Source organism: Bacteroides zhangwenhongii (assembly GCF_009193325.2).
GTDB classification, from domain to species: Bacteria; Bacteroidota; Bacteroidia; order Bacteroidales; family Bacteroidaceae; genus Bacteroides; species Bacteroides zhangwenhongii.
This window is the reverse complement of record NZ_CP059856.1, coordinates 2477943-2535613: the sequence shown is the minus strand read 5'-3', so window position 1 is coordinate 2535613 and position 57671 is coordinate 2477943. Positions and strand designations below refer to the sequence as shown.

Below are 57671 nucleotides of genomic sequence, written 5' to 3'. Positions count from 1 at the left end.
AGAGTCGCTGTTCAGATGTAGTCTTGCCATCAGACTTTTTCTCGGTAGATGTGAGTATTTCTATAACAGTCAAATTGCCATTCCATTTTTCCTTGTCGACAATAAGTTCTTCCCCACGGTATATACGGCATATCCTTGACTCAATCCTGCCGTGTTCCAAGTATGGACCTTCCTTGTAGACATCAGTGGGGGTGGCGGTCTTTATAGAGTCTTCAAGGCCATAACGCAAAGATCTTTGATTCGCCTTGAGTTCGATCACGAAGTCTGCTCCCTTATCTCTAATCTGTCTATTATTACCTTTTGGAATGACATGGCATCTGCTGTGACCACACATCCTGACACGTCTAGTTTGTCCAATAACCGGGGCACGGATTTGATTTCATTACTTTTCTCCTTGCAAACATCAGTAGCCAGAGTAAAGCCCGAACCAAGTGAGTATGCAGATACGATATCAGGGTTACGTCCGTTCTCGTACAAGGTACCTCGCATGGCCTTGCCATCAATACAAATGATATCAGTTGCCGAAGAGGATATTTCCTTGCGGAAAACGTCTGCAAAAGCAGACATTCGGTCAGCCATCTTTTCATCGTCTATGCTTTGAAACACACGGCAAAGCGTAGCTTCTGACGGCAAACCATATGGAAATAGCCCTTTCGCCTGCAGGCGTTTCAAGTGGCGTTTGCCAAATTGAAGTATTTCAGCTCTGGTAATACACTTGCTGAGCCTCCCCAATATGACAAGCATGAGTATGTCTTCAAGTTTGTGTTTGAAGTTTCCCCTGCTTGTTCTGCGGTATTCAGGGACTGAGGATACAAATTTTCTCAAATGAGTCATGATGCTGCCACGAAGACAGTCAAGGTGTTTTTTCTTTAGTGGTATTGTACGTAAAAACTTGTATATCAATAAAATAAATCGTATTTTTGCTATCGCAAAAACAAAGGCGGAAGACAATATTAACACCATATCTTATTGAATTCCGCCTAAAAAAAATAAAAATGAACGATAAGAAGAAACACCTAAGGCGGTGCTTCCGCATCGCTGCGCACGAATATAAGGAATTTTACTGCAATAACAAGCGATGAACAATATTTCTTAAATGAAAAAGCCGTGCAGGTAATAAGACTTTTGTTTCACTGCTTGCGAAATTAACATGTTTTTTTTCTATCTTTGCCGAAGATGGAAAAGTTTGAGTTACATATATTAGGGTGCGGTTCCGCTTTGCCCACTACACGACATTTTGCGACTTCACAAGTCGTCAATTTGCGTGAAAAATTATTTATGATTGATTGTGGGGAAGGGGCTCAGATGCAATTACGGCGTTCCCGGCTTAAATTTTCCCGTTTGAATCACATCTTTATCTCTCATCTGCACGGTGATCATTGCTTTGGACTCTTGGGGCTAATCTCTACATTCGGATTATTGGGGAGGACGGCCGATTTACATATTCATTCTCCTAAGGGGCTGGAAGAATTATTCGCGCCGATGCTAGCTTTTTTTTGTAAGACACTGACCTATAAAGTGTTTTTTCACGAATTTGAGACGAAAGAACCGACAAAGATTTATGATGACCGTTCGGTGACTGTAACTACGATTCCTCTTAAACATCGAATTCCCTGTTGCGGATTCCTATTTGAGGAGAAGCAACGTCCGAATCATATCATCAGGGAAATGGTGGATTTTTATAAAGTCCCGGTTTACGAACTGAACCGTATTAAGAACGGAGCGGATTTTGTTACTCCCGAAGGAGAAGTTATTCCCAATCAGCGTTTGACCCGTCCTTCGGCCCCGGCACGCAAATACGCTTATTGCTCTGATACAATTTATCGTCCGTCCATTGTGGAACAAATCAGCAATGTAGATTTGCTGTTCCATGAAGCTACTTTTGCACAAACGGAACAGGCACGAGCGAAAGAAACTTATCATACGACGGCTGCACAAGCTGCGCAAATTGCTTTGGATGCGAATGTAAAACAATTGGTTATCGGACATTTCTCTGCCCGATATGAAGATGAATCGGTTTTACTTAATGAAGCGTCCGCCATTTTTCCGCAGACAATTTTAGCGAAAGAAAATCTATGTATTGACGTTGACGGAGGAACTGTATATGAAAAGTAGTCGGTTGTTTTGGGGAGTAATAGTATGTATAATTTGCTTGGCTGCTTGTAAAAAGGAGAAACCTTTGTCTCCGATACCGGATTCTCTGTCTAATCTTCAGGAACTGTTTAATCCAGCCTATCGGATCAGTGCGGATAGTATTCGGCAGATTATTCGTGTCTATTTGAAAGACAATAAACAGGCTACTGCCTGGGATTCCGCGTTAGTCTCTCATTATCAGAAGGAAGGTGATTTCTTATGGTTGAATGATTCATTAGTCTCCGATAAGCCGACCGTGCAGGCGGCGGACTCAATGTTGTATTGGCTGGAGAATATCTCGCGGCATGGGATTAATCCGAATCTTTATTCTGCGGATAGTATCCGTAGCGGGCTGCAGCAGATACGTACATTGCAATTGCAGGATGGAAAAACGATGAATAGTCTGTTGGCGGATTTGGAATATCAGTTAACGACTGCCTACCTTTCGTATGTGTGCCGGTTAAAGTTTGGTTTTCTACCTCCGGAGCGCAGATGGAATGATTCGATAGACCGTATTCCTCTGAAGCGTTGTGATATGAAATTTGCATTGTCGGCTCTTGATTCTTTGCGTGCCAATCCCACTGCCGCCTTTCATTGGGCGCAACCCTCTTCCCGTCTTTATAAGAAAATGCAGGAGGAATTGGTGCGCGTGAATGATTGGGGAAAGACGGATACTACGGATTATTACCGGGATCGTTTATTGCTGAATCTGGAACGGGAGCGTTGGCAGTATGCTCTGGATAAAGGGAAGAAATATGTGGTGGCAAATGTGGCGGCATTCATGCTGCAAGCCGTCAACGAGGAAGCAGACTCTATTCTGGAAATGCGCATTTGTGTGGGAAGCGTGAAGAATAAAACACCTTTGTTGTCCAGCAGAATCTACTATATGGAGCTGAATCCGTATTGGAATGTTCCTCAAAGTATTATCCGGAAAGAGATTATTCCTACTTATCGCAGGGATACAACTTACTTTACCCGTAACCGCATGAAGGTGTATGATAAGAATGGTATACAAGTCGATCCTCATAGTATCAAATGGGCGAGGTATGCGGGCAAGGGAGTACCTTATACTGTGAAACAGGATAATAAGACGGGAAATTCGTTGGGGCGTATCATTTTCCGTTTCCCAAATCCTTATTCCGTTTATTTGCACGATACTCCTTCCCGTTGGGCTTTCACGCGAAAGAATCGGGCGGTGAGCCATGGTTGTGTACGTCTTCAGAAAGCACTCGATTTTGCTTTCTTCTTATTAGAAGAACCGGATGAATTACTGGAAGACCGCATCCGCATTGCAATGGACCTCAAGCCGATAAGCGAGGAAGGAAAGAAGCTTCCTATCAGTGCGGCCTACCGTGAATTGAAACATTATAGTTTGGAGAAATATGTGCCTTTGTTTATAGATTATCAGACTGTTTATCTGTCTGCCGATAATAATTTGATGTATTGTGATGACATTTATAAGTATGATCCGTCTTTACTAAAGGCAATGACCGCTCTGGATTTGAAACCATAAATAAACATAGAGATACAAGAGATTATGACCCCTTATAACGAGCGCGAAGTTCTGAAGCTCCTCCAGGAGGAGAGTACGCAGCGACAAGGATTTGAAATGATTGTGGCGCAGTATAGCGAACAATTGTATTGGCAGATCCGTCGGCTGGTGCTGTCGCATGAGGATGCGAACGATCTCCTGCAAAATACTTTTATCAAGGCATGGACGAATATTGATTATTTCCGTGCTGAGGCGAAGTTGTCTACCTGGCTCTATCGTATTGCGTTGAATGAATGCCTCACTTTCCTGAATAGGCAACGTGCCGTCACTACCTTGGCCATTGATGATCCGGAAGCGGCGGTTGTGCAGAAACTGGAAAGCGACCCATACTTTTCGGGTGATGAGGCGCAGTTGTGTTTGCAAAAGGCATTAATGACTTTACCGGAGAAACAGCGCATGGTGTTCAATCTGAAATACTATCAAGAAATGAAATATGAAGAAATGTCTGAAATCTTCGGTACCTCAGTCGGTGCTTTGAAAGCATCTTATCATCATGCAGTGAAGAAAATAGAGAAGTTTTTAGAAGACATTGATTAAACCTTTGGACTCGGACTATGTCTAAATCAAAGAGAGGAGAAAAACGAATGAAAGAAGAAGATATCCTATTGAAGAAACTTGGTAAGGAAGATTCCTTCAAAGTTCCTGGTGGTTACTTTGAGAACCTGACTTCAGAGGTGATGAATAAACTTCCTGAAAAAGAGAAAGTGGTTTTCAAGGAAGAACCTGTCAGTACATGGACAAGACTGAAACCATTGCTCTATATGGCAGCTATGTTTGTGGGGGCTGCCTTGATTATACGGGTGGCGTCGTCAGATCGTAAGTCTGTTGCAGATATTGATGTGGCGGCGACTGAGATAGAAACTGAAGTCATATCCGATGAAATGATTGATATGGCATTGGATCGTGCCATGTTGGATGATTATTCGTTGTATGTCTATCTGAGTGACGCGAGTGTAGAATGATTTATTAAAACTGATTGAATACGGAAAATGAAAAAATTAATTGCATTACTTGTTCTGTTGTGTGGCTTTATGCCCCTTCTTTGGGCTGCCGACGGATGTGAACAACATTTATCTCGCGAGGAATTCAGAACAAAACAAAAGGCATATATTATTGAACAAGCAAAACTGACTAAAGAAGAAGCTGCAAAGTTCTTTCCTATTTATTTTGAACTTCAGGATAAGAAGAAAAAACTGAATGACGAATCATGGAACCTGATGCGTAAAGGAAAGGATGATAAAACTACGGAAGCTCAATACAAAGAAATCAATGAGAAGATTGCTGAGAACCGTATTGCTGCCGACCAACTAGATAGAACCTATTTGGGCAAGTTCAATAAAATCCTTTCCAGCAAGAAGATCTTTCTTGTGCAACGGGCGGAAATGCGTTTCCATAGGGAAATGATCAAAGGTATGCACCGTAAGGGAGAAAGTAAAGATACAAAAAAAAGTAAGTGAATAAACCAGACGCTCTGTCGGAGTGCGGACAGACGTTTCGTCTGTGGGAAATGAAGGCTCTGTTTTCGTAGGAATAGAGCCTTCATTTTTTTTTCGGTATCAGGTTCATGCGAAACTATAATCCTTTTTTCTTGGCTTCGTTCCAAATGGCATCCATCTCTTCCAGGGTCATGTCTTTCAGATTCTTGCCTTCTTTGATGGTGTGCTCTTCCAGATAGTTGAAGCGGCGGATAAACTTCTGGTTGGTAAGTTCCAGTGCATTATCGGGATTGATTTTATAAAGGCGTGCCGCATTGATGAGGCTGAACATCACGTCGCCGAATTCAGCTTCTGCCTTCTCTTTATCCATGTTGACCACTTCCTCCTGAAACTCACCTATTTCTTCTTTCACTTTATCCCAAACCTGTTCCCGTTCTTCCCAGTCGAAACCTACATTGCGGGCCTTGTCCTGAATACGGTAAGCCTTGATAAGCGAGGGTAGGGCAGCGGGCACACCGCTTAATACACTCTTGTTTCCATCTTTCTCTTTGAGTTTCAATTGTTCCCAGTTCTCGGAAACTTGTCCGGCTGTCTCTGCTTTCACCTCTCCGAACACATGCGGATGGCGGAAAATCAGCTTATCGCACAGTTTGTCGCAAACATCTTTGATGTCAAAATCTCCTGTTTCCGAGCCTATCTTGGCATAGAAAGCGACGTGCAATAATACGTCTCCCAATTCTTTGCAGATTTCTTTCTTGTCATCCCTCATCAGGGCATCGCAAAGTTCGTAAGTCTCTTCTATGGTGTTGGGACGCAGACTTTCATTCGTCTGTTTACGGTCCCAGGGACATTTAACACGCAGTTCGTCGAGAATGTCCAGGAAGCGTCCGAAGGCTTCCATCTGTTCTTGTCTGGTATGTGACATAAATCTCTTTATTTAAAAGTTGATGCAAAGATATGACTAATAATTCATCCCGAAGTTCCAAAGCGGAATAATATTCCCATAACCGGTTTCAATATCGTCTTTCACAATATATCCTTCTTGTGCTTTAGCAATCTGTTGCTGTCCTTTGTTTTTTCCTCCTATTTCGAATGTTCTTTCTCCAATTTGAAAATCAGAAATCTTGGAAGATATAACATCCTGTTTCACTCGCATCTGGTTATAAAAGAATGTTTCACGCATATTGCCAATATTGGAATTCTCTCTTCCTAACGCATAAATGAGATTAGTATTATCAAGATATATTTTTTCTACTTTTCCTAACCCTCTGATTCCACCTGTATCATCCCTAACCTGAGCTATCATTCCCGCTTTCTCAATATAAAGTAAGTAATCGCTTAAATAATTACGACTTACTCCGATGATGTCAGCGAGTTTCTGCATGACAGGTTTAAATGGGACGCTTTTGGCAATAATCATCAACAATTGTTTGAGTTTTCGCCCTGTCGAGACATTCATATTAGCGTATTGAGGAATGTCATTCTCCATAGTTTGGTTGATTACTTGGTTTAACTCAATTTCAAAAGTGGTATCTTTGCTAAACGGGTAATAGCCGTGTCGTATATATTCAGCGAATAGCGGAAGTGGATGTGCTATTCCCGGAATTTCAACTTTATGCTCCAGTATTTCTTCTAATGAGTAGGCTGGTACATGAATTTGATGGAACATACTTAAATATTCTCTGAAAGACAGTCCTTGCATTTCATAGATTGGTGCACGTCTGCTCAAATCTGCCGTTCCTTTATAAATATCCAGAATAGAGGAACCTGTAAAAAGAACTTGCATATCCGGATAAGAATCGAATATCTGCTTTAATTCACGAGACCAATTAGGATATTTGTGTATTTCATCAATGAATAAATGTTTGCCGCCTTGTTTGCTGAATTTGTCCGTTAGGTCAATCAGGGAATTATCGGCAAAATACATATTGTCTGCTGAAACATATAATGTATTTTTCGGATTCATGTTCTGCTTGATATGTTGTAGGAACATGGTGGTTTTACCTATTCCGCGTGGTCCGACAAGTCCGAGCATATGGCTGCCCCAATTTATTTCTGCATACTTGTATCGGATAAAATCGGTACTTGTAGCTTTAAGGAGTTTATTGAAGCTTTCGTATAATCTGTCCATGGTTGGCATATATTTATGCACAAAGATACATTAATTGCACAACAAAAGTGCAGAAAACTATTAATTTCTGCACTTTTGTTGTGCAATTGATGGATTGACGCAATGAAAACAACTTTTCTATGACTTTGAATTAATCTTTAGGTGAGTTGTTATATTTCATTGTAATAAAATTAATTTAGTTTACGGTGATAGTAAGTCCATCGTTATAATCGAAATTGAACACAAAATTAGGGCTGATATTGAAGTCTACAAATGTTACTTGAAACTTCTTACTTCCCAACTTATGGAATTCATTAAGCTGTAATTCATTATAGGGCAGATAACCATCGAATATTTCAAACCATTGGCTATTCAGAACAACTTCATGTTTGTTTAGGCAATCGATTGCTATGTTTCCAAGATCGCTTTCAAATAAGTCACCTCTGTATTTTCTGTTGCCATTTGCGTAAGCTCTTAATAGACGGGAAAAGTTTGAAAATTCGAATTGTTGCAACAACCATTGATAATCTTCATTGGATATCAAAAGCAAATCGTCATTTACTACTTCATCGCCACCAACTACTTCGAGACCAATACCTCTGTATCCATTGGTTATGGCTTGTTTCATGTTGTAACAGAAAGTATAGATAGCATAATAGCAAGCATAGTCGTGTATAATCTGTTTTTTGAAATTTTCATCGTTTCCGTTATTTATATTCTGTCTGTTCTCGGAATAGTTTACGTTGTCTAACGTGTCTACTCCGGCAGTGTCTTCATCAAGATACCAATTGCTGTTTTGAGGTTGGGATGCCTGAAATTTTTCAGCAGGTTGTAAACAGACCAGTATAACCAGAATTGCTACAATGATTGCAGATACGCTGAGTACTATTTTATCTGTAAAGGTTAAAGGAATATGCCGATTGACCGCATTCCCTTTCTTGCATAGCAAAACGAGTAGCCAAAATATGCCTACTATGGGAACAAGAACGATTAGATACCACCATCCACTTTTTCCGATATCATGCAAGCGGCGTACACTTATTGCTAATGAAGGAACAAAAAGAGCCAATGACGCAAAAGTGAACAGCCAGCCGTAGCCAAGACTCTCATCGTATAGTTTAAAATCTATTCCTAATAACAGGTCGGCACATGAAGTAACGCTGAGTATGGCCGAATAAAAAAGTATATATAGCCAATACTGTTTTCTTGTTGCTGTACCACTAAAATCAGCATACTGTTTCAGAATAACGTTGGTAAAATAGTGAGATAAGAATGAAGTTCTTTTCACCTCCTTGTTATCCTTTGTTTGCAATGATTTATCCTTCTCTTTTTGCTTTTCTTCTAGCCATTCACCACAGTATTTACACTTCTTAGCTACAGCCAAGATCGCTTCCCCGCAATAAGGGCATTTTTTTATATCTTTTTCCATAAGGCTTATTTTTTTTGAAGTGAAGAAATTTTATACCGAACTTCTTTATTCTCATTAACAAAGAATGAAACCTTGACACTAAGTGTCTCTTCTTTCTTTTCATTGCTGAATTGATAGGTGAAATTGGTTCCATCTATTCTATTGATAGTGTAACTTCTGATTAAGGGGTAGTTGTCATCACGCAGTTGCTCCAAGTACCGTTCCCCAGCATTTATTTCCGGGCTTTCACTATCCGCCATTGCTTGATATACGGATTCTGTAGATTTGGCTCCCAATTTTATTTTAATTCTATTGTACGTGTTCAAATCGATTTCTCCTTTACGTAGCCTTTCTTGTGCTATACGGAGTTTTTGGGCGTTAGCTATCATCTCTTTATATACAGGACTGTCGGCAGGTGTTGGCTGTTTTTTAAGACCTAATTTTACTTTTATGTATTCTTGGGTTTTGGATGATTCTTTTTGTATATCATATTTGTTGTTTAGAAAGTCTTGCTGGCATAAAAAAGTCATCATGTCTATGCGAAAAAGATGGTCTTGCTCGCTTTGGTCCTTATCGTTTTTAGTTGGGTGGCATACACCAACTAATTTTCCATTCAAATAGGCATTTTTATTTATTACTTGATATTGGGGAAACAGTGAATTTACTTGATAGTGTTCTTCTTTAGGGTATGTGCGGTCTACTTTTTCCCATTTGCCTTTTTTGTCGTACAACCATTCCCATGTTTGAGCAGCTCGGATTAAATACAAAGAATCGGCTATTCTTTCTTGTTCTATTTTTATGATTTCATTAACTTTTTGAATGGAATCAGTTCTTTGCAGTTCGAGTTCTTTCTTGATGATATCCTGCTCTATTCTTTTTTTTATTTTCTCTAATTCTTTAGATTTCCTTTTTAGGCTTTCCATTGATTCTCCTGAATAGAATATAGGGAAATTATATGTGTAAGGATTATCAATAGCCATTCCAATATCATCTAAAGATGTACTTTTGTATAACTTATTATCTATTACTTTCAAAAGTGAATCTTTTGTGTTTTGTAATTGCCGAGAGAATGCTTCTGTTTTATCTTTCTTAGACTTAATCAATTTTGATAAATCCATTATTTGTGCATTCGTCTTGCATACTCCCATACAGAGAAATATGCATATTAATAAAGACTTTCCCATATTTACCAGTATCTTAACCAAAACTCGTTAAACAAATCGCTTTCCGAATCTTGCTGTTCATAATCATTTAAATCTCCCAGGCAGAATGGAGTATATCCGTTCTCTTTACATTCGCTTGTCAGCATAGACGGCATTTCATCCAAGGCGGTGATTAGTATATAATGTCTTTTGGCATCAGGCATATACTCTTCACATACTTGGTCGAAAATAGCCTTGTATCGTGCTAACTGATTATGGTGAGTCGATGTATATGCTTTGTTTTCAATCAAAACGGTATGAAGTTCTTCTTTCCCATTGTACGTTATATGTATATTGGCCCAAAGATCAATATATTTCCATTGTTTCCAAGTTTCAACGGAGATCACTTGCACGTCGTCTGTCATTGCGATGTTAATCAGTTTGCCAAGAATCTTTCTGCAATATTGGTAAAGGATAGGTTTCTCTTTACTGTATTGTTGCATAGATCTACGTAATGTCCATGAAAGAATAAAGTCTATCATGGTTTCTTTTTGAGAATCTCCTTCGGAGGAATCTTTCATTAGTAATGATACTTTTTCCATGTTTTATATAGTTTTAAATTAATGTACAGGTATAAAAAAAGAGCGTAAACTAACTTTTATCCTTATTTATTCGCTTAGGCTCTCGCATTGCCTGGATCTCAAATAAGGTAAAAGCAGTCCACGCCCTATTCGGGTGTGAACGCTACTTTAACCTACTATCCTGAGATTCATTTTAAATTTGCGAGATTTAAGCGAACGGGATAATACGTCTTAACGTTCAATCAATATGTCTGAAAATCTTTGTTCTCTGTTTCTTACTACTTGTTTTTAATGGTTGTATATCGCAAAACTAAGAAACATTTTTTAGAATTGAAAGAATCTTATCAGAAAAGATGACCGGACTGCTTTAATATTTACTAATGAATACTCATTTCAATGCACCTATGATGATATTCATTGATATAGTTGATGCATTCTTTGAATCATTGTCCCGATTTGAGTTCTGAACCATTGAGGCTCCAGGACTTCTACAAAATCTCCGTGCGATAGGATAGCCTGACAGAAATCATAAGTAGGGCGCAATATATAATCAAAAATGGAATAATCGTTATGCGTTTCGCTCTCTTTTTGAGAGTGATGTAGGGGAAGAGAACGAAAGTATTTACATTGATTCCCGTAGATTTTTATTCTGATTTTTTCTACGTCATATTCTTCATCAACAATAACCCCGAAACTGTTATCGAAGTAGACTTCAGGGTTAAAAGTTTGAGGATACTCGAACGATAAGTCTGTTTGTTCCATTTCAAGTATCCGGTCGAGGGAGTAGATCAATATAGTCTATCCGTTTTATATTAGTGTTGCAAATATCGGGATACTATGTGCCAAAACAAGGCACAATCTAAAATTATTTCTTTTTCCACTCCCTATACGAAATCAGTAGTCCTACCACCTCCGAATAATTTTTCCTACCACTTTCTATCTTGTTACCTTTCAGATAGAGGTCGTATATCCAATCCTGAACAGCACCGACTACCGGACTATATTTGGCCGCCCAATACGCTTGATTCTCTTTTGCCAATTCAATTATTTCAGGTCGGATACGTTCAAGCAGTTGAGTGTATTCTTCTTCCGGCAATAACCTGTATGCATTTCCCAATACATGACCGAGCACAGAGAAATAACCGGAAAAACGAATACCCATCGCTTGGGAACGGGTACATATCTGATAGGCATAAAAATTAGCTTCCGCTTCGCTGGTGATACCCAATAAATGGGCAAGTTCATGCGCATAAGTGGCAGGATAATTGACAGGAAGTAAATCTCCATTCAGCGTAAACTCACAAAAGAAAGGTCCCATGCTACCCGTTACCCCTACCATTGAGATAAACGGAGTGAACAGCATTGTTTTCGCTTTGAGATAATTATGTGGAGGACGGTGTACGCCCAGACTGTCACTCAGTTGATGATATAACCGTATGCTTTCTTCACGTACCAGCTTCTCATTGATACTGGTTACGGGGGTATATGAATGGTTCAATAAGTCGATATATTCATTGACAAACGTTTGGAAATTCTCTTTATTGTATTCTGTATAAGGAATTTCCGTCCGTTGATAGAAATTCTTCTGAGAATAGTTAAGCCCCCAAGCGAGGTAAAACCAGACATAAATCCACAGAAGATATTCACCGTCATTCAGAAGGAGCTTCTTCCAACGTAACTTTTTATGAAGACGAGCGTAGAAAGGATAGGCTATAACCCCTATGATACTGAGAAAGATAAATAAATCTCCTAGCGCGAACGGAATCCATCGGGAGAAAAATGACAGGCAGTAAGATATGACAGGGTAAATCGTGCGTGCATATATTTCTCCCATAAACGGCAACATCTGAGTGAGCCATACCAACAACAGCAAACTGCCTAAAATGATATATCGAATCGTCCGCTTTCTTTTTTTCATACGTCTCGGCTATTTTCAAAGAACAAAAGTACTGATTCTTGCGCCTATATTCTACTTATTTATTAATTTTGCACCCGTATTTCGCAAACTTTCGCAATAAATAAATTTATTATATACATAAAGCAATATGGAATTAGCAAGTAAGTACAATCCCGCTGATGTGGAGGGAAAGTGGTACCAGTATTGGCTGGACAATCATTTATTCAGTTCTAAACCCGATGGCCGTGAACCTTACACCATCGTCATTCCTCCTCCTAATGTCACTGGTGTGCTGCACATGGGACATATGCTTAATAATACCATTCAGGATATTTTGGTTCGTCGTGCCCGTATGGAAGGCAAGAATGCGTGCTGGGTTCCGGGCACCGATCATGCTTCTATTGCGACAGAGGCGAAGGTGGTGAACAAACTAGCCGCGCAAGGTATCAAGAAAACCGACTTGACTCGTGACGAGTTCCTGAAGCACGCTTGGGACTGGACGGACGAACATGGAGGTATTATCCTGAAACAGCTTCGCAAGCTCGGCGCATCCTGCGACTGGGATCGTACTGCCTTTACTATGGACGAAAAACGTAGTGAAAGTGTTATCAAGGTATTCGTAGATTTGTTCGATAAAGGCTTGATCTATCGCGGGATCCGTATGGTGAACTGGGACCCGAAAGCGCTGACCGCTCTTTCGGACGAAGAAGTCATCTACAAAGAAGAACATGGGAAACTGTATTATCTCCGTTATAAAGTAGAAGGTGATCCGGAAGGCCGTTATGCGGTAGTGGCAACTACCCGTCCGGAAACGATCATGGGTGATACGGCAATGTGTATCAATCCTAACGACCCGAAAAATGCATGGCTGAAAGGGAAGAAAGTAATTGTTCCGTTAGTGAACCGTACTATTCCTGTGATTGAAGATGAGTATGTGGATATCGAGTTCGGTACAGGTTGTTTGAAAGTAACTCCCGCTCATGATGTAAACGACTATATGCTGGGTGAAAAATACAATCTTCCCAGCATTGATATCTTCAATGATAACGGTACGTTGAGTGAAGCCGCCGGTATGTATATCGGTATGGATCGTTTTGATGTCCGCAAACAGATTGAGAAAGATCTCGAAGCTGCCGGTCTGCTGGAGAAAACAGAAGCCTATACAAATAAGGTAGGTTACTCGGAACGTACCAACGTAGTGATCGAACCGAAACTATCTATGCAATGGTTCCTCAAGATGCAGCATTTTGCAGATATGGCCTTGCCTCCTGTGATGAATGATGAATTGAAATTCTATCCTGCAAAATATAAGAATACTTATCGCCATTGGATGGAAAACATCAAAGACTGGTGTATCAGTCGTCAGTTGTGGTGGGGACATCGTATTCCCGCTTATTTCCTGCCGGAGGGTGGTTATGTAGTGGCCGCTACTCCGGAAGAGGCATTGGCGAAGGCAAAAGAAAAGACAGGCAATGCCGCTTTGACGATAGACGATCTTCGCCAGGACGAAGACTGTCTGGATACTTGGTTCTCTTCATGGTTGTGGCCTATTTCTTTGTTTGATGGTATCAACAATCCGGGTAACGAAGAAATCAAGTACTATTATCCGACAAGTGACCTGGTGACAGGTCCGGATATTATTTTCTTCTGGGTAGCCCGCATGATTATGGCAGGTTATGAATATGAAGGAAAAATGCCGTTTAAGAACGTTTACTTCACGGGTATCGTTCGTGATAAGCTAGGGCGTAAGATGTCCAAGTCACTCGGTAACTCTCCCGATCCGCTCGAACTGATTGACAAATATGGTGCTGACGGTGTACGTATGGGAATGATGTTGTCTGCTCCCGCTGGCAATGATATCCTTTTCGATGATGTGCTTTGCGAACAGGGACGTAACTTCTGCAACAAGATTTGGAATGCTTTCCGTCTGATTAAAGGATGGACAAACGGTATGGGTTCCGTTCCCATTCCCGCTGATGCACATTTGGCTGTTCAATGGTTTGATCAAAGACTGGATGCGGCGGCAGTTGAAGTAGCCGATCTTTTCTCTAAATATCGTTTGAGTGAAGCGTTGATGTTGGTTTATAAGCTGTTCTGGGATGAATTTTCTTCTTGGTTGCTGGAAATAGTGAAACCGGCTTACGGGCAACCTGTAAATGGTTTTATTTATGATATGGTTCTTAGCTCTTTCGAACGTCTGCTTGAAATGCTTCATCCTTTCATGCCGTTTATCACAGAAGAACTGTGGCAGCAACTGCGTGAACGTAAACCGGGTGCCAGCTTGATGGTAACCCAAATGTTCGAGCCGAATGAAGTGAATGAGAAATTCCTGCAAGAGTTTGAGGTTGCTAAGGAAATTATCAGTAATGTTCGCAGTATCCGTTTGCAGAAGAATATTGCCATGAAAGAACAACTTGAATTGCAGGTTGTAGGCAGTCATCCGGTAGAGAAGATGAATCCGATTATCATTAAGATGTGTAATCTTTCTTCTCTTACAGTAGTGGAGAGCAAGTCGGAGGGTGCAGCTTCCTTCATGATCGGAACAACTGAATTCGCCGTGCCATTGGGGAATATGATTGATGTGGAAGCGGAGATCGCTCGTATGGAAGCGGAACTCAAACACAAAGAAGGGTTCTTGCAAGGAGTGCTGAAAAAACTTAGCAACGAGAAATTCGTTAATAATGCTCCGGCAGCTGTTCTTGAATTGGAACGTAAGAAGCAGGCAGATGCGGAAAGTATTATCAAATCTTTGAAAGAAAGTATTGAGGCTTTGAAGAAGGTATAACTTTCTGATACTTTTGGTATATGTAAGGCATCTCAATTAGATTTGGGATGCCTTCTGTTGTTAATTAAGAAATTAAGAATTATTCCTTGATTATAGGTATAGAAGATGTTGTCACTGCGTTGGCTCTGCCTTATCGCAAGGGATGAACTAGAAATGGTAGCAATAAAGGCAGATAATCCTTTAAATCTACGCGTAGTTGCTTTAATGCTTGTTGAATGCGGTAATCTACTGTTTTGGGAGATACTCCTAGAATTTCCGCTATTTCTTTATAACTCATATCCCGGAACCGATGCATCACAAAAGCTTCCCGGTAACTTTCCGGTAATGTGGCAATGGCATTTTTGATACGTTGTGTCAACTCTTCGACTTGATAAAGATCCGTATCTTGTAGCATCTCCTGCATTTCTTCATAAAATCGAGTGTCGGCACGTTGAGTGGCGTCAATATGTGCAAGCTTGTTCAGAGCTTTGCGGTATATCATTTTAAAGAGGTACGAACTAAGCGAGGTTTCGATAAACAGATTTTCTCTGTTCTCCCAAATCCATAAAAGAGAATCTTGCACAATTTCTTCCGCATCTTCCAGATCGACGAAGCGATGGCCGTAGGCGCACAGTGCCGGATAATATCTCCGAAACAGTGCATCGAATGCTTTTTGGTCGCCTCGCTGTATAGCAGATAATAGGAAATTGCTTTCTGATAGGTGAACTTCTTTCATGTATTAGTTTGATATTTCACTGCAAATATAGCTTTTTTATAAGAAAACAAAGATTTTCTGAAAAAAAATGAGATTTGGTTTAGGAATCCCATAAGTCTCTCTTGTCTTATAGTAAAAGGCAATAAAATACGAATATGGATAAGACTGATAAAAATACAATAGAAGAATTGCTTCCCCGTTATTGTGAGGGACTGGTAACGGAAGAAGAGCGTCTACAGGTTGAGATGTGGATGGGTGAGTCGGAAGAAAACCGGCGGATGGCCAAACAGATACATGCTCTCTATCTTGCTACAGATACCGTTCACATCATGACGAAAGTCGACACAGAGAAAGCATTGACAAAGGTGAAAAGTAGAATGACAGGTAACAGACAAAGGAAAACGACATGGTGGGAATGGGCGCAACGTGCGGCAGCAGTGCTGTTCATTCCACTTCTCGTTACTCTGATGGTACAACATTGGGGAGGAAGCGAACAGGAATTGGCACAAATGATGGAAGTGAAAACAAATCCCGGAATGATGACTTCTCTGACATTGCCCGATGGCACATTGGTTTTCCTGAATTCCGAATCTACCTTGAGTTATCCCTCACGCTTCGATAGCGACACGAGAAATGTAACATTGCAGGGAGAGGCTTATTTTGAAGTAGCCAAGAACCCGGAAAAGAAGTTCATAGTTTCTACTTCCCACCAATCACAGATCGAAGTACTGGGAACTCATTTTAATGTAGAGGCTTATGAAAAAGAGGACCGGATTGCAGCAACATTGGTTGAAGGAAAGATAGGTTTTATTTATTCATCTGACAATGGCTCGAAAAAGGTATTGATGGACCCAGGACAGAAGCTGGTCTATGATACAAGAGACAGTAAAGTGCAGCTTTATGCCACCTCCGGTGAGTCGGAAATAGCTTGGAAAGAGGGAAAAATCATATTTAGAAATACTCCTCTCGAAGAGGGATTACGAATGTTGGAGAAGCGGTATAATGTGGAATTCATTATTAAAAACGACCGCTTGAAAGGAGACTCATTTACAGGTACGTTTACAAATCAACGCCTCGAGCGTATTCTGGAATATTTCCAGCTTTCTTCTCAAATCCGTTGGCGTTATCTTGATTCGCCGGATATAAAAGATGAAAAGAGTAAGATAGAAATATATTGATTGAACAACCTTAAAACAAAAATACAATGAAAGGCAGACCCCCTTAAACAAAAAACATACGGGATGATATTGGCGTATCTTCCCGTATGGAAATCGGTAAATCTTTTTGATGCTTGTTTGGCGACAAGCTTAGATAAACTTTTTATTAACTTTAAGTCATTACAAAATTATGCAAAATTATTTTAGCATCCAATTTTTATGGGTGGTAAAGTCACTTTGGCTAACCTCAAAGAAAATCCCATTATTTATGAGACTATTGGTTTTGTTTTTAGTATGTTCTATCGGACTGACTTATGCAGCCGATAGTTACGCTCAAAAGGCTTTAATCAGTATTGATGTACGTAATCAGCGGGTGGAGGACATTCTAAAAGAAATTGAAGAGCAGTCTGATTTTGATTTCTTCTTCAATAATAAGCATGTCGATTTGAATCGTCGCGTATCAGTTTCTGCTGATAAAAGCAACATTTTTAGTGTGTTGAAAGAAATCTTTTCCGGTACTAATGTAAAATATTCGGTACTAGACAAGAAGATTATATTATCCATTGAGGCACAGTCTCCTGAACAAGAAAAGAAAATAACCGTATCCGGTACTATATCAGATGCACAGGGGGAGCCGATTATCGGAGCCAGTGTATTAGAAAAAGGAGTACAGGGTAACGGTACGATAACAGATATTGACGGGAACTTCAAAATATCCGTCTCTTCATCGAAGGCACAGCTCGATATCTCCTATATCGGCTATCAGTCTCAAACGGTTGCCGTGCAACCCGGAAAAAATATGAAAATCATTTTGCAGGAAGATTCCAAACAACTCGATGAAGTGGTAGTGGTGGGTTATGGTACACAGAGCAAGAAGACATTGACAGGTGCCGTTTCTATGGTAAACATGGGAGATGTGGAGATGAATACCGTACCGAATGTATCTCGTGCGTTGGCGGGTAAAGCAGCGGGGTTCCGTGTGAACCAGGTTTCTGCACAGCCGGGTGGTGAGGCGAAGTTTCGTATTCGTGGAGAAGCGTCTACCGGTGCTGGTAATGAACCTTTATTTGTAATCGACGGCTTCCCGGTATCTTCTACTTCCAATTTAAGTTCTGGTAATGGTTTCTATGAATCGGGTAATATTGATAATGTACTGGAATCATTGAATCCGGATGATATTGAATCCATTTCTGTGTTGAAAGATGCTGCTTCCACAGCTATTTATGGTGCGCGTGCCGGACATGGAGTTGTTTTGATTACCACCAAACGTGGTAAAAGTCAAAAGCCCAGAGTGACTTATTCCGGTATGGGGTCGGTGCAGGTAGCTCGTTCCAACTACAAGATGCTTGATACTCGTATGTATATGGATATGTATAATAAACAGATGCATGAAGAGTGGTTAAAGTTGAACGGAATGGGTATTTATGAAGGATATGTTGAGAAGCAGGACACTCCGCCTACTCAATATAAACCCACTTTCAATAATGATGAAATATTGACTGCTAGCGGTACCGATTGGTTGGATGCGGTGATGCGCAATGGATATACGCAACAGCACAATCTTTCTGTGAATGGTGGTACGGAGAAAACTCGTTATCTGGCTTCTGTCAACTATATGAACCAAGAAGGAATTGTCAAGAATAATGGCGTCAGTCGTTTTTCTGCCCGTTTGAATCTGGATCAAGAATTGAGTGAATATGTTTCTTTCGGACTGACTGCTACTTACTCGCAGAATAAGTATGACAATGTTCCTCTGGGAGACAATGCCAATGAATATTCCGGCGTATTGACCGGTGCTATCCAATCCAATCCTACAATTCCTATCTATGACTCTGAAGGAAATTATTTCATTGATCCGAAACGTCCCTTCGTTGCGAATCCGGTGTCTTTGTTGGATATTAAGGATAATACGGTAAAAGACCGGATCATAGGATCTGCATTCGTATCCGTGAAACCGTTGAAAGACTTGGAAGTGAAGTTGCAGTTAGGTGTCGACCGTAGTTTCCAGAAACGTTCCAGCTATTTGCCTAAGACAACTTTGCAGGGAAAGACCAAAAACGGAAGAGCGGATATTTCGCAGGAAACAAGTACTGCCTATCTGATGGAGCTGACAGCTCAATACTCCAAGAGCTTTGGCGATCATAACGTGAAAGCTATTGGTGGTTATTCGTTCCAAAAATTTAAAAATGATGGATTGAGTGCCGGAAATGAAGATTTTCTTGTAGATGGCTTTGGATATAATAGTTTGGGTTCAGGAAATTACAAGAAACCATCTGTAGGTTCATGGGCTTCTATTAACAGTATTGCTTCTTTGTTTGCCCGTGCCAATTACTCGTATAAAGGCAGATATTTACTGGAAGCTACAGTTCGTGCTGATGCTGCTTCCAATTTCGCCCCGGAAAATCGTTGGGGGTATTTCCCGTCCGTATCAGCCGGTTGGATGATAAGTGAAGAAAATTTCATGAAAGGGGCTTCAAACTGGTTGTCTATGTTGAAGTTAAGAACTTCTTATGGACAGACGGGTAACTCTAATGTCGGTTATCGCATTTACGACTATTATGAAGTGGGAAGAAGTGCCATTATCGGAGGTGCAGAATCAACAGGAGTATATGCTTCAGATTTGGGTAACAGGAGCCTGACTTGGGAAACGACTACGGAATTTAATGTAGGTGTGGATCTAGGTATACTCAACAACCGGTTTAAGTTGACAGCCGAATATTTCAAACGTAAGATTACAGACTTGTTGGTGACAAATAAACCATTGCCTTTTTATAATGAAATAAATAAAATAGCGGGTAATATAGGATCAACACAAAGTCAGGGTGTGGAAATCACTGTGAATACGGTGAATATCGTTACTAAAGATTTTGAATGGGATACGACATTAACCTTGTCACATTACAATGACCGTTGGCTGACACGTGACCCGAACTGGAAACCCAAACCTTATGAAAAAGAAAATGATCCGATTCGTGCATGGTGGGAATATGAAGCGCTTGGCATCCTGCAACCGGGAGAAAAAGTTCCGGACGCTCAAAAAGACTTGGTTCCGGGTATGATGAAATTGAAAGACCGCGATGGAAACGGAGTATTGGGAGATGAGGATAAAGTATATATGGGTAATGGTGATCCCAAAATTATCTACGGTCTGAACAACTCGTTCAGATATAAGAACTTCGACTTGAATATCTATTTCTATGGAGAAGCTGGCAGAAAGAGAGGAGCCAGTTATTATGAGGGCTGGACACGTATGGACAATGGTATCAATGTTTCTACTTATGCCCTGAAAGCTTTTAATAGCAATAACCTGACAGCCACAGATCCGACATTTGTCAGAGGTGGAAGCGGATGGGGGGATTACTATGTGAAATCTATCTATTACGTTCGTTGTGGAAGCATTACATTAGGATATAAAGTGCCTATCAGCCAGAAGATTGCCAAGAATCTCCGTGTATATGTAGACGTGAATAATCCGTTTGTGATTACTAACTGGACAGGTCTGGACCCGGAAACGGACAATGGAACCTATGCATATCCGAATGTAACCTCATATAATTTTGGTGTATCAATATCTTTCTAATAAGTGATGAATATGAAAAAGACAATTTATACTGCAATAGCAACTCTCTTGTTCCTCATTTCGTCTTGTACGCTGGAGCAGGAAGTATATAATAAAATTAATCCGGGAATGTTTCCCCAAAATGCTGAAGATGTAAATGCTTTGGTCAATTCGAGTGCTTATTATGTGTTTTCTCCGTGGGGAATTTTTGAAGTAGCGGCAGGCTATGTGACGACTTCGGAAATGGTAACCGATTATGTGGAAAACACTTGGGGATGGACTACCGTATACAATTCGTATGAAGCTAATGACTGGCATATCGACGGTGACTATCGTCGTGTGTATGACTATTCCCAGTATTTGGCTTCCATGACTTTGACAATGGATCGCATCAAGGACGTGAATATGGATGAAACCTTGAAAGCTCGCTATATGGCGGAATTGAAATGCGGACGTGGTTTCCTGGCTTTTCTGATGTATGATATGTATGGTCCGATACCTATCGCCGATCTGGAGACTTTGCAAAAACCGGAAGCGGAGATTGTTATTCCACGTTTGTCGGAAGAAGCTATGCGTGAATACATTGTTTCCAACTTGAAAGATGCAGCTAATGTGTTGCCCTATAAGTATGAAGATACAAATTACGGACGCTTCACCAAAGGATTGGCCAATACATTATTGCTGAAATTCTACATGATGACCAAGCAATGGGATGAGGCGGAGAAAATAGGACGAGAATTGACAAAACCGGAATACGGTTATAAATTGGTAGACGATTATAACTCTCTGTTCTCTTTATCTGGTGAAAAGAATTCGGAAGTCATATTCTCATGTGTGGCCGAGGCCGGTGTGATGGAACAGAAATGGTTCGCTCACGTACTGACTTCTGACTATCCGCTTCCTGCCGGAATGTCGGTGACTGCCTGGGGAGGATTTAAAATATCCTGGCCTGCATACGAATCTTATGATCCTAAAGACAAGAGACGTGAAAGAATTATTGGTGAATATACAGGTACGGAGGGCGTACACCATAGCCGGGCGCTTGACCGTGACGGTGGTACGACAGGTATACTTTTCTACGGTGCAATTCCGGTGAAATATAAAATTGAGGGGGTAGTAGGTGAGAAGTGCGAAATAGATATGCCCATCTATCGTTATGCGGATGTATTGACTTTACTTTCGGAAGCTATCGTTCGCAATGGAAACAGTATCACTCAAGAGGCGATTGGCCTGTTGAATCAGGTGCGGGTTACTCATGGTGGACTAAAAGCTTATCAATTGAGTGATTTTTCATCTGTAGAAGATTTTCTGGATAAATTGTTGGAAGAACGTGGACATGAATTTTATTTTGAAGGAGTGCGTCGTCAGGATTTGATCCGCCACGGAAAATTTATTGAAGCAGCACTTGCCAAAGCAAGATTTGCTGGACAGCCGACAGGTAAAATAGAAACGAAAGTGGATGGACAATATAAATATGAGAAATTCCCGTTGCCTACTCATCTGATAACTGAAGGACAAGGCATTATAATTCAAAATCCCGGTTACTAAAAAAATAGATAGCATTATGAAACATTTATTATATAGTCTATTAGGAATCTTGTTGCTTGCCGGATGTAAGGAAGACAAGTACAATGTAATCATTCCGATGTCGGATATTTACTTGAGCGCGCCTCAAGATGGAGCGATCATTGATTTGAATGATTTATCGATTGAGAAATATAGTTTCTCTTGGGAGAAACCTCTGGAAAATGGAGCAAAGCTGCTTATTTGTGCTGACAGGAAATTCAAAGAACCGGTGATAATTGATGCAGGAAAATCGACTTCTGTTGCGATATCTGCACTGACTGCCGATCAGAGTTTTTCTCAATTGGGAATTAAAGCGGGGCAGGAAGCGGTACTGTATTGGACAGTCAAAGAAACCGGTAATATAACCGCAGCAGCTTCGGAAGCACGCACCATTCGGGTGAAACGTATGACTAGCAAATTAGTGCAGCCGGAAGATTTGACTAAGATTTCTTTGGCTGAAAATGCTCCGGAAACTGCTGTGCAGTTTGAATGGGATACCCAGGAATGGCCTGAATCTACCTCGTACTCGCTTTGTTTCTCACTGGATCCTGAAATGAAACAGACGGTTGCCGAACATAGTGTGGGAGTTGTGAATGGTAAATCATCATTGACTCATGAAGAACTTCAGGCACTGCTCGATAAACTTTCCATCAAACGTTGGACTTCCAATTCTGTGTATTGGAATGTGAAGACTGATGATGGGCAATGGGTATCGCGTTCTTCCGGAGTATTGAATATGACAGAAATGATGCGCTTCGTCGATGTTCGTGGAGATGAAAAGATTACTTACCGTGTTGTTCGTATATTTTATAGTGATAAAACGTCATTGGTTTGGTTGGCAGATAACCTGCGCGCAACTAAATATGCTGATGGTACAGATATTGAAGCGAATAATTTCAAAAATACACCTGCATCGCTCGGAGAAGGTAGAGTGAAAGCCTATGGGGTGCATTATCATTACGATATTCGTGATAAGATAGCACCTAAGGGATGGCGTTTGCCGACCATACAGGAATATAAGAATTTGTTTGCGGAAGCCGGAACTGCCGAAGGTCAATGGAATGTATTGAAAGATCCTGAATATTATGAATCAGTAAAAGGACAGGCGCATTTGAACGACTGGAAATTCAATTTGTGTGCTTCCGGTCAATGGAGCGGTGATGCAATCACTAATCATACCGGACCGTACTGTTATCTGTTGGTCACTGATGATATGTCTCATCAATGTATTCTTCATGATGGAGGGGCAACATTGTGGAGTCCTTGGACAACCGGTGCTCCTGCACGTTTTATCTACAATGAAAATTAATCGGGTGAAAATTAAAAGTATATCAATCATGTTAATCAATATAAAGAAAACTATGACCATATTATCTACCTTATTATTAGGTATTATGTGTAGCTTTTGTTCTGATACAATAGATGTATATGCGGGACAATATGGAGAAGAAGACGGAACGAGTGAACCGGAAACTCCGGAGGTAACAGGAAATATTGTACCGATCGAGTCGCTTAGGAATCCCGATAGGGGATTCCACTTGGAATGTAATTTGCTTGCCGACCAAATGAAAAGTCCATATAATGATTATGAGGTTTATGGCAATGATTTGTATACGAAGAAAGTAGAGCAATTTGATGCAAAGGACGACAACTTGACTCTTGTACAGCAATATATCTACTTAACTAACTGGGTGAGTAAAGACCTGGATGCTGAAGCTCTGTCGAATATCCGCAAGATATTCGAGTTGATGAAAGCGCAGGGGTATAAAGCCATTCTTCGTTTTGCATACAATCACGCCGGACTGAATACTTCCGGTGGCGAATCCAAACAATGGATTCTCCGGCACATCGAGCAACTTACTCCTCTGTTGAATGAATACATTGGACAAATTGCTACCATGCAGGTTGGTTTTATCGGTGCTTGGGGAGAGTGGCATACTTCTCCGTTGATGAATGACCAGAGTGCGAAGAATGCAATCGTCAGTGCTTTATTGAGAGCCTTGCCTGCACCTTATTGTGTAGAAATGCGTTATCCGAATCATAAGAAAGCGTTGACACTGGAACAGGAAGGATCTCGTGGACGCATCGGATATGCGAATGATTATTTTACAGCTGGCGAACATCCGCTTGCACCGGGCAATGACTTTGTTCCTAATACGGATGATTACAAGCAGATAACGGAGGAGGTGAAAGTGAACAATTTCTATATGAGCGGTGAGATCCCTTATAATGAGGATACAGAATGGGGATTGGCGGAGTTGATTAGTCCGATAAAATCACTGCGTATTTTGCGTGAACACCGTTACTCGGCATTTGATGTGACGCAAAACTATGATTTGAATATCATGAGTTGGAAACGGGTAAAGGTAAATCCCGCTTTATTAAATGATAATCACATTCTGTTCGATGAGAGTTACTTCAAAGATGAGGAGGGCAATGAAGTTGTTCGTTCATTCTATGATTTTGTACGCGACCATTTGAGGTATCGTCTGAATCTTCAAAGTGAATCGAAAGTAGAAGCAAAAGGTGGAAATTTGGAATACGATCTGACGATTACGAATACCGGTTTTGCTACGGTGATTAATCCGAAAGAGGTATATCTCGTACTGGTTTCCGAAAGCGGTCAGGTAGTGAAAGAATTCAAACTGGATGTGGATCCTAAGACCTGGATTCCGGCTACCGATCAGGAACCGAATCAGGCTGCGAAATACACTATCAAAGGAAGTGTGGCAGCCGGTGTGAGCGGAACCTATAAAGTGGGAATCTGGATGCCCGAAAAAGTAGCCGATTGGAAATACAATTCGGTATATGCCATTAAGTTTGCTAAAACAGAGAATGTGACTCATTGGTATGATGATGCAGACAAATATGCCGTGAACCTGTTCGGAACAGTTACATTCTAAAAATAAATTGATGAATACTTCCGACCGTATAGAACAGATCTCATGTTGCGGTCGGAGTATTCGAAACTCACATCTTATTTGAATGAAGATGAACAAAAATCATAAAACCGTACTTGTTATACTTAACATCATAGTATCATTTCTAATTTCTTCCTGTTCCTCCCCCAAGGAGCAGGTTAGAATAGGAAATGGTACTTTTACTATCGAGGGAAAGGATATCCAGTTGATTTGTGGAGAAATGCACTATCCCCGCATTCCGCACGAGTATTGGCGTGACCGCCTGAAGAGAGCGCGTGCGATGGGACTGAATACGGTATCTGCCTACGTCTTCTGGAACTTCCATGAACGTCAGCCGGGAGAGTTTGATTTTAGCGGACAGGCTGATATTGCGGAATTTATCCGTACGGCACAGGAAGAGGGACTGTATGTGATTCTTCGTCCCGGTCCGTATGTCTGTGCAGAATGGGATTTCGGAGGTTACCCGTCGTGGCTGCTGAAAGAAAAGGATATGACTTATCGCAGTAAAGATCCGCGTTTCCTGTCCTATTGTGAACGATATATCAAAGAACTTGGCAAACAACTGTCTCCTTTGACCATCAATAATGAAGGCAATATTATTATGGTGCAGGTGGAGAATGAATATGGATCGTATGCAGCGGATAAAGAGTATCTTGCCGCTATCCGCGATATGATTAAAGAAGCAGGATTCAATGTTCCGCTATTTACCTGCGACGGTGGTGGACAGGTGGAAGCCGGACATGTTGAGGGCGCACTGCCTACATTGAACGGAGTGTTTGGTGAAGATATATTCAAAGTGGTAGATAAGTACCAAAAGGGCGGTCCCTATTTTGTTGCGGAGTTTTATCCGGCCTGGTTTGATGAGTGGGGCAGACGACATTCCTCTGTTGCTTATGAACGTCCCGCCGAACAGCTGGACTGGATGTTGAGCCACGGTGTTTCTGTCAGCATGTATATGTTCCACGGTGGTACAAACTTTGAGTATACCAATGGAGCCAATACCGGAGGCGGTTATCAGCCCCAGCCCACAAGCTATGATTATGACGCTCCCTTGGGTGAATGGGGAAATTGTTATCCCAAATATCATGCATTCAGGGAAGTGATTCAGAAATACCTGCCTGCGGGAACAGTACTGCCGGAAGTTCCGGCAGATAATCCGACTACCACTTTTGCAACAGTCGAATTAAAGGAAAGTGCTCCATTAAGGACTGCATTTCATCAGACTAGCCAGTCTGAAAATGTGCTGTCGATGGAGGATTTGGGAGTTGATTTCGGATATATTCATTATCAGACCACACTTCAAAAAGCGGGAAAACAGAAACTTGTCATACAGGATTTGCGTGACTATGCTGTGATCCTCATAGATGGTAAGCAAGTAGCCAGCCTGGATCGTCGTTACAATCAGAACAGTGTGACCTTGAATGTGCCGAAGACACCTGCCACACTGGAGATTCTGGTAGAAAATACCGGACGCGTCAACTATGGTCCCGATATACTGTTTAACCGGAAAGGTATCACCAGCCAAGTTTTGTGGGGAAATGAAAAGCTGACCGGATGGTCTATTACTCCATTGCCTCTGTATAAAGAAAAAGTTTCGGAAATGGAGTTTGGCGAAACCATCAAAGGTGTTCCTGCTTTCCATAAAGGAACGTTTACAGTAGAGAAGAAAGGTGATTGCTTTGTGGATATGAGTCAATGGGGCAAAGGTGCTGTCTGGGTAAATGGCAAATCTCTGGGACGTTTCTGGAATATCGGTCCTCAACAAACACTCTATCTGCCCGCTCCATGGCTGAAAGAGGGAGAAAATGAAATTGTAGTGTTTGAAATGGAAGATACGGGTAAGCGTGTTTTGCAAGGATTGAATCAACCCATTCTGGATAGTTTGGGTATTGATAAGAATTATCAGAAAGGCCAGCGTCGTGCAGTGGTAGGCACTCCGATTCTGGAAGACGGTGATCTTGCATTAAAAACTACTTTGCAGGAGACTAATGAGTGGCAGTCATTCGATTTACCGGTTGCGACTACTCTTCGCCACTTCTGTATAGAGACTCTGTCTTCCTACACAGAGGATAATCAGGCCTGCATTTCGGAAGTGGAACTGATAGATGATAAGGGACAGCCGATTGACAAAACTAAATGGGAAGTCGTTTATGTAAGCAGCGAACAAGCTGATAAGAACTTGGGAATAGCAGAAAACTTGTTTGATGGAGATATCTCTTCTTTCTGGCATACGAATGCGGCCGTGGAGTCTAACCATCCTCACCGGGTTATTATAGATATGAAAGAAATTTATAAGGTTTCGGCTTTTCGCGTGAAAGTTCGTAAAGGTTCATTCTTATCAGGAAAGGTGAAAGATATAAATGTATATGGTCGTCCACAATTCTTCTTATTTCATTGAATAAAACGTAGTAAATAGATAAAATACGACTCTTAATTATTATATTTGACAAACTGTAAATAAAACTATGTATACACGTCTTTTATTCATTCTATTATTGGGGGCTACATGGATGTGTAGCTGCCAAACCGAACAGTCTCCTGTCAATACATTGGCAGATCGTGTGACGGAAGGTACTTCGAAAGATCGAATTCTTTTTCGGATGATTGCTGATGAAAACAATCCGTTAAAAGATTATTTTGAAATATCTTCTGAAGACGGTAAAGTGCTGATAACCGGAAACTCTGATTTGTCTCTGGCTACGGGGTTGAACTGGTATCTGAAATATGTAGCCGGTATTCATCTTTCCTGGAATAATCTTTCGCAGAAGTTACCGGAAGTGCTACCGCTTCCACAAGAAAAGATACGTAAGGAGACATCCATGCAGAACAGATATTATCTGAATTATTGTACCTATTCTTATTCCATGGCTTTCTGGGATTGGGCGCGTTGGGAAAAAGAAATAGACTGGATGGCAATGCATGGCATCAATATGCCTTTGAGTATCACCGGAATGGAGGTAGTCTGGTACAATTTGCTGAAACGTTTGGGATATACAACTGAAGAAGTCAATGAATTTATTTCCGGTCCGGCCTTTATGGCTTGGTGGCAAATGAATAATCTGGAGGGTTGGGGTGGACCGAATCCCGATAGCTGGTATCAGCAACAAGAAGCGCTTCAGAAGAAGATCGTAGCCCGTATGCGGGAGTTTGGGATTGAACCTGTATTCCCCGGATATGCTGGAATGGTTCCCCGTAACATTGGTGAAAAGCTAGGTTATCAGATTGCTGATCCCGGTAAATGGTGCGGATTCCCCCGTCCGGCTTTCCTTTCTACGGAAGATGAACACTTCGATTCTTTTGCCGCTATGTATTATGAGGAATTGGAGAAACTCTATGGAAAAGCCAACTATTACAGCATGGATCCATTTCATGAGGGAGGTAACACGGCAGGAGTCGACTTGGCGAAAACCGGTGCTTCTATTATGGCAGCCATGAAGAAAGCTAATCCGAAGGCTGTTTGGATCATTCAGGCCTGGCAGGCGAATCCTCGGGAAGAAATGATTGCTTCTCTTAATCAGGGCGATTTACTCGTTTTAGATTTATATAGTGAGAAACGTCCCCAATGGGGAGATCCGAATTCCATGTGGTATCGGGAAAAAGGCTTTGGCAAACACGATTGGCTCTATTGTATGTTGCTGAATTTTGGAGGTAATGTTGGTTTGCACGGCCGGATGAATCAGCTGGTGAACGGGTATTATGATGCTTGTGCACATGCTAACGGGAAAACGTTGCATGGAGTAGGAGCAACCCCGGAGGGCATAGAGAATAATCCGGTGATGTTCGAACTCCTTTACGAACTTCCTTGGCGTGAAGAACGCTTTTCTTCCGATGAATGGTTGCAGACTTACTTGAAAGCTCGTTATGGCAGAGAAGTTTCACCGGAAATAATGGAGGCTTGGCGTGCATTGGAACACACCGTTTACAATGCTCCGAAAGATTATCAGGGTGAAGGAACCATTGAGTCTTTGTTATGTGCCCGTCCGGGTTTCCATCTGGACAGAACTTCCACTTGGGGATATTCCAAACTATTTTATGCTCCCGATTCTACTGCAAAGGCAGCCCGGCTATTTACTTCCGTTGCCGACCAGTATAAAGGAAACAATAATTTTGAATATGACTTGGTAGACATCGTACGCCAGAGTAATGCCGATAAAGGAAATGTGTTACTTGAAGAAATATCACAGAGCTATGACCGAAAGGACAAAGAGAATTTCCGCAGACAAACACAGCAATTCCTGGACTTGATATTGGCGCAAGATCGTTTGTTATCTACCCGGAAAGAATTTTCCGTTTCCTCTTGGTTGAATGCAGCTCGTTCTTTGGGAACTACAGAAGAAGAAAAGCGATTGTACGAATGGAATGCTTCCGCATTAATCACAGTCTGGGGAGATAGCATTGCTGCCAATCAAGGCGGACTACATGATTATTCGCATCGGGAATGGAGTGGACTTTTGAAAGACTTGTATTATCAGCGTTGGAAAGCCTTCTTTGAGCAGAAACAGGCGGAGCTGGATGGGAAGCCTGCAGGGCAGGAAATAAACTTCTATGGGATGGAGAAAGCCTGGGCAGAGAAAAGGAAAACTAATGATCTCTTTTCCAACAGGTAACCTGGAATATTCCTAAAATATAAATAGGGTGTACTGGAAATATTCAGTAAATGTCGTTTTTGTAACTTATAAAAGAGCAAGTAGCCTTTTTTCTAGGAGCTTGCTCTTCGTTTTTGCTTAATTTTAATATTGAATATTTCGTTCCAATCTAACTAACTGGGACGAGAAGATGACCTCGCTAGAACTAAAGGGAAACTAAGGTGGAACGAAACAATCAGCTTGATAGAAAGAATTGTAATTAGTGAAGGAGTTTATTTTTCTAACAACTCTTTTAAGAAATCGTCCAATTCCTTATCCAATCCTTTCAGAAGTTCATCGTTTACCAGTATCGTATCGTCGTCTATTAATAATAACTCGGCTACGGTTTCTTTTTCTTCATCTACCAGAACGAATGAGTAAGGCTTCAGGATGGTAATCTTCTCGAAGTCCCCCGCCTCCTTCATTCTGCACAGGATACTGCGCAAAGAAGGTTCTACATTTTCCAAAAAATCATCACCGTCGTATGTAGCCCATTCTTCTATCATGACGTTGGCTAATTCTTCATCATCATCGTTGTAAACATTAAGTTGCCCCGAAGTCTGGTCCGGCTGGAGGTGGATATCGGTTACTGCTGTTTGTTCACAGTTACAGGTGTATTTAGCGACTGCCTTTTGGATAGCCGATTCGATAATAGATAGTGATTGTTCGCTCAATTTCATGGGTTCCTTCTTTTTGTTAGTTCAAAGGTATAAAAAAAATAAGATTTGATACACGATTTCCTTAAAAATCATCATTAAATCGGCTCATTTGTAGCTTAAGCTTGGATAATTGGGCGTTTCTCTCCTTCAATTCGGTTAAATAGAGGCTGATGTAGAAGTAATTCGGTGCTTCATCGGTATTGATTTTATTGTTGCCGGCATTCTTTTTCAATTCTGTTTTCCGGGCGTGTTGTTGAGCGGTAGTAGCCCATTCTTCCGCTTTTGCCAGACTATCTTTCATCTCATAATAAACAGCTATATTAAGAGCTGCACGCATCTTTTTCTTTTCGTTTTTAGTCGATTGGTAGGCTTGATTCCAAAGTTCGTATGCTTCGTCCCACGAATTTTCGCGTACATAAATGGCCGCATCGCGCATGGGGACGGAGCCACCGGTATACAGATAACGCTTCCCGTTCTTCCAGATAGGGACAATATATTTTACGGGCACGGTTCCTGCGAACTCTGCAGCCTCTTTCAGCATATCTTTTGTGGGGATGATTTGTGCGGCGGCTTCTGTAGGTGAAATTCCGAAATCCTCCCAGAAAATGCTGTCATTGAGACGGATAGTAGCCATCGGTTTACTCCGTTCGGGCAGGTATACGGATACCGTTGGATAGACTTTCGCATCTATCGCACCTTGATAACACCCGAATTCCTCCAAGTAACGTACTGTTTTCGTTATTTTGAATTGCAGATTTTCCAAAGCAATAATCAGATCTACTCCCAGATCGGAAGCTAGCTGGCGGACTTCCTCTTGAGAAAGTGTACTTTCACGGGAGATTTTATCGTTTGCCCGCAAGGCAGAGTCGCAAATCACCACTTCGTCAAAGTAGTTCTGATGCGCTATCTCTTCCGCCATCGCTTCTGCCGCAACCTTAGGATCGCCATTGGCATATGCTATGGCACGGCTTATTTCAACTCTATTGTCTTTCGACTTTTTAGTTTGGGGAGTCAGCTTATCGTCCGGTGCATTACTTGTATTATTTACGATGGCCACTTTACGAAGTTGAGGAGGAAAACTCAAATCGGCAGGTTGCAGATAATCAATGGAAATCTGTTCTATACTTTGACAGCTGCCGAATAGTAATAGAAACAGAGAAACGAATGCCAATGAATAAGATTTTGCCATAGTCAATACAATTTAATACATTTAGTAGTTTGAACAAAAGTACTATTTTGAAAGAACAAAAGAAAGCCTCAAACAGTTTTTAACCGTTTGAGGCTTTCTTTTATAATCGGAAGATAGGGAGCGCCGGGTACAAATCCTGTCGTCTGCTCCTTACCTCATTGATCAAAGATTTCTTCCGTGGCAGTTCTTGTACTTCTTACCGCTTCCGCATGGACAAGGATCGTTGCGTCCTACCGTTTTTTCGGCGCGAATCGGTTCGCGTTTCTGCTGTTCGCGGGTATCCTGATTGGCGGCAGCCTGCTGGTTCGGGTCGTTCAAATCCTGTTTGTTCTCACGATACTTGCTCATGTCCTGACGTTGTTCCGGAGCAGCCTGACGTACTTCTACCCGGCGTGCGGACGGTTCGTCCGGAGCTTCCTGTACAGGAATTTGTCCACGCATCAGGATAGACACAGTCTGGTTGTTGATTTTGTTCACCATTGCGTCAAACAGCGTTACGGATTCCAGTTTGTAAATCAATAACGGGTCTTTTTGTTCGTAGCTGGCGTTCTGTACCGAATGTTTCAGTTCGTCCAGTTCACGCAAATTCTCTTTCCATGCTTCATCGATCACGTGGAGCAGGATTGATTTCTCGAATGATTTCACCACCTCTTTCGATTCCGATTCGTAAGCCGCTTTCAGGTTGCAAGAGATGTTGTACATACGTTTTCCGTCCGTAATAGGAATCAGGATGTTTTCATACATATGTCCTTGATTCTCATATACTTGTTTGATAACCGGATTAGCGATTTGAGCCAGACGTTCGGTCTTGCGTTTGAAATTCTCCATCGCAATGTTGAAAGTCTTGTCGGCCAACTTCTCTTTCTTCTCGTTGCGGAACTCTTCCTCTGTGAACGGAGTTTCCATAGCCAACGTTTGGAGCAGTTCCATCTGACAACCCTCGTAGTCATTATTTTCGATGGCATTCGCGCAACGGTCCCAAATCATATTTACGATATCCATACCGATACGTTCACCCATCAGCGCATGGCGGCGTTTCGTGTAGACAACCGTACGTTGCTTGTTCATAACGTCGTCGTATTCCAACAGACGCTTACGGATACCGAAGTTGTTTTCTTCTACCTTCTTCTGGGCGCGTTCGATAGAATTGGAAATCATTTTATGCTCAATCATTTCGCCTTCCTGGAAACCGAGTCTATCCATTACGCTTGCGATACGGTCGGAAGAGAACAGACGCATCAAGTCATCTTCCAGTGATACGAAGAATACAGATGAACCCGGGTCACCCTGACGTCCTGCACGACCACGCAACTGGCGGTCTACACGGCGGGACTCATGACGTTCCGTACCGATAATCGCCAAACCGCCCGCAGCCTTTACCTCCGGACTTAGTTTGATATCCGTACCACGACCTGCCATGTTGGTTGCAATCGTTACCGCGCAACTCAAACCGGCTTTCGCTACGATTTCGGCTTCTTTCTGGTGCAACTTCGCATTCAATACATTATGTTCAATCTTACGCATGGTCAGCATTTTACTCAGCATTTCGGAGATTTCTACCGAAGTGGTACCTACCAACACCGGACGTCCTGCCTGAACCAATTGTTCGATTTCCTCGATCACGGCTTTATATTTTTCGCGCTTAGTCTTGTAAACACGGTCGTTCATGTCTTTGCGGGCAATCGGACGGTTGGTCGGGATTACCACAACATCCAATTTATAAATGTCCCAAAGTTCGCCTGCTTCCGTCTCGGCAGTACCGGTCATACCGGACAGCTTGTGATACATACGGAAGTAGTTCTGCAAAGTAATCGTGGCGAAAGTCTGCGTAGCAGCTTCCACTTTCACGCGTTCCTTTGCTTCGATAGCCTGATGCAGTCCGTCAGAATAGCGGCGGCCTTCCATGATACGTCCGGTCTGTTCGTCTACAATCTTCACTTGTCCGTCGATAACCACATACTCGTCATCTTTCTCGAACATCGTGTACGCCTTCAATAATTGGTTGATCGTATGTACGCGTTCCGATTTAACGGCGTAGTTAGTCAGCAGTTCGTCCTTCTTCTGGAGTTTTTCCTCGTTAGTCAGGTCCGGCACATTCTCCAGTTCCGAGAGTTGTCCGGCGATATCGGGGAGTACGAACAATGTCGGGTCTTCTGAGTTGCCGGTAATCAGGTCTACACCTTTGTCTGTCAAATCTACGCTGTTCAGCTTCTCGTCGATGACGAAATACAACGGATCAGTCACCTCATGCATACGCTTGTTGTTCTGCTCCATATAGATTTCCTCTGTCTTGAGCATACCGGCCTTGATGCCTTGCTCACTCAAGAACTTAATCAACGCTTTATTTTTAGGCAATGCCTTATGGCTGCGATACAAAGCGAGGAATCCCTCTTCCATATCTTTCTTGTCACCGGTTGCGATCAGCTTTTTGGCCTCAGACAAATATTTGGTAGCCAATATCTTCTGCGCTTCTACCAGACGTTCAACCAACGGACGGAGTTGTTCGAATAATTGGTCATCGCCTTTCGGCACAGGGCCGGAAATAATCAATGGAGTACGTGCGTCGTCAATCAATACGGAGTCTACTTCATCGACAATCGCGTAGTTGTGCTGACGTTGTACAAGGTCTTTCGGACTGATAGCCATATTGTCACGCAGGTAGTCGAAACCGAATTCGTTGTTCGTTCCGAAAGTGATGTCGGCCAGATATGCCTGACGGCGTGCGTCGGAGTTCGGTTGATGGCGGTCGATGCAATCCACACTCAGACCGTGGAACATATAGAGAGGACCCATCCATTCGGAGTCACGTTTTGCCAGATAGTCGTTCACGGTTACCACATGAACACCGTTCCCGGTCAATGCGTTCAGGAATACCGGGAGGGTAGCTACCAATGTCTTACCTTCACCGGTTGCCATTTCCGCAATCTTGCCTTTATGGAGAACGACACCACCAAACAACTGTACGTCGTAGTGAACCATGTTCCACACCGTGTCGTTACCACCGGCCATCCAGTGATTCTGATAAATGGCTTTGTCTCCCTCGATGCGTACAAAATCCTTTGTTGCAGCGAGCTGGCGGTCGAATTCCGTGGCAGTCACTACAATTTCTTCATTTTCGGCAAAACGTTTGGCAGTTGCCTTAACGATGGAGAAAGCAACGGGCAATACTTCGTCCAATGCTTTTTCATATTTCTCCAGAATTTCTTTTTCTATCTTGTCTATTTGCGCAAATACTTCTTCGCGGTCTTCCAGTTCAAGGCTTTCGATACTCGCTTTCAGTTCTTCCACTTTCGCACGTTCGGCGGTTGCTGATTCGCGGATATATTTTTTGAGTTCTTCCGTTTTTGCGCGGAGTGCGTCGTTATCCAGTTTCTCAACCTCCGGGTAGGCAGCTTTAATCTTCTCCACCCAGGGCTTGATTTCTTTCATGTCTCGTGTGGATTTGTTTCCGAAAATCGAGCTTAAAAATTCATTAAATCCCATGTTCTATTATTTAGTTTATTATTTATCTTTCTTGCACCACGGATTTCACAGATTCTCACGGATCTTTTATACAGGACACAGATTTTTCTTTTCAATCTGTGTGAATCTGTGGAATCCGTGGTGGATAATCCCTGCAAAGTTACATTAAAATGCTGATTTATTTATGTTTTGCACCCTGTTTTTATGAGTAAACTTTTACCGCAAGTCGGTAATAGGGGCGGAGCTGCAGGCGTTGGGAGCCCGGATACGCATGAAATGAGCCAGTGTAGGCGCAATATGTTCAATGGTTACAGGAGTCTGTATGATAGCCGGTTTCACCGAGTGACCGATGAAAATCAGCGGTGAGGGGATGAACGAATGGCGTACCACCTTGTTCTCGTGGCTGTTCTCGTCAACGATTGACCATCCGGGAAGAACATCGATTACCAGATCCCCCGAGCGTTTACGATGATATCCGTTACGTATTTTGTGGATTTCCGGAGTCCACGAACCCAACAGAAGCCTGTTGGCGGAATATGCCTCATTCACTCCACTGAATTGCATCAGGAATTCGGCGGACTTCTCTTGTACTTCCGTCAGATTGAGTTGCTTTTGTTCCAGCAACTTATGATTCAGATAAATCTGTTGGTTGTGATAAGTTTCCACATATTTTCCTTCCCCGTACGTAGCCATCAGATACATATTCAGCAAAGCGGCGCAACGGTTGAGGTAGAACTCTCCTCCGGGAATTTTGTATAATCCCGAATCAGACGATTCGCTGTCTGTATATCCGGTGGAAGTGACGAAGATGAGCACGTTCTGCAAGCCCACTTTCCTGTCGAGCAGTTCGAGCAGGTTGGCAATGCTACGGTCAATGCGCACGTAGGTATCCTGTATTTCCATTGCACATTCCTGTACGGATTTATGTGCGTAGTTGCCGGCATAATAAGTCAGTGCCAATAAGTCAGTAATGTCGTCCATGCCGATTGAACTCTTGCTCAATGCTTCTTCGGCAAGCGCATTCACTTCATCGTTCACGAAAGGGCTGGTGATGAAACGGCGGTACTTGTTGTTGCGGTCGTCATCAAATTTATATTTGAAAACCATATCCCGCCAGTCGGGCAGGAATGTGTACATCCCGCGAGGAAATACCGGTTCCCATACGATATTCGCAATACGGAAATCGACGGCTTGGCGGTCGTTGTACTGACTTGCCCACCAAGGAAATTCTCCGTAATAAGTTGTTCCGCTCCATTTTCCCGTGTTGGGATTGAGCCAGAAAGCACCGTTCCCGGCATGTCCGGCGGCAAAAATCGCCGCGTCACATTTGGGAGCGATGGCATATACAAGCCCCTTGCCTTGAGTCGCTATTTTGAGCTCATCGGCAATGGTGGAAGTCAATAATTTGGAAGGAGAACACGTCTGGTCGGTATAGTACCCCATGAAAGCCGTGTCGTCTGTGCTGTTGACAGGACGTAGGGTAGCCGCGTCCATCCATCGCTTGGAGATGATTCCGTTCATGGAGGGAGTCGTTCCGCTGTAAATGGCGGCTATGGCAGACGAGCGGTCCACACCGCTGAAAGTATATTCGGCATTATAGAACACTCTTCCCTCTTTCCAAAGGCGTTTGAAACCTTTCTCCCCGTAAAGTGATGAGAATGCTTCCAGGTAGTCCGTACGCAGTTGGTCAATCGTCAGTCCCACCACGAGCTTGGGTGCAGCAGGCAACGACTGAGCTTGTAGCCCGGTGAAGGTAAGTACGGTGATAAGGGAAGTCAGTAATCCTTTCATTATTTCTTTTTAGATGTCACAATTAAGTTGCTCGCTGAACGTACCAGCAAACTGAGTGCCAAAGGTACAACAGCTAAGTCAAATCTTTGTGGAATTAGCGGAAAAAGCACTATAAAAAGTGTTAAAATGATCAAATTCAAAGTCAAATACCAACATTTCTTTCCTTTTCGGTCACAATAAATGATGTAGGGAAGGAAAAGAAGTTGTCCGGGGTGAAACACGAGCAATAAGAAATTGGAACTGACGGCCGGGTGTTCGGAAAAGAGAGCCAGAAAGGCAAGAACACAACCTACGATACCTGCCGCGCTGAAAAGGAAGAAGTCTACTCCCCATAGTCCGGTTCTTCGCCGGATACCGTAGATGGTAGCGCCGACTGTCAATATAAATAAAAGCAGGGCGCATTGTAGCGGAGTGAATATCCAGCCGCTTTCATCCGTCTCGGGAGTGGCGTCTACAATCAGTCGGGCGGCTTCCGCAAGCGGTCGCTGAATGGAGTCATTCTCAATTTGCGCTCCGGCAAAGGCATCCATCAGATAAAATGGGGCAAACATCATCTGCCGCTGTGTGATAGGACGGTCTGCTTCGCTTCCGATACATAAGTCAATGCCGAAGCGTGCCCACGGATGACCTTTGCAATATTGATGCACGATGTCGCGGAAAGACCGTGAGCCGTCCTGCGGTTTTGCGGGATAAATCACTTTTCCGGCAATGCTTTCTTCTATCTTGTCGCGGGGACGGGTGGCGCAATTGTCGTAAAAGAAATTGTAACGGTACACCCGGTTCTCGGGACGATAATTCTCTTGTAGCAGACGGATTAATTCGGCCTTTTCTCTTTCGGTCAGGTTCAGAGTCTGTTGCCATACGCTACGTCCGAAGAATGCGTATTCTGCTGCAAAATGGGCATAATCGGTTGCGCCCAGTTGATAATCTGTCTCTCCGAGAGAGAAGCGAAGTATGAAGTTGGGGGTGTTGAAGCTGAACAGACCGTAGTTGAAAACTACATCAATCCCTTGTGAAGGATTTTCGTAACGGATGGCTGTATGTCCGAACAGAGAATAAATCTCCTCGCCGGGAGCACAGGTCAGCAGGCTGATACGGATGGAGTCATGACCGTCTGCGGCCGGACCGTTGCTTTTCATTGCGGACGCACCGGTGGTGGAAAAGAACAACATGAATAGCACAAGCGGCGACATACAGCGGAAAAAGTCATTAAATCGTTTCATCGGACGTTTCTTTTGGGGAAATTCTTTTTTATTCGGCGGCGAATATACGAAGAATCGATGTATACTACTTATTGTTTTCTCTATATTATTATATTTATTAGAAAAAAAGCGTGTTATTGAGGGTGAGGGGCTCACCCTCAATAACACGCTTTTTTTCTAATAAAAGAGTATTCTCTCGCGCCTGCGTCCGTGTACGTTATTATATAAAGAGAATCATAGGCTTTTACCCTCAAGATACCCTGTGCTTCACGGTAGCCATCTCTTTATAGCCGATTTTATTTTCATACGAAAATTATTTGTGCCGTTTTAGTTTATAACGGCTGTTTTTACTTTGTTTTTATGTATTCTCTGAGCCAATGACACAAAAATAGAGAGCACTCACTGTTGGGCAAGTGCGCGGCTGGCATGTTCGGCAATTTATATTTATACTGCTGAGTTGATGTTGAATTTTCATACACGTGCTCATAATGTCACAAACTTTGCCTCTCAGCAGTTGGGACCAGTTTCATTTTCGGACTCGGGATGTTCCAGTAAAATTCGGCCTTGGATTAACTCAGTCCCCAGTTTTATATTGTGTAGGCTAATCTTTTTTCTTCGTCAGGACTACATGGTAGCCAAGTTTCTTTAACTCACCTTTCAGGTATTCCTTGCGTTGCTTCTCTTTCTTCTCAGGCACATAACTGTCTCCAAGCTCCTTGTATCTTCCGTCTGTTGACAACACATAGTGTATGCACTTGAGAAGGGAGTGCCCAACGGCAATCAACGCCTTTTTGTTGCCCTTGCGTGGGGCAAGTCGGTTGAAGCGTTCCATGAAGAACGTCCCTTTTGTTCGTGAGGCAGCCCATGCGGCTTCAACGAGTGTAGCCCTTACATGCTTGTCTCCGTGGCTCGTCCTTCCGCTCTTCTTCTTGCCAGCACTTTCGTTGTTGCCTGGACACATTCCTGCCCAGGAACAAAGATGCGCCGCAGTAGGAAAGTTGCCCATGTCAAGACCAATCTCGGCTATCAGTTCCTCGCAGGTGCGGTTTTGCACTCCGGGTATCTCGCTCAGCCTTGCAATGACATCTTCGTAGGGAGAGAGGATTTCCTTGATATGCCTGTCCATCTCCGTGATTTCCTCCGTGAGCCGTCTGTTGCATGAACGTATCTTCTGAAGCATGTATATCTTGTGGCTGTTCATATAACCCGTGCATGCCTCAAGCATTTCCTCCGCGGAATGCAGACAACGCTTGTGTCGTACAGACTCTATGTCTGCCAATGTCGGAATCCTGCCATCGCAAAGCATTTCTATCAGTTTGGTCGCAGTTGAGCCGCTCGTGTCGCTCAGAACGCTGGACAACTTGACATTGCCGTCCTCAAGCGTACGGATGATGCGGTTCTTGTTGGCCGACACCGTTTCTATCAGCTTGCGGCGGTAACGAGTAAGATCCCTAAGCTCGCGCTGCTCACGAGGGGGAATAAAACTGGGCTTGAGCAATCCTGCCATTAGCAACTGGCATATCCACTCACTGTCGTTCTTGTCTGTCTTGTGACCCGGAACATTCTTGATGTGACGGGCATTGACAATCCAGATGTTGCGGATGTAATCCTCGAACACGTTGTATATCGGTTTCCAATACACTCCAGTGCTCTCCATCGCAACGTGAGTGATTCCTAATGATACCAACCATTCTCTCAATTGTGTCAAAGAACTCGTGAAGGTGTCAAAAGACTTGGTCTCCTTACAGATCCCTTCGCCTTGGACCGTCGCTACCACCACCTTCTTGTGGATGTCCATACCGCAACCGCGCGATACAACCTGATCGAAATGAATCCCTGCCATAATCGTCATTATTAGTGATATGCTAAGATATACTAATAAGACGTGCGACAGAACATTTTCATTTACTTTGGCGACTTCTAAATTGTCATGAGGGTTTCATTATAGCTAATCCGGATTTCATTATAGCTAATTTTATTTTCATTATAGCTGATCGGAACTTATCAAATGTATGAAAATCTATAAAGCTTTCAAGTATACAAGCATGGTGAAATCACTTATATTTCAATGGTTTGCAACGTTTTTGATAAGATAATTCTTTTCGTATGCTTCATCTTTTCTTTTTTTACTATACCTTTGCGCCCGCTAAAGATAAAAAACGCATTGAATTTAATTATCGACATAGGAAATACGATGGCGAAAGTCGCTCTCTTCAATGACGGGGAGATGGTGGAAGTGCTCACAGAATCCAATCAGTCGTTGGATTGCTTGAAAGCGCTTTGCGCCAAATATCCGGTGAATCAGGGGATTGTGGCTACTGTCATTGATTTGAACGAACGGGTATTGGCGGATCTGGCTGCTTTGCCGTTTCCTTTACTCTGGTTGAATCATGAGACACCTCTGCCGGTGGTCAACTTGTACGAGACTCCTGAAACATTGGGATACGACCGTATGGCTGCTGTGGTAGGTGCGAATGAACAGTTCCCGCATAGAAATATATTGGTCATTGACGCAGGGACTTGCATTACTTATGAGTTCATTGACTCGAAAGGTCAGTATCATGGCGGTAATATTTCTCCCGGTATGCAAATGCGTTTCAAAGCGCTCCGGCAGTTCACCGGACGTTTGCCTCTGGTGGATACCAACGGGCGCAAACTCCCGATGGGACGGGATACTGAAACGGCTATACGTGCCGGAGTCTTAAAAGGGATGGAATACGAAATTTCAGGTTATATTGAGTCTATGAAGCATAAATATCCTGAACTTTTGGTTTTTTTAACGGGTGGAGATGAATTTTCTTTTGATAGCAGCGTAAAAAGTATCATCTTTGCAGATAGATTTTTAGTGTTGAAAGGATTAAATAGAATTTTAAACTATAATAATGGTAGGATTTAAACACACACTATGTGCGCTTTTGCTCACGATGGTTACCGGAATGGCAATTGCTCAAAATAATACAAACTCTCCTTATACACGATATGGCTATGGCGATTTGTCCGATCAAGGTTTCGGAAATAGCAAGGCGATGGGAGGAATTGCTTTTGGACTCCGTGATGGAGCGCAGATCAATCCATTGAATCCTGCTTCGTATACAGCCATTGACTCTCTGACTTTCATTTTCGAAGGAGGCGTCAGTCTGCAAAATATGAATGTCAATAACGGCGGTGTGAAGCTGAACGCTAAGAACTCTAGTTTTGACTATCTGGCAATGCAATTCCGCTTGCATCCCAGAATAGCAATGAGTGTGGGGCTATTGCCTTTCTCAAGTGTAGGATATAATGTGTCGGATAGTAAGTTTGCAAATGGAGTCAGTCAGACTCGGAGTTTTACTGGTGACGGAGGTTTGCATCAGTTGTATGCCGGATTAGGTGTAAAAGTACTCAAAAAATTATCAGTAGGAGTGAACGCTTCTTATTTTTGGGGAGATATTACTCGTTCAACGACTGTTCTTTATCCGGAAACGTCAGGATCTACCTCTTATATAGAGCAAAAGGGAATTTCGATATCTGATTATAAATTGGATTTTGGTGCGCAGTATACGTTGGATTTTGATAAGAAGCATTCTATGACAATCGGTGCTGTATTTTCTCCGAAACATAAACTGAATAATGATTATACGGTAGTGACGCAAAACAGTACGACGGTCTCTAACAGTTTTGATGCAACTTTTGAACTTCCTAATATGTTCGGAATTGGATTAACATACAACTATGACAAACGCTTGACTGTTGGTGTGGATTATAGTTTGCAGCAATGGTCAAAAGCGAAATTTGCAATCAATGCAGTTGATAATGAGCGTGTGAGTGAAGATTTTGATGAAACATATACTTACTGTGACCGTCATAAAATATCAATGGGTGCGGAGTACATTCCTAATTTGATAGGACGTTCTTACCTTGCCCATATCAAATATCGTTTGGGAGCTTATTATACGACTCCGTATTATAAGATCAACGGTGAAAAGGCTTCCCGCGAATATGGCGTGACTGCCGGTTTCGGTTTGCCTGTTCCTCGTTCGCGTTCCATTCTCAGTATAAGTGGGCAGTTTGTCCGCGTCAAAGGATTGGAAACGAATATGGTGAATGAAAACATCTTCCGTGTGAGCATTGGATTGACGTTCAACGAACGTTGGTTCTTCAAGCGCCGGGTAGAATAATTAGTTGCAACAAAGTGAGAGAGAATAGACGACTTTATAATAACAACTAAAATTTAAATACAATGAAGATTAAAACGCTTGTGGCTATGTTGTTCCTTTCAGCAGGGGCGACTACTGTGGTAGCACAGGATGCGAACTGTAATTCAAACAGTAGTATCTCGCATGAAGCTGTGCGTGCAGGTAACTTTAAAGATGCGTATACTCCATGGAAAGCTGTGTTGGAAAATTGCCCGACGCTTCGTTTCTATACTTTTACGGACGGATATAAAATTCTGAAAGGCTTGATGGGACAAATCAAGGACAGAAACAATCCGGATTATCAGAAATACTTTAATGAACTGATGAATACGCACGATTTGCGTATCAAATATACGCCTGACTTCTTGGCTAAGGGAACAAAGGTCTCTTCTCCTGAAGAAGCATTGGGTATCAAGGCTGTAGATTATATCGCTTTTGCTCCGAAGTTAGACGTAAATCAGGCTTATCAGTGGTTGAGCCAATCTGTTAACGCTGTGAAAGGCGAGTCGGCTGCCGCTACTTTGTTCTATTTCTTGCAGATGTCATTGGATAAGCTGAAAGCGGATCCTACTCATAAGGAACAATTCATTCAGGATTATCTGGCTGCTTCCGAGTATGCAGATGCGGCTATTGCTGCCGAAACTAAGGAATCAAAGAAGAAAGCCTATATGGGTATCAAAGATAACTTGGTCGCTTTGTTCGTTAATAGCGGAACTGCCGATTGTGAATCATTGCAAGGCATTTACGGACCGAAGGTGGAAGCTAACCAAACGGATCTGGCATACTTGAAGAAAGTAATCGATATTATGAAAATGATGAAATGTACTGAAAGTGAAGCATATCTGCAGGCATCATTCTATGCTTATAAAATGGAACCTACTGCCGAAGCTGCCACAGGATGTGCATATCAGGCATTCAAGAAAGGTGATATCGACAGTGCTGTGAAGTTCTTTGACGAAGCGGTGAACTTGGAGACTGACAATTTGAAGAAAGCGGAAAAGGCGTATGCGGCAGCAGCGGTATTGGCTTCCGCCAAGAAACTGTCTCAGGCTAGATCTTATTGCCAGAAGGCCATCAGCTTCAACGAAAATTATGGTGCTCCTTACATTCTGATCGCTAACCTTTATGCGATGAGTCCTAACTGGAGCGATGAATCCGCTCTGAACAAGTGTACCTATTTTGCAGTGATTGACAAACTGCAACGTGCAAAGGCGGTAGATCCTAGTGTGGCTGAAGAAGCGAACAAGTTGATTGGCAGATATTCTGCTCATACTCCGCAGGCTAAAGACCTTTTCATGTTGGGTTATAAAGCCGGTGACCGCATCACTATCGGCGGTTGGATCGGAGAGACTACAACGATTAGATAAATGTATGTTGCGAAAACGAAGAAAACGTTTATTGCATGAAAGCATGAGCATAACAATTGTCCTGGGGACAATTGTTATGCTTCTTTTATTTCCTTCCTGTGGCGGCAAGTCGAAAGCGATAGGTGAAGCTATCACTGAACGGGATTCTCTTCCGATGATGAGTACGCTAGGGGTCACTACCCTTATATCCGATTCCGGAGTGACACGTTATAGAGTGAAAACGGAAGAGTGGCAGATGTTCGACCGAAAGAAACCTTCTTATTGGGCATTTGAAAAAGGAGTATATCTGGAGCAGTTTGACTCTATCTTTCATATAGAAGCCAGTATCAAAGCGGATACTGCCTACTACTATGACAAAGAAAGGCTTTGGAAGCTGATAGGGAACGTAGATATACAGAACCGGAAAGGCGAACGTTTCAATACGGAATTGTTATATTGGAACGAAGCTACCCAGAAGGTGTATTCCGACAAGTTTATACGTATTCAGCAGCCGGACCGTACTATCACCGGACATGGCTTCGACTCCAACCAGCAAATGACAGTTTACACCATTCACAATATAGAGGGTATTTTCTATGTGGATGATGAAGCGGGCACTACGCAGCCGGAACTGAAAGCCTTGCCGGATTCCGTGAAAAAAGATTCTGTGAAATAAGCTATGAATATTTATATCTCTCTAATTATCACTATGGTTTTCTCCGCCTTCTTTTCGGGGATGGAGATAGCTTTTGTCTCGGTAGACAAACTGCGCTTTGAAATGGAACGTAAAGGGGGAGTCACTTCCCGCATCCTGTCTGTCTTTTTCAAGAATCCGAATGAGTTTATCTCCACTATGCTGGTGGGCAATAATATAGCCTTGGTTATCTACGGTATTCTGATGGCACAGATTATCGGAGACAATTTATTGTCGGGATTCATAGAAAATCACTTCCTTATGGTACTGGCGCAGACCGTTATCTCTACCTTAATCATCCTGGTAACCGGAGAGTTTTTGCCGAAAACATTGTTCAAGATCAATCCTAATCTAGTACTGAATGTTTTTGCCGTTCCGCTTATTGTCTGTTACATTATTTTGTATCCCGTCTCCAAATTGTCCTCCGGACTGTCTTGTTTGTTTCTTCGCATTTTTGGTATGAAGGTGAATAAGGAAGCGTCTGATATCGCATTCGGAAAAGTCGATCTGGATTACTTTGTACAGAGTAGTATCGACAATGCCGAGAATGAAGAAGAGCTGGACACGGAGGTGAAAATATTTCAGAACGCGCTTGATTTCTCGAATATAAAAATACGCGACTGCATTGTTCCGCGTACGGAGGTGGTAGCTGTCGATCTGACAACCTCGTTGGACGAACTGAAAAACCGTTTCATAGAGTCCGGTATCTCCAAGATAATCGTATACGACGGGAATATCGACAATGTAGTCGGTTATATCCATTCTTCGGAAATGTTTCGCGCCCCGAAAGACTGGCACGACAATGTGAAGCAAGTGCCGATTGTGCCTGAAACGATGTCGGCTCATAAGCTGATGAAGCTGTTTATGCAGCAGAAGAAGACGATTGCCGTAGTGGTAGACGAATTTGGCGGCACGTCCGGCATTGTGTCGTTGGAAGACCTGGTGGAAGAGATTTTCGGTGATATAGAGGACGAACACGATAATACCTCCTATATCTGCAAGCAGATAGACGAACATGAGTATGTGCTGGCCGCCCGTCTGGAAATAGAGAAGGTGAATGAGACGTTCGGACTCGACCTGCCCGAATCGGATGATTATCTGACGGTAGGAGGGTTGATCCTGAGCCAATATCAGAGCTTCCCGAAATTACATGAAGTGATTCAGATCGGACGTTATCAATTCAAGATAATCAAGGTGACGGCGACGAAAATCGAACTTGTTCGTTTAAAAGTCTTGGAATAATGACGATAATCAAGAAATTTTTAGCTAATAAATAGAAGCATATTAGCATTTTTTGTATCTTCGTGCGCTAAAACGACAAAAGAAAGAAATAATAATAAACATAAATCGTATTAATCAAAATGGCAACGTTACAAAACATTAGGTCGAAAGGACCTCTATTGGTGATTGTTATCGGCTTGGCGCTGTTTGCTTTCATTGCGGGTGACGCATGGAAAGTGATGCAGCCGCATCAGGCGCATGACGTAGGTGAGGTGAACGGAGACGCTCTTTCCGCTCAGGAGTATCAGAATTTGGTGGAGGAATATACCGAAGTGGTGAAACTCATGCGTGGAGTGAACGCCTTGAACGACGAACAAACCAACCAGGTGCGTGATGAAGTATGGCGTTCATACGTAAACAATAAACTGATCGAAAAGGAAGCAAAAGCTTTGGGACTCACTGTCTCCACTGCTGAAATTCAGGATATTCTGAAAGCTGGTGTACATCCTCTGCTGAGACAGACTCCTTTCCAAAATCCGCAAACAGGCAACTTCGATAAGGATATGTTGAACAAGTTCCTTGTTGAATATGCTAAGATGAACGAATCACAGATGCCGGCACAGTATGCCGAACAATACAATAATATGTATAAATACTGGTCGTTTATTCAGAAAACTTTGATTCAAAGTCGTTTGGCTGAAAAATACCAGGCTTTGGTCGCTAAAGCTCTTCTTTCTAACCCGGTAGAGGCTCAGGACGCTTTCGACGCAAGAGTGAATCAATACAATGTGTTGCTGGCAGGCATTCCTTACTCTTCAGTAGTAGATTCTACAATCGTAGTGAAAGAATCGGAACTGAAAGAACTGTATAACAAGAAGAAAGAACAATTCAAGCAATATCAGGAAACTCGTGACATCAAGTACATCGATGTACAGGTGACTGCAAGCCCTGAGGACAGAGCTGCTATCCAGAAAGAAGTGGACGAGGCAACTGCTCAGTTGGCTACTACAACAGACGATTACACTTCTTTTATCCGATCGGTAGGTTCGGATGCTCCGTACGTAGACTTGTTCTATAACAAGACTGCTTTCCCGTCGGATGTAGTGGCACGTTTGGACTCTGCTTCCGTAGGTGCGGTATACGGTCCTTACTACAATGGTGCCGATAACACAATCAACTCTTTCAAGATTGTTGCTAAGGCTGCTGCTGCCGACTCTGTCGAATTCCGCCAGATTCAGGTATACGCGGAAGATGCGTTGAAGACAAAGACATTGGCAGACAGTATCTACAATGCGATTAAAGGTGGCGCCAACTTTGTGGAGCTGGCTAAAAAATACGGTCAGACCGGTGATTCTAATTGGTTGACTGCCGCTCAGTACGAAGGTGCGCAGATCGACGGTGATAACCTGAAATTCATCTCTGCCATCAACAATACAGGTGTGAACGAATTGGTGAACTTACCGATGGGACAAGCAAACGTAATTCTGCAAGTAACCAACAAGAAAGCTGTAAAAGACAAATATAAAGTAGCTGTTGTCAAGCGTGAAGTAGAGTTCAGTAAAGAAACTTACAATCGTGCTTACAATGATTTCAGCCAGTTTATCGCAGCCAATCCTAGTGTTGAGAAGATGGTGGCTAACGCTGAAGAAGCTGGATACAGATTGCTTGACAGAGCAGACTTGAACAGCTCTGAACACGGTATCGGTGGCGTGAGAGGTACTAAAGAAGCTTTGAGATGGACATTTGATAAAGCTAAACCGGGTGAAGTTTCCGGCCTGTACGAATGTGGCGAAAGCGATCACATGATGGTTGTAGGCTTGGTGAGCATCAAACCGGAAGGATACCGTTCTTTGAAGTCTGTACAGGATCAGTTGAGAGCTGAAATCGTAAAAGACAAGAAGGCTGAAAAGATTATGGCGGATATGAAATCGGCAAATGCCACTTCATTCGACCAATACAAGTCTATGACTAACGCTGTAAGCGATTCTTTGAAGATGGTTACCTTCGCCGCTCCTGCTTATGTTTCCGCATTGCGCAGCAGTGAACCGTTGGTAGGCGCCTATGCTTCTGTTGCTGAAATGAACAAGTTGAGCACACCTATCAAGGGTAATGCCGGAGTATTTGTACTGCAAGTTTACGGCAAGGACAAACTGAACGAGACATTTGACGCGAAAACGGAAGAAGCTACGTTGGCCAATATGCACGCTCGCTTCGCCAGCCGTCTGATGAACGACTTGTATCTGAAAGCAAATGTAAAGGATACACGCTTCCTGTTCTTCTAACTTATTTCACCACAGATTACACGGATTTTCACAGATTAAAAAGGTGAGTGAAAATCTTTGAATGCTGTAATAAATTAGTGTGGTGCACCATATAGACGTGAATTAGTCGGATTATTATGAATGAATCCGGTTGATTCGCGTCTTTTGCGTTTTCTACATTTTCTACATTTTCCATGCTCTCTATCTTCTCTGCGTTCTCTATGTTTTTTTCTATCTTTTTCTGCATCTCTGCACCTGAGAATTCACTTCTTCCTTCTTCTTCCTTCTTCTTCCTCTTCTTAATCTGTGAAAATCTGTGTTAATCTGTGGTGAAACTGACTTTATTTCCTTACATTTGCAGATATAAACCATCAACAGAAAGAAGAATGTCTAAATATCCCCTTTTAGGAATGACCCTCGTAGAGCTTCAAGCATTGGCAAAAAGACTGGGAATGCCCGGTTTTGCCTCCAAGCAGATTGCGTCCTGGCTTTACGAAAAGAAGGTGACCTCGATTGATGAGATGACTAATTTGTCATTGAAACACCGTGAGTTGCTTAAACAGGACTATGAGGTAGGAGCACTCCCCCCTGTGGATGAAATGCGTTCTGTGGACGGCACGGTGAAGTATCTGTACAGAGTGGGCGATAACCATTATGTTGAATCGGTTTATATTCCGGATGACGACCGGGCGACGTTATGTGTCTCTTCACAGGTCGGTTGCAAGATGAACTGTAAGTTCTGTATGACCGGCAAGCAAGGCTTTACCGCCAATCTGACCGCCAACCAGATAATCAATCAGATCCATTCATTGCCGGAACGCGACAAACTGACCAACGTAGTGATGATGGGGATGGGCGAGCCGCTTGATAACCTCGATGAAGTACTTAAAGCATTGGAAGTGCTGACCGCCTCTTACGGTTACGCATGGAGTCCGAAGCGTATCACTCTTTCTACAGTAGGACTGCGGAAAGGACTGCGGCGGTTTATCGAAGAAAGCGATTGCCATCTGGCTATCAGCCTGCATTCTCCGGTGGCGGCCCAGCGTTCCGAGTTAATGCCGGCGGAAAAAGCGTTCTCTATTACCGAAATGGTGGAACTGTTAAAAAACTATGATTTTAGCAAACAGCGTCGACTTTCATTTGAATATATTGTTTTTAAAGGACTCAATGATTCGCAGATATATGCCAAAGAGTTGCTGAAGCTCCTTCGCGGATTGGATTGCAGAATCAATCTGATTCGTTTTCATGCCATACCGGGCGTAGACCTTGAGGGAGCGGATATGGATACGATGACTCGTTTCCGTGATTACCTGACATCGCACGGGCTTTTCACTACGATCCGTGCTTCGCGGGGTGAAGATATCTTTGCAGCTTGCGGTATGTTGTCGACAGCGAAACAGGAGGAAAATAATAAGAGTTAATATATAAAACCGAACATCATGAAAAAGTACTTTTCTTATTTGAGCATTGCTTTGGTAACCTTTGTCTTTGCTTCTTGTGGTCTGAAAGGAAACCACACTTCTAGTGGACGTGCATACGAGCTTTTGGTAGTAGTAGACCACGGTGTTTGGGATCGTGCGGCAGGAAGAGCCTTGCATGATGCACTCGATTCCGATATGCCCGGATTGCCGCAATCGGAACCTTCTTTCCGCATCATGTACACTTCACCCAAAGATTATGACTCTACGCTGAAGTTGATACGCAACATTATTATTGTAGATATACAGGATATATATACAAAGGCCTCTTTCAAATATGCGAAAGATGTGTATGCCAATCCGCAGATGATATTGACTATCCAGGCTCCGAACGAAGAAGAGTTCGAGAAGTTTGTGAAGGAGAACAGACAGACGATTATCAATTTCTTCACCCGTGCGGAAATGAACCGCCAGATCACTTCGCTCGAAAAGAAGCACAGCAACTTTATTTCAAACAAGGTGGACAGCTTGTTCGGTTGCGATATCTGGCTGCCTGCCGAGCTGACTAATTCAAAGACGGGGGAAGACTTCTTCTGGGCTTCTACCAATACCGGTACTGCCGACCGTAACTTCGTGATGTACTCTTATCCTTATACGGATAAGGATACGTTTACCAAAGAATATTTTGTCCATAAACGTGACTCTGTGATGAAAGCCAATATTCCCGGATTCAAGGAAGGCGTTTATATGGCAACCGACAGCTTGCTGACGGATGTCCGCCCCATCAATGTGCAGAACAGCTACACGATGGAAGCGCGCGGACTGTGGCGCATGAAGGGTGACTTTATGGGTGGTCCGTATGTGTCGCATACCCGTCTTGACGAGAAGAACCAACGAATCATTACAGCAGAAATATTTGTCTATTCACCTGATAAAATGAAACGCAACCTGGTTCGCCAGATGGAAGCCTCTCTGTACACGCTGAAACTTCCGAACGAAGTTCAGCAGAACCAGATTCCATTGGGAGAGGAAACTAAGGAAGCGGAACAAACTAATAAATAAAAACATGGAAGATAACAAAATAAGAATCGGCATTACCCAAGGAGATATAAACGGGGTAGGTTATGAAGTGATCTTAAAGACTTTCTCGGATCCTACTATGCTGGAGCTGTGCACTCCGATTATTTACGGATCGCCGAAAGTGGCTGCCTATCACCGGAAAGCATTGGATGTTCAGGCTAATTTCAGTATAATTAACAGTGCTTCCGAAGCGGGATACAACCGGCTGAGTGTAGTGAACTGTACCGATGATGAGGTAAAAGTGGAATTCTCCAAACCGGATCCTGAAGCCGGTAAAGCTGCATTGGGCGCATTAGAGCGTGCCATCGAAGAGTATCGTGAGGGGTTGATTGACGTTATTGTAACGGCGCCGATCAATAAACATACCATTCAGTCGGAAGAGTTCTCATTTCCCGGACATACCGAGTATATCGAGGAACGGCTGGGCAATGGCAATAAGTCATTGATGATTCTGATGAAGAATGATTTCCGTGTAGCTTTGGTGACAACGCATATCCCTGTCCGGGAGATTGCGACAACGATTACCAAAGAATTGATTCAGGAGAAGCTGATGATATTTCATCGTTGCCTGAAACAGGATTTCGGTATCGGTGCTCCGCGCATTGCAGTACTGTCGCTCAATCCTCATGCCGGTGACGGTGGTTTGCTGGGAATGGAAGAACAGGAAGTGATCATTCCTGCCATGAAGGAAATGGAAGAAAAAGGAATCCTGTGCTACGGTCCTTATGCGGCCGACGGTTTTATGGGTTCGGGCAATTATACTCATTTCGACGGTATTCTGGCGATGTACCATGATCAGGGATTGGCTCCGTTCAAGGCACTGGCAATGGACGACGGCGTGAACTATACGGCTGGGTTGCCGGTGGTTCGCACTTCTCCGGCACACGGCACGGCATATGACATTGCAGGGCAGGGGCTGGCGAGTGAAGACTCTTTCCGTCAGGCAGTCTATGTCGCCATTGATGTGTTCCGCAATCGTCAACGGGAAAAAGCGGCCCGTGCGAATCCGTTACGGAAACAGTATTACGAGAAACGGGATGATAGTGATAAACTGAAACTGGATACAGTAGACGAAGAGTAAAAGAGTAATGACAAGAGCGGAGTTACAACAAGTGAAACAACGTTTCGGTATTATTGGTAATACCGAAGCTTTATCACGCGCCATTGATATTGCTATTCAAGTGGCTCCTACCGATTTGTCTGTGCTGATTACCGGAGAAAGTGGTGTCGGAAAAGAAAGTTTCCCGCAGATTATTCATCAATATAGCCGGAGAAAGCACGGACAGTATATCGCTGTCAACTGTGGAGCGATTCCGGAAGGCACAATTGATTCCGAACTGTTCGGACATGAGAAAGGTGCGTTTACCGGTGCGATCGGCGAGCGGAAAGGTTATTTCGGAGAAGCCGACGGAGGGACAATCTTCCTTGATGAAGTAGGGGAGTTGCCCATGCCTACTCAGGCGCGGCTGCTCCGTGTGCTGGAGAGCGGTGAGTTTATCAAAGTCGGTTCGTCACGTGTACAAAAGACGGATGTGCGTATTGTGGCGGCTACCAACGTCAATCTTACGCAAGCCATTGCGGAGGGACGTTTCCGTGAAGACCTGTACTATCGCTTGAATACCGTGCCTATCCAGATACCGCCTCTTCGTGAACGCGGAGACGATGTACTCCTGTTGTTCCGTAAGTTCGCCGCCGACTTTGCAGAGAAGTACAGAATGCCGGCCATTCAGTTGACGGAAGACGCTAAGAAAGAATTGCTGGCCTATCCATGGCCGGGAAATGTGCGCCAGTTGAAGAATATCACCGAGCAGATTTCGATTATTGAAACTAACAGGGAGATTAACGATGCCATCTTGCAAACTTATCTTCCCGCACAGAATACACAACGTCTTCCCGCATTGCTGGGTACACGTGAGAGCAAGGGTTTTGAAAGCGAGCGGGAGATTCTTTATTCCGTTCTGTTCGATATGCGGCAGGAAGTGGCGGAACTGAAAAAGATGGTGCACAATCTGATGGCTGAACGTGCCGGACAGGTAAGCCCGGTCAGTGCGGTGGTTGCCACTCCGGTAGTGACGGCGCAACCTTCGGTTCCTGCCATTATTCATCCGGTACAGCAACCGGCTGTCTGCAAAGATGATGACGATATTCAGGACACGGAAGAATATGTGGAAGAGTCCCTGTCGCTGGATGAAGTAGAAAAAGAAATGATACGCAAAGCACTTGAGAGACATCATGGAAAACGGAAGAGTGCGGCTAAGGATTTGAACATTTCCGAGCGTACACTTTATAGAAAAATAAAAGAATATGATTTGGATTAAAAAGATAACACGCCCTCTGCTGCTGGCGGTTTTGCCATTGGCGGTCATCGCGTGCACTGTTTCCTATAAGTTTAACGGCTCATCTATCAACTATGATAAGGTGAAGACGATTTCCATTGCCGATTTCCCGATAAAGTCGGAGTATGTGTATGCCCCGTTGGCGACGAAGTTCAATGAAGACCTGAAAGATATATTTATCCGCCAGACCCGTCTGCAATTGCTGAAGCCGAATCAGAATGCGGACTTGCAGATTGACGGTGAGATCACGGGATATAATCAGTATAACCAGGCGGTGTCCGCCGATGGTTATTCTTCGGAAACGAAGCTGACCATCACGGTGAACGTCCGTTTTGTCAACAACACAAATCATGCCGAAGACTTTGAACAGCAGTTCTCCGCTTTCCGTACCTACGACTCCAGTCAATTGCTGACTGCCGTGCAGGACGGGCTGATAGCTGAAATGTCAAAAGAGATCACCGACCAAATATTCAATGCAACCGTAGCAAACTGGTAATATAAATGACTTCTGTTAACTTTCAACAATGGATTCAGCATCCGGAGACGCTGAATAGGGATACTTTGTACGAGTTGCGCAATCTGCTTGCGAGGTATCCGTATTTTCAGTCGCTTCGTCTGTTGTATCTCAAAAATCTGTATATTCTCCATGATATCAGTTTCGGCGGGGAGCTGCGAAAGGCCGTTCTCTATATAGCCGACCGGCGGAAGTTGTTTCAACTGATTGAAGGCAGCCGTTTCGATCTTCAGTCGCGGAAAAAAGGAGTTCCTTTGACTGAGGTGCTGAAAGACGAGCCTTCGGTAGACCGTACATTGGCTTTGATTGACGCTTTCCTGGCTACGGCACCGGAGGAAGTGACCGCCCAAACCGGCTTCGACTATTCGATGGACTATACTTCCTATCTGCTTGAGGAGACTCCCGGAACGGATGAATCGACGGAAGAAGCACCTAAGCTAAAGGGATTTGAACTGATCGACGATTTCATAGAAAAGAGTGAAAGCGACGCTCCGTTGCATATAAAACCTTTGCGGGAGGAATCGGATGCAATGAGTGATGAATCGGATACGGTGAGTGGGGAAGAAGAGGAAGATGATAGCTGTTTTACAGAAACTTTGGCTAAAATCTATGTTAAACAGCAACGATATTCAAAAGCTCTTGAAATAATTAAAAAATTAAGCTTGAAATATCCAAAAAAAAATGCTTACTTTGCAGACCAAATCAGATTTTTGGAGAAATTGATTATTAACGCTAATTCAAAATAACTAAAAATGTACTTATTATTCGTTATCTTAATGGTGATTGCAGCCCTGTTGATGTGCTTCATCGTGCTGATTCAGAACTCAAAAGGAGGCGGACTTGCTTCCGGTTTTTCTTCATCTAACGCTATTATGGGCGTGCGCAAGACTACAGATTTTCTTGAAAAAGCAACATGGGGTTTGGCTATCTTTATGGTTGTAATGAGCATTGCTACCGCTTATGTGGTTCCTAGTTCGGCTGTTGCTACAGACGCAGTGTTGGAACAGGCACAGAAGGAACAACAAACTAACCCGTATAACTTGCCCGCAGGTACAGCTGCACCGCAAACAGAAGCTCCTGCTGCTGATGCGCCAGCTACCGAGACTCCGGCGCCGGCTACTGAAACTCCTGCTCCTGCAGCAGAATAATTAATAATTTGCCGTTATGCCAGTTTTCGTTCGGCGTTTCGCAGTACATTGGCATATTAGCATATTGTCACATTAACATATTGTTAGGCGCGGATTACGCGGATTACACGGATTCTCAATGTTCCGGGTGGTCAGTGTAATCCGCGCTTAATTGTTTTAGATTATTAATCACTTTTTAAATATAACAATGACAGAACAATTAAAAAAGAAATTGAATGACTCCGCAGTGTTACGCTGGAGTGTTCTTGCATTGGTCGCTTTTACTATGCTATGCGGCTATTTCCTCACTGACGTAATGTCTCCGCTAAAACCCATGCTTGAGAAAGAATTATTATGGGATAGCCTTGATTACGGTTTCTTCACAAGTGCATACGGCTGGTTTAACGTATTCTTGTTGATGTTGATCTTCGGTGGTATCATTCTGGATAAGATGGGTGTCCGTTTTACCGGAATGGGGGCATGTCTGTTGATGGTATTCGGCTGTGGATTGAAATACTATGCCATTTCTACTACCTTCCCCGAAGGCGCCATGCTTTTCGGCTTCAAGACCCAAGTGACTCTTGCCGCATTGGGATATGCCATCTTCGGTGTGGGTGTCGAGATTGCGGGAATCACTGTTTCCAAGATTATCGTCAAATGGTTTAAGGGTAAAGAAATGGCGTTGGCTATGGGACTTGAAATGGCTACGGCGCGTATCGGGACGACTTTGGCTATGGTGATGACTGTTCCTTTGGCGGACTTCTTCGGATATACGGACGAAGGCGGTGCGTTCCATACCAATATTCCTGCTCCTATTTTGTTTTGTCTCATAATGTTGTGTGTAGGTACAATCGCCTTCTTCATTTATACTTTCTACGATAAGAAACTGGATGCGTCGTTGGATGCGGAAGGATTGGAACCGGAAGAACCGTTCCGTATGAAAGATATTGTGTATATCATTACCAACAAGGGATTCTGGTTGATTGCCCTTCTGTGTGTGCTGTTCTATTCGGCTGTGTTCCCGTTCATCAAGTATGCCGCCGATTTGATGGTTCAGAAGTATAGCGTGGACCCGAAATTGGCGGGAACTATTCCCGGACTGTTGCCGATCGGCGCTATTGTGTTGACACCGTTGTTCGGTTCCTTGTATGACCGTATCGGTAAGGGGGCTACATTGATGGTTATCGGATCTGTCATGTTGATATTCGTGCATACCATGTTCGCTCTGCCTATCCTGAATGTATGGTGGTTTGCTACGATTATCATGATTATCTTGGGATTTGCTTTCTCGTTGGTACCTTCGGCCATGTGGCCTTCTGTTCCGAAGATTATTCCGGAAAAACAATTGGGTACGGCTTATGCCTTGATCTTCTGGGTACAGAATTGGGGATTGATGGGTGTGCCTTTGTTGATCGGATGGGTACTGAATTCTTATTGCAAAGGTCCGGTAGTGGATGGCGCGCAAACCTATGACTATACATTGCCGATGAGTATTTTTGCTCTCTTTGGCATATTGGCTTTGATCGTTGCTTTGATGTTGAAAGCAGAGAACAGAAAGAAAGGTTACGGTTTGGAGGAAGCAAATATTCAGAAATAAAAACGATGGCTGGCAAAGAGAAAACAAACCTGTTAGAGGTTATTCCCTGTCGCAGTGAACATATAACAGCAGAACGGGAAGGAGAGACTATTGTGCTCTCCTTTCCCCGTTTTAAGTATTCGTGGATGCAACGCTTTCTTGTACCGAAAGGGATGTCGAAAGAGCGTCGGATATATTTGGAGGAACACGGTACGGCTGTATGGGAACTGATAGATGGGAAACGTACGGTACGTGAGATTATAGAGAAACTCGCAGACCACTTCCATCATGAAGCGGGCTACGAGTCGCGTATCACTATCTATCTTTCTCAGATGCAGAAAGACGGATTTATAAAGTTAATGAAGCCGATTGAGTAAAGAGAAGAAAATATGGATAATGCGTTCCTTCTATTTTCCTTCTTCTCTATCCACTTTAAGCAATCCTCCGGTATTCGGGTCAAAGTACACTTTGATAGTCGAGTTCTTATTGAATAGAACCGGAGCCAGATACTCTATTATACCAAACTGAGTGACAGGGAGTTCACCTTCATAAAGTTTCTTCTTTCCGTCGGTCAGTGTAACCAATGCCTGTCCGGGTACATTGTAAGCGATTCCTTCCAAGTCTTTTTTCTTCTTTCCGTCTTCCTGCGGTATTTTTACCGTTTTCAAGTCTTTCAAGCTGATATAGAACGGAGTTCCTGCCAAGTCGTTGTTGGCAACCACGCCCAGTTTCTTGGAAAAGCGGAAAGCCACTTCATTACTGAACTCTTTATCCGGTGTAAGGCGTACGGTGAAGGTCTTTTCTTCTTTTTCCCGTATGCCGGAGAACATTTTGGTCATGGCTTCTTCCTGCAAGTTCAGGTTGTCTATCATGATTTTGAGCTGCGCACCGTCCGACGGCATATTGTCGGCCTGTCCGCGTAATAATGCGTTTTTGCTTTCGCGGATATTATAGATTTCTTTGGCTACCAGTTCCGCCATCTTGGCGGTGGAGTTTGCCATCAGAATCTCTTCGGTCAGGAAGTCGCGGGGATTGGCGCTCACCTGTCCGGCAGGAGCGGTCGGAGTATTCTTCTTTGCAGAACCGTTTTGGCTGTAAGGCACGTTGATGGACTTTACGATACCATCCTCGGTCAGTTCCATAAGAGGAGCTACCGTTTTATCTTTCAATTTCACAAAGTAAGTAGCGTCGCCATTGGGCACTCCTACGGATTTCACTTTTACGCTTGCCAGTTCCCAATACACTTCGGGATCGGTAGAGACGTTGTTCAACCGTAAATAGCGGTCGGCGTACTTACTGAATTCACCCGGAGTATACTTCACTTTATTCGCTTTTATTTCAAGCTCTATTTGAGTCTTGGGAAGACTATATACCACTCCGTAGTCTTTTCCACGAGTGACTCCTGTCAATACTTCGGTCTGTGCGTAGGCGGAGGTCGTCATCAGCAGGCCCGCCGCTATAATCAGTTTTTTCATATTCGGTTCTTTTTTAACTGTTTTGAAAACAAAGTTAATGAAGTTATTGAAATAAACACTAAGTTCTTAACTTTTATTCGCTTACAAGCCACGGCTTTTTCATTTAAGAAATATTGTTCATCGCTTGTTATTGCAGTAAAATTCCTTATATTCGTGCGCAGCGATGCGGAAGCACCGCCTTAGGTGTTTCTTCTTATCGTTCATTTTTATTTTTTTTAGGCGGAATTCAATAAGATATGGTGTTAATATTGTCTTCCGCCTTTGTTTTTGCGATAGCAAAAATACGATTTATTTTATTGATATACAAGTTTTTACGTACAATACCACTAAAGAAAAAACACCTTGACTGTCTTCGTGGCAGCATCATGACTCATTTGAGAAAATTTGTATCCTCAGTCCCTGAATACCGCAGAACAAGCAGGGGAAACTTCAAACACAAACTTGAAGACATACTCATGCTTGTCATATTGGGGAGGCTCAGCAAGTGTATTACCAGAGCTGAAATACTTCAATTTGGCAAACGCCACTTGAAACGCCTGCAGGCGAAAGGGCTATTTCCATATGGTTTGCCGTCAGAAG

44 protein-coding genes and 1 pseudogene (2 of these 45 cut by a window edge) are annotated in these 57671 nt (G+C 43.0%); 29 read left to right on the top strand and 16 right to left on the bottom strand.

The features are described from left to right. Positions 1 to 834: pseudogene (locus GD630_RS10375) on the bottom strand (ISAs1 family transposase) (it extends 296 nt beyond the left edge of the window). Positions 835 to 1176: 342 nt separating this feature from the next. Here GD630_RS10375 and GD630_RS10370 point away from each other — a divergent pair. From GD630_RS10370 to GD630_RS10350, 5 genes are read left to right on the top strand one after another with little or no spacing between them, the layout of a single operon-like run. Then, positions 1177 to 2115 carry a ribonuclease Z gene (locus tag GD630_RS10370; RefSeq protein WP_143868899.1) on the top strand — a complete coding sequence of 313 codons (939 nt, stop codon included), beginning with the start codon at positions 1177 to 1179 and terminating at the stop codon, positions 2113 to 2115. Next, the gene (locus tag GD630_RS10365; protein ID WP_143868901.1) at positions 2105 to 3646 is read left to right on the top strand and encodes a L,D-transpeptidase family protein; all 1542 of its coding nucleotides are present in this window, start codon (positions 2105 to 2107) and stop codon (positions 3644 to 3646) included. Before GD630_RS10370 ends, GD630_RS10365 begins: the two co-directional genes overlap by 11 nt. Positions 3647 to 3670: 24 nt before the next feature. Then, on the top strand, positions 3671 to 4222 hold the full coding sequence (locus GD630_RS10360) for an RNA polymerase sigma factor (protein ID WP_022275055.1): 552 nt from the start codon (positions 3671 to 3673) through the stop codon (positions 4220 to 4222). Positions 4223 to 4269: 47 nt separating this feature from the next. Beyond that, positions 4270 to 4647: a hypothetical protein gene (locus tag GD630_RS10355; RefSeq protein WP_143868903.1), complete on the top strand. Its 378-nt coding sequence runs from the start codon at positions 4270 to 4272 to the stop codon at positions 4645 to 4647. A 27-nt stretch (positions 4648 to 4674) separates the two neighbouring features. Next, positions 4675 to 5142, top strand: coding sequence for a hypothetical protein (locus GD630_RS10350; RefSeq protein WP_143868905.1), 468 nt, complete (start codon positions 4675 to 4677; stop codon positions 5140 to 5142). 115 nt (positions 5143 to 5257) lie between these two features. Here GD630_RS10350 and mazG read toward each other — a convergent pair whose 3' ends face one another. From mazG to GD630_RS10315, 7 genes are all read right to left on the bottom strand, one after another. Continuing rightward, entirely contained in the window at positions 5258 to 6046 is a 789-nt protein-coding gene (gene mazG, locus GD630_RS10345) for a nucleoside triphosphate pyrophosphohydrolase (protein WP_143868907.1), read from the bottom strand. A 36-nt stretch (positions 6047 to 6082) separates the two neighbouring features. Then, entirely contained in the window at positions 6083 to 7252 is a 1170-nt protein-coding gene (locus GD630_RS10340; RefSeq protein ID WP_143868909.1) for an ATP-binding protein, read from the bottom strand. A gap of 175 nt (positions 7253 to 7427) precedes the next feature. After that, a complete protein-coding gene (locus tag GD630_RS10335) occupies positions 7428 to 8660 on the bottom strand; it encodes a DUF805 domain-containing protein (RefSeq protein WP_143868911.1) in 1233 nt (410 codons plus the stop codon). A 5-nt stretch (positions 8661 to 8665) separates the two neighbouring features. Next, positions 8666 to 9823 carry a hypothetical protein gene (locus GD630_RS10330; RefSeq protein WP_143868913.1) on the bottom strand — a complete coding sequence of 386 codons (1158 nt, stop codon included), beginning with the start codon at positions 9821 to 9823 and terminating at the stop codon, positions 8666 to 8668. Positions 9824 to 9825: 2 nt separating this feature from the next. Further along, positions 9826 to 10383: a PD-(D/E)XK nuclease family protein gene (locus GD630_RS10325; protein ID WP_143868915.1), complete on the bottom strand. Its 558-nt coding sequence runs from the start codon at positions 10381 to 10383 to the stop codon at positions 9826 to 9828. 393 nt (positions 10384 to 10776) lie between these two features. Next, positions 10777 to 11124, bottom strand: a complete 348-nt coding sequence (locus GD630_RS10320; RefSeq protein ID WP_238482982.1) for a WYL domain-containing protein — start codon at positions 11122 to 11124, stop codon at positions 10777 to 10779. A 103-nt stretch (positions 11125 to 11227) separates the two neighbouring features. Further along, positions 11228 to 12280 (bottom strand): DUF3810 domain-containing protein, encoded by a 1053-nt coding sequence (locus GD630_RS10315; RefSeq protein WP_143868917.1) that lies wholly within the window; start codon positions 12278 to 12280, stop codon positions 11228 to 11230. Between the two features lie 127 nt (positions 12281 to 12407). Here GD630_RS10315 and GD630_RS10310 point away from each other — a divergent pair, with 127 nt between their 5' ends. After that, a complete protein-coding gene (locus tag GD630_RS10310) occupies positions 12408 to 15044 on the top strand; it encodes a valine--tRNA ligase (RefSeq protein WP_143868919.1) in 2637 nt (878 codons plus the stop codon). A gap of 130 nt (positions 15045 to 15174) precedes the next feature. Here GD630_RS10310 and GD630_RS10305 read toward each other — a convergent pair whose 3' ends face one another. Beyond that, positions 15175 to 15759 (bottom strand): RNA polymerase sigma-70 factor, encoded by a 585-nt coding sequence (locus tag GD630_RS10305; RefSeq protein WP_143868921.1) that lies wholly within the window; start codon positions 15757 to 15759, stop codon positions 15175 to 15177. 134 nt (positions 15760 to 15893) lie between these two features. Here GD630_RS10305 and GD630_RS10300 point away from each other — a divergent pair, with 134 nt between their 5' ends. The 7 genes from GD630_RS10300 to GD630_RS10270 all read left to right on the top strand — a co-directional run bounded on the left by GD630_RS10300 (position 15894) and on the right by GD630_RS10270 (position 29548). Next, positions 15894 to 16916, top strand: coding sequence for a FecR family protein (locus GD630_RS10300; RefSeq protein ID WP_143868923.1), 1023 nt, complete (start codon positions 15894 to 15896; stop codon positions 16914 to 16916). A gap of 169 nt (positions 16917 to 17085) precedes the next feature. After that, on the top strand, positions 17086 to 20475 hold the full coding sequence (locus GD630_RS10295; RefSeq protein WP_143868925.1) for a TonB-dependent receptor: 3390 nt from the start codon (positions 17086 to 17088) through the stop codon (positions 20473 to 20475). A 12-nt stretch (positions 20476 to 20487) separates the two neighbouring features. Next, the gene (locus GD630_RS10290) at positions 20488 to 22002 is read left to right on the top strand and encodes a RagB/SusD family nutrient uptake outer membrane protein (protein WP_004325012.1); all 1515 of its coding nucleotides are present in this window, start codon (positions 20488 to 20490) and stop codon (positions 22000 to 22002) included. Positions 22003 to 22018: 16 nt separating this feature from the next. After that, positions 22019 to 23329 carry a SusE domain-containing protein gene (locus GD630_RS10285; RefSeq protein WP_143868927.1) on the top strand — a complete coding sequence of 437 codons (1311 nt, stop codon included), beginning with the start codon at positions 22019 to 22021 and terminating at the stop codon, positions 23327 to 23329. A gap of 28 nt (positions 23330 to 23357) precedes the next feature. Next, positions 23358 to 24923 (top strand): DUF4874 domain-containing protein, encoded by a 1566-nt coding sequence (locus GD630_RS10280; RefSeq protein WP_143868929.1) that lies wholly within the window; start codon positions 23358 to 23360, stop codon positions 24921 to 24923. 88 nt (positions 24924 to 25011) lie between these two features. After that, positions 25012 to 27339, top strand: a complete 2328-nt coding sequence (locus GD630_RS10275; protein ID WP_182505764.1) for a beta-galactosidase — start codon at positions 25012 to 25014, stop codon at positions 27337 to 27339. A gap of 67 nt (positions 27340 to 27406) precedes the next feature. Further along, positions 27407 to 29548 carry an alpha-N-acetylglucosaminidase gene (locus tag GD630_RS10270; RefSeq protein WP_143868933.1) on the top strand — a complete coding sequence of 714 codons (2142 nt, stop codon included), beginning with the start codon at positions 27407 to 27409 and terminating at the stop codon, positions 29546 to 29548. A 251-nt stretch (positions 29549 to 29799) separates the two neighbouring features. On the opposite strand, the gene GD630_RS10265 is transcribed toward GD630_RS10270, so the two are convergent. From GD630_RS10265 to GD630_RS10240, 6 genes are all read right to left on the bottom strand, one after another. After that, positions 29800 to 30246 (bottom strand): hypothetical protein, encoded by a 447-nt coding sequence (locus tag GD630_RS10265; protein WP_007765259.1) that lies wholly within the window; start codon positions 30244 to 30246, stop codon positions 29800 to 29802. A 61-nt stretch (positions 30247 to 30307) separates the two neighbouring features. Continuing rightward, positions 30308 to 31414, bottom strand: a complete 1107-nt coding sequence (locus tag GD630_RS10260; protein WP_143868935.1) for a DUF6340 family protein — start codon at positions 31412 to 31414, stop codon at positions 30308 to 30310. Positions 31415 to 31576: 162 nt separating this feature from the next. After that, positions 31577 to 34897: a preprotein translocase subunit SecA gene (secA, locus tag GD630_RS10255; RefSeq protein ID WP_143868937.1), complete on the bottom strand. Its 3321-nt coding sequence runs from the start codon at positions 34895 to 34897 to the stop codon at positions 31577 to 31579. 195 nt (positions 34898 to 35092) lie between these two features. Further along, the gene (locus tag GD630_RS10250; RefSeq protein ID WP_143868939.1) at positions 35093 to 36667 is read right to left on the bottom strand and encodes an alkaline phosphatase family protein; all 1575 of its coding nucleotides are present in this window, start codon (positions 36665 to 36667) and stop codon (positions 35093 to 35095) included. Beyond that, positions 36667 to 37890: a lipoprotein N-acyltransferase Lnb gene (lnb, locus tag GD630_RS10245; protein ID WP_394368252.1), complete on the bottom strand. Its 1224-nt coding sequence runs from the start codon at positions 37888 to 37890 to the stop codon at positions 36667 to 36669. The genes GD630_RS10250 and lnb overlap by 1 nt, the downstream gene beginning before the upstream one ends. 580 nt (positions 37891 to 38470) lie before the next feature. Then, on the bottom strand, positions 38471 to 39712 hold the full coding sequence (locus GD630_RS10240) for an IS110 family RNA-guided transposase (protein ID WP_238482909.1): 1242 nt from the start codon (positions 39710 to 39712) through the stop codon (positions 38471 to 38473). Between the two features lie 321 nt (positions 39713 to 40033). Between GD630_RS10240 and GD630_RS10235 the strand changes: the two genes are divergently transcribed. The 15 genes from GD630_RS10235 (at position 40034) to GD630_RS10165 (ending at position 55994) form a co-directional block, all read left to right on the top strand. Next, positions 40034 to 40765 (top strand): type III pantothenate kinase, encoded by a 732-nt coding sequence (locus GD630_RS10235; protein WP_007765277.1) that lies wholly within the window; start codon positions 40034 to 40036, stop codon positions 40763 to 40765. After that, complete coding sequence (locus tag GD630_RS10230) at positions 40752 to 42026, top strand: outer membrane protein transport protein (protein WP_143868941.1); 1275 nt, start codon at positions 40752 to 40754, stop codon at positions 42024 to 42026. The genes GD630_RS10235 and GD630_RS10230 overlap by 14 nt, the downstream gene beginning before the upstream one ends. A gap of 62 nt (positions 42027 to 42088) precedes the next feature. After that, positions 42089 to 43411 (top strand): hypothetical protein, encoded by a 1323-nt coding sequence (locus tag GD630_RS10225; RefSeq protein ID WP_143868942.1) that lies wholly within the window; start codon positions 42089 to 42091, stop codon positions 43409 to 43411. Between the two features lie 43 nt (positions 43412 to 43454). Next, positions 43455 to 44066 carry an LPS export ABC transporter periplasmic protein LptC gene (gene lptC / locus GD630_RS10220; protein ID WP_143868944.1) on the top strand — a complete coding sequence of 204 codons (612 nt, stop codon included), beginning with the start codon at positions 43455 to 43457 and terminating at the stop codon, positions 44064 to 44066. Between the two features lie 3 nt (positions 44067 to 44069). Further along, the gene (locus tag GD630_RS10215) at positions 44070 to 45326 is read left to right on the top strand and encodes a hemolysin family protein (protein WP_007758316.1); all 1257 of its coding nucleotides are present in this window, start codon (positions 44070 to 44072) and stop codon (positions 45324 to 45326) included. A gap of 119 nt (positions 45327 to 45445) precedes the next feature. Then, complete coding sequence (locus GD630_RS10210) at positions 45446 to 47587, top strand: peptidylprolyl isomerase (RefSeq protein ID WP_007765285.1); 2142 nt, start codon at positions 45446 to 45448, stop codon at positions 47585 to 47587. A gap of 365 nt (positions 47588 to 47952) precedes the next feature. Then, the gene (rlmN, locus tag GD630_RS10205; protein WP_143868946.1) at positions 47953 to 48987 is read left to right on the top strand and encodes a 23S rRNA (adenine(2503)-C(2))-methyltransferase RlmN; all 1035 of its coding nucleotides are present in this window, start codon (positions 47953 to 47955) and stop codon (positions 48985 to 48987) included. 18 nt (positions 48988 to 49005) lie between these two features. Beyond that, positions 49006 to 50046 carry a DUF4837 family protein gene (locus GD630_RS10200; RefSeq protein WP_007765287.1) on the top strand — a complete coding sequence of 347 codons (1041 nt, stop codon included), beginning with the start codon at positions 49006 to 49008 and terminating at the stop codon, positions 50044 to 50046. A gap of 4 nt (positions 50047 to 50050) precedes the next feature. After that, positions 50051 to 51145: a 4-hydroxythreonine-4-phosphate dehydrogenase PdxA gene (pdxA, locus tag GD630_RS10195; protein WP_007758311.1), complete on the top strand. Its 1095-nt coding sequence runs from the start codon at positions 50051 to 50053 to the stop codon at positions 51143 to 51145. 7 nt (positions 51146 to 51152) lie between these two features. Further along, the gene (locus GD630_RS10190; RefSeq protein ID WP_143868948.1) at positions 51153 to 52382 is read left to right on the top strand and encodes a sigma-54 interaction domain-containing protein; all 1230 of its coding nucleotides are present in this window, start codon (positions 51153 to 51155) and stop codon (positions 52380 to 52382) included. Further along, positions 52369 to 52896 (top strand): LPS assembly lipoprotein LptE, encoded by a 528-nt coding sequence (gene lptE / locus GD630_RS10185; protein WP_007758308.1) that lies wholly within the window; start codon positions 52369 to 52371, stop codon positions 52894 to 52896. The genes GD630_RS10190 and lptE overlap by 14 nt, the downstream gene beginning before the upstream one ends. A gap of 5 nt (positions 52897 to 52901) precedes the next feature. Further along, positions 52902 to 53660, top strand: coding sequence for a tetratricopeptide repeat protein (locus GD630_RS10180; RefSeq protein WP_143868950.1), 759 nt, complete (start codon positions 52902 to 52904; stop codon positions 53658 to 53660). A 6-nt stretch (positions 53661 to 53666) separates the two neighbouring features. Then, entirely contained in the window at positions 53667 to 54062 is a 396-nt protein-coding gene (gene secG / locus GD630_RS10175; RefSeq protein WP_007765299.1) for a preprotein translocase subunit SecG, read from the top strand. A gap of 187 nt (positions 54063 to 54249) precedes the next feature. Beyond that, positions 54250 to 55638: an MFS transporter gene (locus GD630_RS10170; RefSeq protein WP_143868951.1), complete on the top strand. Its 1389-nt coding sequence runs from the start codon at positions 54250 to 54252 to the stop codon at positions 55636 to 55638. A 5-nt stretch (positions 55639 to 55643) separates the two neighbouring features. Then, positions 55644 to 55994 (top strand): PqqD family protein, encoded by a 351-nt coding sequence (locus tag GD630_RS10165; RefSeq protein WP_143868953.1) that lies wholly within the window; start codon positions 55644 to 55646, stop codon positions 55992 to 55994. Between the two features lie 30 nt (positions 55995 to 56024). Here GD630_RS10165 and GD630_RS10160 read toward each other — a convergent pair whose 3' ends face one another. Beyond that, the gene (locus GD630_RS10160) at positions 56025 to 57092 is read right to left on the bottom strand and encodes a DUF4831 family protein (RefSeq protein ID WP_143868955.1); all 1068 of its coding nucleotides are present in this window, start codon (positions 57090 to 57092) and stop codon (positions 56025 to 56027) included. Positions 57093 to 57328: 236 nt separating this feature from the next. On the opposite strand from GD630_RS10160, the gene GD630_RS10155 reads away from it, so the two are divergent. Continuing rightward, positions 57329 to 57671, top strand: partial view of an ISAs1 family transposase gene (locus GD630_RS10155; RefSeq protein ID WP_238482981.1) — the 5' end (the start) only. 917 nt of this gene lie beyond the right edge of the window; the window shows 343 of its 1260 coding nt (coding positions 1-343); the start codon lies at positions 57329 to 57331; its stop codon lies off the right edge, out of view.

Coding starts and splice junctions, on each gene's coding strand:
- GD630_RS10370 (WP_143868899.1), top strand. CDS start 1,177: ATGGAAAAGTTTGAGTTACATATATTAGGGTGCGGTTCCGCTTTGCCC.
- GD630_RS10365 (WP_143868901.1), top strand. CDS start 2,105: ATGAAAAGTAGTCGGTTGTTTTGGGGAGTAATAGTATGTATAATTTGC.
- GD630_RS10360 (WP_022275055.1), top strand. CDS start 3,671: ATGACCCCTTATAACGAGCGCGAAGTTCTGAAGCTCCTCCAGGAGGAG.
- GD630_RS10355 (WP_143868903.1), top strand. CDS start 4,270: ATGAAAGAAGAAGATATCCTATTGAAGAAACTTGGTAAGGAAGATTCC.
- GD630_RS10350 (WP_143868905.1), top strand. CDS start 4,675: ATGAAAAAATTAATTGCATTACTTGTTCTGTTGTGTGGCTTTATGCCC.
- mazG (WP_143868907.1), bottom strand. CDS start 6,046: ATGTCACATACCAGACAAGAACAGATGGAAGCCTTCGGACGCTTCCTG.
- GD630_RS10340 (WP_143868909.1), bottom strand. CDS start 7,252: ATGGACAGATTATACGAAAGCTTCAATAAACTCCTTAAAGCTACAAGT.
- GD630_RS10335 (WP_143868911.1), bottom strand. CDS start 8,660: ATGGAAAAAGATATAAAAAAATGCCCTTATTGCGGGGAAGCGATCTTG.
- GD630_RS10330 (WP_143868913.1), bottom strand. CDS start 9,823: ATGGGAAAGTCTTTATTAATATGCATATTTCTCTGTATGGGAGTATGC.
- GD630_RS10325 (WP_143868915.1), bottom strand. CDS start 10,383: ATGGAAAAAGTATCATTACTAATGAAAGATTCCTCCGAAGGAGATTCT.
- GD630_RS10320 (WP_238482982.1), bottom strand. CDS start 11,124: ATGGAACAAACAGACTTATCGTTCGAGTATCCTCAAACTTTTAACCCT.
- GD630_RS10315 (WP_143868917.1), bottom strand. CDS start 12,280: ATGAAAAAAAGAAAGCGGACGATTCGATATATCATTTTAGGCAGTTTG.
- GD630_RS10310 (WP_143868919.1), top strand. CDS start 12,408: ATGGAATTAGCAAGTAAGTACAATCCCGCTGATGTGGAGGGAAAGTGG.
- GD630_RS10305 (WP_143868921.1), bottom strand. CDS start 15,759: ATGAAAGAAGTTCACCTATCAGAAAGCAATTTCCTATTATCTGCTATA.
- GD630_RS10300 (WP_143868923.1), top strand. CDS start 15,894: ATGGATAAGACTGATAAAAATACAATAGAAGAATTGCTTCCCCGTTAT.
- GD630_RS10295 (WP_143868925.1), top strand. CDS start 17,086: ATGCAAAATTATTTTAGCATCCAATTTTTATGGGTGGTAAAGTCACTT.
- GD630_RS10290 (WP_004325012.1), top strand. CDS start 20,488: ATGAAAAAGACAATTTATACTGCAATAGCAACTCTCTTGTTCCTCATT.
- GD630_RS10285 (WP_143868927.1), top strand. CDS start 22,019: ATGAAACATTTATTATATAGTCTATTAGGAATCTTGTTGCTTGCCGGA.
- GD630_RS10280 (WP_143868929.1), top strand. CDS start 23,358: ATGTTAATCAATATAAAGAAAACTATGACCATATTATCTACCTTATTA.
- GD630_RS10275 (WP_182505764.1), top strand. CDS start 25,012: ATGAACAAAAATCATAAAACCGTACTTGTTATACTTAACATCATAGTA.
- GD630_RS10270 (WP_143868933.1), top strand. CDS start 27,407: ATGTATACACGTCTTTTATTCATTCTATTATTGGGGGCTACATGGATG.
- GD630_RS10265 (WP_007765259.1), bottom strand. CDS start 30,246: ATGAAATTGAGCGAACAATCACTATCTATTATCGAATCGGCTATCCAA.
- GD630_RS10260 (WP_143868935.1), bottom strand. CDS start 31,414: ATGGCAAAATCTTATTCATTGGCATTCGTTTCTCTGTTTCTATTACTA.
- secA (WP_143868937.1), bottom strand. CDS start 34,897: ATGGGATTTAATGAATTTTTAAGCTCGATTTTCGGAAACAAATCCACA.
- GD630_RS10250 (WP_143868939.1), bottom strand. CDS start 36,667: ATGAAAGGATTACTGACTTCCCTTATCACCGTACTTACCTTCACCGGG.
- lnb (WP_394368252.1), bottom strand. CDS start 37,890: ATGAAACGATTTAATGACTTTTTCCGCTGTATGTCGCCGCTTGTGCTA.
- GD630_RS10240 (WP_238482909.1), bottom strand. CDS start 39,712: ATGGCAGGGATTCATTTCGATCAGGTTGTATCGCGCGGTTGCGGTATG.
- GD630_RS10230 (WP_143868941.1), top strand. CDS start 40,752: ATGGTAGGATTTAAACACACACTATGTGCGCTTTTGCTCACGATGGTT.
- GD630_RS10225 (WP_143868942.1), top strand. CDS start 42,089: ATGAAGATTAAAACGCTTGTGGCTATGTTGTTCCTTTCAGCAGGGGCG.
- lptC (WP_143868944.1), top strand. CDS start 43,455: ATGAGCATAACAATTGTCCTGGGGACAATTGTTATGCTTCTTTTATTT.
- GD630_RS10215 (WP_007758316.1), top strand. CDS start 44,070: ATGAATATTTATATCTCTCTAATTATCACTATGGTTTTCTCCGCCTTC.
- GD630_RS10210 (WP_007765285.1), top strand. CDS start 45,446: ATGGCAACGTTACAAAACATTAGGTCGAAAGGACCTCTATTGGTGATT.
- rlmN (WP_143868946.1), top strand. CDS start 47,953: ATGTCTAAATATCCCCTTTTAGGAATGACCCTCGTAGAGCTTCAAGCA.
- GD630_RS10200 (WP_007765287.1), top strand. CDS start 49,006: ATGAAAAAGTACTTTTCTTATTTGAGCATTGCTTTGGTAACCTTTGTC.
- pdxA (WP_007758311.1), top strand. CDS start 50,051: ATGGAAGATAACAAAATAAGAATCGGCATTACCCAAGGAGATATAAAC.
- GD630_RS10190 (WP_143868948.1), top strand. CDS start 51,153: ATGACAAGAGCGGAGTTACAACAAGTGAAACAACGTTTCGGTATTATT.
- lptE (WP_007758308.1), top strand. CDS start 52,369: ATGATTTGGATTAAAAAGATAACACGCCCTCTGCTGCTGGCGGTTTTG.
- GD630_RS10180 (WP_143868950.1), top strand. CDS start 52,902: ATGACTTCTGTTAACTTTCAACAATGGATTCAGCATCCGGAGACGCTG.
- secG (WP_007765299.1), top strand. CDS start 53,667: ATGTACTTATTATTCGTTATCTTAATGGTGATTGCAGCCCTGTTGATG.
- GD630_RS10170 (WP_143868951.1), top strand. CDS start 54,250: ATGACAGAACAATTAAAAAAGAAATTGAATGACTCCGCAGTGTTACGC.
- GD630_RS10165 (WP_143868953.1), top strand. CDS start 55,644: ATGGCTGGCAAAGAGAAAACAAACCTGTTAGAGGTTATTCCCTGTCGC.
- GD630_RS10160 (WP_143868955.1), bottom strand. CDS start 57,092: ATGAAAAAACTGATTATAGCGGCGGGCCTGCTGATGACGACCTCCGCC.